Annotated in this window: 54 protein-coding genes and 1 tRNA gene (2 of these 55 cut by a window edge); 26 read left to right on the plus strand and 29 right to left on the minus strand. The window is 73.2% G+C overall.

The genetic code is table 11. The features are described from left to right. Positions 1 to 1,546 carry the 5' portion of an NHL domain-containing thioredoxin family protein gene (locus AC07FY_RS11305; RefSeq protein WP_479003865.1) on the minus strand. Its footprint begins 299 nt before the window's first position, so 1,546 of the gene's 1,845 nt are visible here — the first part of the coding sequence; it begins with the start codon at positions 1,544 to 1,546; its stop codon lies off the left edge, out of view. Between the two features lie 74 nt (positions 1,547 to 1,620). On the opposite strand from AC07FY_RS11305, the gene AC07FY_RS11310 reads away from it, so the two are divergent. Then, positions 1,621 to 2,337, plus strand: a complete 717-nt coding sequence (locus AC07FY_RS11310) for a hypothetical protein (protein ID WP_479003867.1) — start codon at positions 1,621 to 1,623, stop codon at positions 2,335 to 2,337. A gap of 546 nt (positions 2,338 to 2,883) precedes the next feature. Here AC07FY_RS11310 and AC07FY_RS11315 read toward each other — a convergent pair. From AC07FY_RS11315 to AC07FY_RS11340, 6 genes are all read right to left on the minus strand, one after another. Beyond that, positions 2,884 to 3,966, minus strand: coding sequence for a recombinase family protein (locus tag AC07FY_RS11315; protein ID WP_479004533.1), 1,083 nt, complete (start codon positions 3,964 to 3,966; stop codon positions 2,884 to 2,886). 27 nt (positions 3,967 to 3,993) lie between these two features. Further along, positions 3,994 to 4,431 carry a recombinase family protein gene (locus AC07FY_RS11320; protein WP_479003870.1) on the minus strand — a complete coding sequence of 146 codons (438 nt, stop codon included), beginning with the start codon at positions 4,429 to 4,431 and terminating at the stop codon, positions 3,994 to 3,996. Positions 4,432 to 4,473: 42 nt separating this feature from the next. After that, complete coding sequence (locus AC07FY_RS11325; protein WP_479004582.1) at positions 4,474 to 4,614, minus strand: hypothetical protein; 141 nt, start codon at positions 4,612 to 4,614, stop codon at positions 4,474 to 4,476. Positions 4,615 to 4,696: 82 nt separating this feature from the next. Beyond that, positions 4,697 to 5,497: an ATP-grasp domain-containing protein gene (locus AC07FY_RS11330; RefSeq protein WP_479003873.1), complete on the minus strand. Its 801-nt coding sequence runs from the start codon at positions 5,495 to 5,497 to the stop codon at positions 4,697 to 4,699. Positions 5,498 to 5,506: 9 nt separating this feature from the next. Then, on the minus strand, positions 5,507 to 6,151 hold the full coding sequence (locus AC07FY_RS11335) for a GNAT family N-acetyltransferase (RefSeq protein ID WP_479003874.1): 645 nt from the start codon (positions 6,149 to 6,151) through the stop codon (positions 5,507 to 5,509). Further along, positions 6,148 to 6,945, minus strand: a complete 798-nt coding sequence (locus AC07FY_RS11340) for a carbon-nitrogen family hydrolase (RefSeq protein ID WP_479003877.1) — start codon at positions 6,943 to 6,945, stop codon at positions 6,148 to 6,150. Before AC07FY_RS11340 ends, AC07FY_RS11335 begins: the two co-directional genes overlap by 4 nt. Before the next feature lie 156 nt (positions 6,946 to 7,101). Here AC07FY_RS11340 and AC07FY_RS11345 point away from each other — a divergent pair, with 156 nt between their 5' ends. Further along, positions 7,102 to 7,926 carry a maleylpyruvate isomerase family mycothiol-dependent enzyme gene (locus AC07FY_RS11345; RefSeq protein WP_479003880.1) on the plus strand — a complete coding sequence of 275 codons (825 nt, stop codon included), beginning with the start codon at positions 7,102 to 7,104 and terminating at the stop codon, positions 7,924 to 7,926. Between the two features lie 15 nt (positions 7,927 to 7,941). Here the strand turns inward: AC07FY_RS11345 and AC07FY_RS11350 are convergent, their stop codons facing one another. After that, positions 7,942 to 9,282 carry an MFS transporter gene (locus tag AC07FY_RS11350; protein WP_479003881.1) on the minus strand — a complete coding sequence of 447 codons (1,341 nt, stop codon included), beginning with the start codon at positions 9,280 to 9,282 and terminating at the stop codon, positions 7,942 to 7,944. Next, positions 9,279 to 9,932, minus strand: coding sequence for a GntR family transcriptional regulator (locus tag AC07FY_RS11355; protein WP_479003883.1), 654 nt, complete (start codon positions 9,930 to 9,932; stop codon positions 9,279 to 9,281). Before AC07FY_RS11355 ends, AC07FY_RS11350 begins: the two co-directional genes overlap by 4 nt. A 193-nt stretch (positions 9,933 to 10,125) precedes the next feature. On the opposite strand from AC07FY_RS11355, the gene AC07FY_RS11360 reads away from it, so the two are divergent. After that, positions 10,126 to 11,319 carry a DUF418 domain-containing protein gene (locus AC07FY_RS11360; protein ID WP_479003886.1) on the plus strand — a complete coding sequence of 398 codons (1,194 nt, stop codon included), beginning with the start codon at positions 10,126 to 10,128 and terminating at the stop codon, positions 11,317 to 11,319. Positions 11,320 to 11,349: 30 nt separating this feature from the next. On the opposite strand, the gene AC07FY_RS11365 is transcribed toward AC07FY_RS11360, so the two are convergent. The 5 genes from AC07FY_RS11365 to pdhA (AC07FY_RS11385) all read right to left on the minus strand — a co-directional run bounded on the left by AC07FY_RS11365 (position 11,350) and on the right by pdhA (AC07FY_RS11385) (position 16,861). Continuing rightward, on the minus strand, positions 11,350 to 12,114 hold the full coding sequence (locus tag AC07FY_RS11365) for a hypothetical protein (RefSeq protein WP_479003889.1): 765 nt from the start codon (positions 12,112 to 12,114) through the stop codon (positions 11,350 to 11,352). A gap of 26 nt (positions 12,115 to 12,140) precedes the next feature. Continuing rightward, the gene (locus AC07FY_RS11370; protein WP_479003892.1) at positions 12,141 to 13,106 is read right to left on the minus strand and encodes a GNAT family N-acetyltransferase; all 966 of its coding nucleotides are present in this window, start codon (positions 13,104 to 13,106) and stop codon (positions 12,141 to 12,143) included. 108 nt (positions 13,107 to 13,214) lie between these two features. Next, a complete protein-coding gene (locus AC07FY_RS11375; RefSeq protein ID WP_479003895.1) occupies positions 13,215 to 14,663 on the minus strand; it encodes a dihydrolipoamide acetyltransferase family protein in 1,449 nt (482 codons plus the stop codon). 12 nt (positions 14,664 to 14,675) lie between these two features. Then, the gene (locus tag AC07FY_RS11380; protein ID WP_479003898.1) at positions 14,676 to 15,656 is read right to left on the minus strand and encodes an alpha-ketoacid dehydrogenase subunit beta; all 981 of its coding nucleotides are present in this window, start codon (positions 15,654 to 15,656) and stop codon (positions 14,676 to 14,678) included. A gap of 5 nt (positions 15,657 to 15,661) precedes the next feature. Next, complete coding sequence (pdhA, locus tag AC07FY_RS11385) at positions 15,662 to 16,861, minus strand: pyruvate dehydrogenase (acetyl-transferring) E1 component subunit alpha (RefSeq protein ID WP_479003901.1); 1,200 nt, start codon at positions 16,859 to 16,861, stop codon at positions 15,662 to 15,664. 326 nt (positions 16,862 to 17,187) lie between these two features. On the opposite strand from pdhA (AC07FY_RS11385), the gene AC07FY_RS11390 reads away from it, so the two are divergent. Both AC07FY_RS11390 and AC07FY_RS11395 read left to right on the plus strand, forming a co-directional pair. After that, a complete protein-coding gene (locus AC07FY_RS11390) occupies positions 17,188 to 17,850 on the plus strand; it encodes a response regulator (RefSeq protein ID WP_479003904.1) in 663 nt (220 codons plus the stop codon). Positions 17,851 to 17,906: 56 nt separating this feature from the next. Then, the gene (locus AC07FY_RS11395) at positions 17,907 to 18,134 is read left to right on the plus strand and encodes a hypothetical protein (protein WP_479003907.1); all 228 of its coding nucleotides are present in this window, start codon (positions 17,907 to 17,909) and stop codon (positions 18,132 to 18,134) included. A gap of 22 nt (positions 18,135 to 18,156) precedes the next feature. Here the strand turns inward: AC07FY_RS11395 and AC07FY_RS11400 are convergent, their stop codons facing one another. Continuing rightward, on the minus strand, positions 18,157 to 19,740 hold the full coding sequence (locus AC07FY_RS11400; RefSeq protein ID WP_479003909.1) for a protein kinase domain-containing protein: 1,584 nt from the start codon (positions 19,738 to 19,740) through the stop codon (positions 18,157 to 18,159). A 228-nt stretch (positions 19,741 to 19,968) separates the two neighbouring features. On the opposite strand from AC07FY_RS11400, the gene AC07FY_RS11405 reads away from it, so the two are divergent. From AC07FY_RS11405 to AC07FY_RS11450, 10 genes are all read left to right on the plus strand, one after another. Next, positions 19,969 to 21,624, plus strand: coding sequence for a Stk1 family PASTA domain-containing Ser/Thr kinase (locus AC07FY_RS11405; RefSeq protein WP_479003912.1), 1,656 nt, complete (start codon positions 19,969 to 19,971; stop codon positions 21,622 to 21,624). Between the two features lie 134 nt (positions 21,625 to 21,758). Continuing rightward, positions 21,759 to 22,352, plus strand: coding sequence for a hypothetical protein (locus AC07FY_RS11410; RefSeq protein WP_479003915.1), 594 nt, complete (start codon positions 21,759 to 21,761; stop codon positions 22,350 to 22,352). Positions 22,353 to 22,451: 99 nt separating this feature from the next. Beyond that, entirely contained in the window at positions 22,452 to 23,108 is a 657-nt protein-coding gene (locus AC07FY_RS11415) for a PadR family transcriptional regulator (RefSeq protein ID WP_479003918.1), read from the plus strand. 21 nt (positions 23,109 to 23,129) lie between these two features. Continuing rightward, on the plus strand, positions 23,130 to 23,873 hold the full coding sequence (locus AC07FY_RS11420; protein ID WP_479003921.1) for an ABC transporter ATP-binding protein: 744 nt from the start codon (positions 23,130 to 23,132) through the stop codon (positions 23,871 to 23,873). Then, on the plus strand, positions 23,870 to 26,713 hold the full coding sequence (locus tag AC07FY_RS11425; RefSeq protein ID WP_479003924.1) for an FtsX-like permease family protein: 2,844 nt from the start codon (positions 23,870 to 23,872) through the stop codon (positions 26,711 to 26,713). The genes AC07FY_RS11420 and AC07FY_RS11425 overlap by 4 nt, the downstream gene beginning before the upstream one ends. A gap of 141 nt (positions 26,714 to 26,854) precedes the next feature. Further along, positions 26,855 to 27,397 (plus strand): bacterial proteasome activator family protein, encoded by a 543-nt coding sequence (locus tag AC07FY_RS11430; RefSeq protein WP_479003927.1) that lies wholly within the window; start codon positions 26,855 to 26,857, stop codon positions 27,395 to 27,397. 163 nt (positions 27,398 to 27,560) lie between these two features. After that, the gene (locus tag AC07FY_RS11435; protein WP_479003930.1) at positions 27,561 to 28,454 is read left to right on the plus strand and encodes an NTP transferase domain-containing protein; all 894 of its coding nucleotides are present in this window, start codon (positions 27,561 to 27,563) and stop codon (positions 28,452 to 28,454) included. Beyond that, entirely contained in the window at positions 28,451 to 29,782 is a 1,332-nt protein-coding gene (locus tag AC07FY_RS11440; protein WP_479003933.1) for a molybdopterin molybdotransferase MoeA, read from the plus strand. Before AC07FY_RS11435 ends, AC07FY_RS11440 begins: the two co-directional genes overlap by 4 nt. Next, the gene (locus AC07FY_RS11445; protein WP_479003935.1) at positions 29,770 to 30,870 is read left to right on the plus strand and encodes a potassium channel family protein; all 1,101 of its coding nucleotides are present in this window, start codon (positions 29,770 to 29,772) and stop codon (positions 30,868 to 30,870) included. Before AC07FY_RS11440 ends, AC07FY_RS11445 begins: the two co-directional genes overlap by 13 nt. A 19-nt stretch (positions 30,871 to 30,889) precedes the next feature. Next, positions 30,890 to 31,867, plus strand: coding sequence for an NAD(P)H-quinone oxidoreductase (locus AC07FY_RS11450; protein WP_479003938.1), 978 nt, complete (start codon positions 30,890 to 30,892; stop codon positions 31,865 to 31,867). A 146-nt stretch (positions 31,868 to 32,013) separates the two neighbouring features. Here AC07FY_RS11450 and AC07FY_RS11455 read toward each other — a convergent pair whose 3' ends face one another. From AC07FY_RS11455 to pdhA (AC07FY_RS11465), 3 genes are read right to left on the minus strand one after another with little or no spacing between them, the layout of a single operon-like run. Beyond that, on the minus strand, positions 32,014 to 33,318 hold the full coding sequence (locus tag AC07FY_RS11455) for a dihydrolipoamide acetyltransferase family protein (protein ID WP_479003941.1): 1,305 nt from the start codon (positions 33,316 to 33,318) through the stop codon (positions 32,014 to 32,016). Further along, complete coding sequence (locus AC07FY_RS11460; protein ID WP_479003944.1) at positions 33,318 to 34,328, minus strand: alpha-ketoacid dehydrogenase subunit beta; 1,011 nt, start codon at positions 34,326 to 34,328, stop codon at positions 33,318 to 33,320. Before AC07FY_RS11460 ends, AC07FY_RS11455 begins: the two co-directional genes overlap by 1 nt. Beyond that, on the minus strand, positions 34,325 to 35,461 hold the full coding sequence (gene pdhA, locus AC07FY_RS11465; RefSeq protein ID WP_479003947.1) for a pyruvate dehydrogenase (acetyl-transferring) E1 component subunit alpha: 1,137 nt from the start codon (positions 35,459 to 35,461) through the stop codon (positions 34,325 to 34,327). Before pdhA (AC07FY_RS11465) ends, AC07FY_RS11460 begins: the two co-directional genes overlap by 4 nt. Positions 35,462 to 35,659: 198 nt before the next feature. On the opposite strand from pdhA (AC07FY_RS11465), the gene AC07FY_RS11470 reads away from it, so the two are divergent. Next, positions 35,660 to 36,241 carry an Lrp/AsnC family transcriptional regulator gene (locus AC07FY_RS11470; RefSeq protein WP_479003950.1) on the plus strand — a complete coding sequence of 194 codons (582 nt, stop codon included), beginning with the start codon at positions 35,660 to 35,662 and terminating at the stop codon, positions 36,239 to 36,241. A gap of 72 nt (positions 36,242 to 36,313) precedes the next feature. Here the strand turns inward: AC07FY_RS11470 and AC07FY_RS11475 are convergent, their stop codons facing one another. Continuing rightward, the gene (locus tag AC07FY_RS11475; protein WP_362295340.1) at positions 36,314 to 36,901 is read right to left on the minus strand and encodes a TetR/AcrR family transcriptional regulator; all 588 of its coding nucleotides are present in this window, start codon (positions 36,899 to 36,901) and stop codon (positions 36,314 to 36,316) included. After that, positions 36,898 to 38,418, minus strand: a complete 1,521-nt coding sequence (locus AC07FY_RS11480; protein ID WP_479003954.1) for a 3-hydroxyacyl-CoA dehydrogenase — start codon at positions 38,416 to 38,418, stop codon at positions 36,898 to 36,900. The genes AC07FY_RS11475 and AC07FY_RS11480 overlap by 4 nt, the downstream gene beginning before the upstream one ends. A gap of 124 nt (positions 38,419 to 38,542) precedes the next feature. Here AC07FY_RS11480 and paaN point away from each other — a divergent pair, with 124 nt between their 5' ends. Then, positions 38,543 to 40,225, plus strand: a complete 1,683-nt coding sequence (paaN, locus tag AC07FY_RS11485) for a phenylacetic acid degradation protein PaaN (RefSeq protein WP_479003957.1) — start codon at positions 38,543 to 38,545, stop codon at positions 40,223 to 40,225. Positions 40,226 to 40,241: 16 nt separating this feature from the next. Here paaN and AC07FY_RS11490 read toward each other — a convergent pair whose 3' ends face one another. From AC07FY_RS11490 to AC07FY_RS11500, 3 genes are all read right to left on the minus strand, one after another. Next, positions 40,242 to 40,994 carry a TrmH family RNA methyltransferase gene (locus tag AC07FY_RS11490; RefSeq protein WP_479003960.1) on the minus strand — a complete coding sequence of 251 codons (753 nt, stop codon included), beginning with the start codon at positions 40,992 to 40,994 and terminating at the stop codon, positions 40,242 to 40,244. A gap of 93 nt (positions 40,995 to 41,087) precedes the next feature. After that, on the minus strand, positions 41,088 to 42,299 hold the full coding sequence (locus AC07FY_RS11495; RefSeq protein ID WP_479003963.1) for an HTTM domain-containing protein: 1,212 nt from the start codon (positions 42,297 to 42,299) through the stop codon (positions 41,088 to 41,090). Further along, complete coding sequence (locus tag AC07FY_RS11500; protein WP_479003966.1) at positions 42,296 to 42,958, minus strand: DUF5819 family protein; 663 nt, start codon at positions 42,956 to 42,958, stop codon at positions 42,296 to 42,298. The genes AC07FY_RS11495 and AC07FY_RS11500 overlap by 4 nt, the downstream gene beginning before the upstream one ends. 147 nt (positions 42,959 to 43,105) lie before the next feature. Between AC07FY_RS11500 and paaA the strand changes: the two genes are divergently transcribed. The 6 genes from paaA (at position 43,106) to AC07FY_RS11530 (ending at position 48,025) form a co-directional block, all read left to right on the plus strand. Next, complete coding sequence (gene paaA / locus AC07FY_RS11505; protein ID WP_479003968.1) at positions 43,106 to 44,143, plus strand: 1,2-phenylacetyl-CoA epoxidase subunit PaaA; 1,038 nt, start codon at positions 43,106 to 43,108, stop codon at positions 44,141 to 44,143. Next, positions 44,140 to 44,424 (plus strand): 1,2-phenylacetyl-CoA epoxidase subunit PaaB, encoded by a 285-nt coding sequence (gene paaB / locus AC07FY_RS11510; RefSeq protein ID WP_479003970.1) that lies wholly within the window; start codon positions 44,140 to 44,142, stop codon positions 44,422 to 44,424. The genes paaA and paaB overlap by 4 nt, the downstream gene beginning before the upstream one ends. After that, positions 44,421 to 45,146, plus strand: a complete 726-nt coding sequence (gene paaC / locus AC07FY_RS11515; RefSeq protein WP_479003973.1) for a 1,2-phenylacetyl-CoA epoxidase subunit PaaC — start codon at positions 44,421 to 44,423, stop codon at positions 45,144 to 45,146. The genes paaB and paaC overlap by 4 nt, the downstream gene beginning before the upstream one ends. After that, positions 45,143 to 45,646 (plus strand): 1,2-phenylacetyl-CoA epoxidase subunit PaaD, encoded by a 504-nt coding sequence (gene paaD, locus AC07FY_RS11520; protein ID WP_479004536.1) that lies wholly within the window; start codon positions 45,143 to 45,145, stop codon positions 45,644 to 45,646. Before paaC ends, paaD begins: the two co-directional genes overlap by 4 nt. Continuing rightward, a complete protein-coding gene (locus tag AC07FY_RS11525; protein ID WP_479003976.1) occupies positions 45,647 to 46,753 on the plus strand; it encodes a 2Fe-2S iron-sulfur cluster-binding protein in 1,107 nt (368 codons plus the stop codon). Between the two features lie 129 nt (positions 46,754 to 46,882). Beyond that, positions 46,883 to 48,025 (plus strand): acyl-CoA dehydrogenase family protein, encoded by a 1,143-nt coding sequence (locus AC07FY_RS11530; RefSeq protein WP_479003979.1) that lies wholly within the window; start codon positions 46,883 to 46,885, stop codon positions 48,023 to 48,025. A gap of 103 nt (positions 48,026 to 48,128) precedes the next feature. Here the strand turns inward: AC07FY_RS11530 and AC07FY_RS11535 are convergent, their stop codons facing one another. The 6 genes from AC07FY_RS11535 to AC07FY_RS11560 form a co-directional block, all read right to left on the minus strand. Then, complete coding sequence (locus AC07FY_RS11535) at positions 48,129 to 48,473, minus strand: rhodanese-like domain-containing protein (RefSeq protein WP_479003982.1); 345 nt, start codon at positions 48,471 to 48,473, stop codon at positions 48,129 to 48,131. Positions 48,474 to 48,543: 70 nt separating this feature from the next. Beyond that, positions 48,544 to 49,359, minus strand: a complete 816-nt coding sequence (locus tag AC07FY_RS11540; protein WP_479003985.1) for a J domain-containing protein — start codon at positions 49,357 to 49,359, stop codon at positions 48,544 to 48,546. 148 nt (positions 49,360 to 49,507) lie between these two features. Continuing rightward, positions 49,508 to 50,908, minus strand: coding sequence for a DUF2252 domain-containing protein (locus tag AC07FY_RS11545; RefSeq protein WP_479003988.1), 1,401 nt, complete (start codon positions 50,906 to 50,908; stop codon positions 49,508 to 49,510). A gap of 52 nt (positions 50,909 to 50,960) precedes the next feature. Further along, entirely contained in the window at positions 50,961 to 51,620 is a 660-nt protein-coding gene (locus tag AC07FY_RS11550; RefSeq protein WP_479003990.1) for a response regulator transcription factor, read from the minus strand. Positions 51,621 to 51,628: 8 nt separating this feature from the next. After that, positions 51,629 to 53,305 carry a sensor histidine kinase gene (locus tag AC07FY_RS11555; RefSeq protein ID WP_479004539.1) on the minus strand — a complete coding sequence of 559 codons (1,677 nt, stop codon included), beginning with the start codon at positions 53,303 to 53,305 and terminating at the stop codon, positions 51,629 to 51,631. Between the two features lie 255 nt (positions 53,306 to 53,560). After that, positions 53,561 to 53,643 (minus strand) — tRNA-Leu (locus AC07FY_RS11560). A gap of 292 nt (positions 53,644 to 53,935) precedes the next feature. Here AC07FY_RS11560 and AC07FY_RS11565 point away from each other — a divergent pair. The 3 genes from AC07FY_RS11565 to AC07FY_RS11575 form a co-directional block, all read left to right on the plus strand. Continuing rightward, the gene (locus AC07FY_RS11565) at positions 53,936 to 54,772 is read left to right on the plus strand and encodes an FhaA domain-containing protein (RefSeq protein WP_479003993.1); all 837 of its coding nucleotides are present in this window, start codon (positions 53,936 to 53,938) and stop codon (positions 54,770 to 54,772) included. Between the two features lie 10 nt (positions 54,773 to 54,782). Then, on the plus strand, positions 54,783 to 55,286 hold the full coding sequence (locus AC07FY_RS11570; RefSeq protein ID WP_479003996.1) for an FHA domain-containing protein FhaB/FipA: 504 nt from the start codon (positions 54,783 to 54,785) through the stop codon (positions 55,284 to 55,286). 138 nt (positions 55,287 to 55,424) lie between these two features. Then, positions 55,425 to 55,511, plus strand: the 5' portion of a protein-coding gene (locus AC07FY_RS11575; protein ID WP_479003998.1) for a PP2C family protein-serine/threonine phosphatase. It continues 1,374 nt past the right edge of the window; only the first 87 of its 1,461 coding nucleotides appear in the window; its start codon is at positions 55,425 to 55,427; the stop codon falls past the right edge of the window.

Consider the following 55,511-nt stretch of genomic DNA (forward strand, 5'->3'; position numbering starts at 1 on the left):
TCTGCCCGGCAGGCGCCTGGAACACCACGTCGAGGCGGAGCGTGCCGGGCGCCACCTCGGTGGCGGCGCGCTGCGTCCGGTGGGCGACCGCCTCCACCCGGACCGCGTCCTCGGGCAGCCGCAGCCGGGTCAGCCGGTGCCGGGCGGACTCGACGACCACGATGTCCTCGCCGACCAGGACGGCGTCGCTGGGCTCGCGCAGATCGGTGGCGAGCGTCGAGACCTCGCCGGAGGCCGGGTCGTAGCGGCGCAGCGCGTGGTTGTACGTGTCGCACACCGCGACCGAGCCGTCGGGCAGGGCGGTGACGCCCAGCGGGTGCTGGAGCAGGGCCTGGCCGGCGTCGCCGTCCCGGTGCCCGAAGTCGAACAGGCCGGTGCCGACGGCGGTGGTGACGGCGTAGCCCTCCTCGGCGGCGTGGACGTACCGGAGCGCGCTGGTCTCGGAGTCGGCGACCCACAGCCGGTCCCCGGCGGCCGCGAGCCCGGAGGGCTGGGCGAACCAGGCGTCGGCGGCCGGCCCGTCGTGCAGTCCCTCATTGGTGGTCCCGGCGGCGACCTCGACGGTCCCGGTGGCCGGGTCCCAGGTCCACAGCTGGTGCACACCCGCCATGGCGATCCAGACCCTGTCCTGCCACCAGGCCACGTCCCACGGCGAGGACAGGTCCACCTCCAGCGCGGGCCCCGAGGTCGGCGAGCCCTGCCACCACTGCCGGCCGGTCCCGGCGACGGTGTCGACCGCCCCGGTGTCCAAGTCCACCGTGCGCAGGGCGTGGTTGACGGTGTCGGCGACGACGACCCGCCCGTCGGGCAGCAGCGCCAGCCCCTGCGGCTCGCTGAAGCTCCCGGCGGTGAACCCGCGCTCCCCGCTGCCGATGCGCCGGACGACGCTCTCCGCGTCGGGCGCCAGCTCCACCAGCTGGTGCCGGGTCGAGTCCGACACCAGGAGGTTCCCGCCGGGCAGCACGAGCGCCTTCCCGGGGAACCGCAGGTCCCCGGCGACCGGCTCGGGCGCCACGTACGGCCCGTCCCCGCGCCGCAGCGTCCCCTTGGCCCCGTGCACGGCCTCCAGCTCCGCGACGAGCCGCTCGATGGCGTGCGCGTGCCCCTCACCGGCGTGCTGCGCGACGACGTACCCCTCGGGGTCGATCACCACGAGCGTGGGCCAGGCCCGGACGGCGTACTGCTTCCAGGTGGCGAGCTCGGGATCGTCCAGCACGGGGTGGTGCACCCCGTACCGCTCGACGGCGTCGACGACGGCGCCGTGGTCGGCCTCGTGCACGAACTTCGGCGAGTGGACCCCGATGATCACGACGGTGTCCCGGTGCTTCTCCTCCAGCTCCCGCAGCTCGTCGAGGACGTGCAGGCAGTTCACGCAGCAGAAGGTCCAGAAATCCACAACAACGCACTTACCTCGCAGGCTGGCGAGGGTGAGCTCTTTGCCGCCCGTGTTCAGCCAGCCGCCCTTGCCGATCAGCTCGGGGGCACGGACACGGGCACGCTTGCGGGGTGCGGGCGCAGGGGTGGGCGCCGAAGCAGCATCGTTCATTCTTCAAGCTTGCCATCCTGCTATGAACGTCGGATTACACGCGTGCGGCAGGACCCACGACAGGGGAGCGAAGGTTGGCCACGGACGAGGACGAGACGACTGCCGGCGAGACGGCGCGGACGGTGCAGGGGTTCATGACGCTGCCGGGGCCCGTGGAGGACCGCAGAGAGGTGTTCGCCGGATGCGTGGCGGAGGTCGTCCGGGTCCTCGGGCTCGATGTCGCTCACGAGCCGCAACTCGGCGATCCACGAACCTGGGTGAACCATGCTCGGACGGCGCTGTACAAGGCCTGCCGCCGGGACCTGATCCTTTCCGAGGAGTCCTTCCAGACGCTGGTCAAGGCAGCCGTCTACGACCCCGACCCGAGCTTCAACCGCCATTTCCTCGAGCCGGCGCTGAACGCGTTCGGGCGCGGGCGGGTCCAGGCCTCGCTGCTCGGATACCTGCGGGCGGGCACGGTCCTCGAGCGGGCGGGCGCGGCGAATGCCTGGTACTGGTCCGCTCTACCCCTGCGTATGCCCACCGTACGGGCGGAGCACCCCGCAGCCACCGGTCCGGCGGAGCCCGACGACGCCCCAAGCGTGGGGGCCGAGTGGTACGAAACCGCGCTACGCGAGTTCGTGAGCAACGAGCACCTGGACGTCCGGCGCTGCATCCTGCCAGGCCTGCCGCTCCGGAAGTCGGCCTATCCTCCGGAGCTGCACGACCTGGTGGACGCGGCCGTGGCGATAGCCCGGTCCCATCCGGACGAGTACATCCGCCACCGCGTGGAACACCAGGTCGGTGACTGACACCCTCACTGGGCACGCTCGACCACGGCGACTTCCGAGAACTCCCGCACGAAGGTCATGTGACCGGTACGGCCCGTGTGCTCGATACACATATCCGTGCACACGTCCGCGTTCCCGGTCGGCGCGGCAGTCCAGCGGCAGTCCGGGTTCAGGCACCGCGCCGTGGCCGTCGTCTCCGCCGAGGGGTGACAGCCACCCCAGTACGGGCAGCCACCGGGGGCTCAGCACCGCTTCGCACGGCCTACCGGCCCCTTAGCGGGGTCGTTTTCAAGGGCTCAAGGACGCCCTTACTCAGTGGCTGCAAGGGTCGGCAGCCCAAAAACGGGGCGGCACCCAGGGCACGTTTTCCGAGCTGGGGCCGGGGTCGCTGTGCGGGGTTCGCCAGAGCTTTGGGCATCCCGAGTGACGAAGTGACGGAATGACGATTACTTCTGTTCCATTCATGGAGACAACAACACTTCCATAAGAGGTAACCGGGCGGGAGCGTCATTTCGTCACTTCGTCACGCGTGTCCGCTGCCGACAGCTGGAAGGGTCACCCCGGTGCTCAGGCGGCGCTGTCGGTTCCCAGCTTCGCCCAATGAATCAGGATGCGTTGCTCAGGGATGATCCGCTGCCCGCGCACTCCCTTGGTCACTTCAACCCTGTCTATGGCGAGTGACAACCGGCCGCGCCGATCTTCGTTCGTCGCCTCAGCCCACGCCTCACGCAGGATGAGGCCGTCAAGCATCGGTGACACGTCCACGGACGGCATGGGGAGCTTGCGGAGATCGGTGCCAAGCCCTTCGATGCGCCCCCTCAGGCGCTCTGCAAGCCGGTTGTAGCGCTCCACGGCTGCGGGGCCGCTGAACTCACCGCGCACGTATCGCGCGTCCTCCAGATCGGCGAGGCGGGCTTCCTCATCCTGGATCTCAGCAGTAAGCGCATCACGTTTCGCGAAGGTCTCCGGGTCCACGCGGTGCACCCAGCGGTCTGCGATCGCGACAAGCAACGGGTCGTCCGGTTCGAGCGCTGGGAGCTTCGTGAGGAACTGTTCCGTCACGTACTGGTCCACCGCTTCAGCCAGCGCCGACGCTCCGATGCACTGGTTGCCCGCGCGGCGAGCCATGCACTGGTAGCTGCCTCCCACGCGGTGCATTCGGCGACCGCAGCCGGGTACCGCGCAGAAGACGAGTCCCGTGAGCAGCGCCGTCCCCTCGGGCTTCGGCCGCCGCTTTCCTGCGTGCACGAACGTCCTGGATTCCAGGGTGCGGATGATCTGTTCACGCTCTCCGACCGTGATGATCCCCTCGCCGATCTCGACGGTGTCCAGAGTCTCGGGATCGCGGTACGGAAAGACCCTGCCCGTGTACTTCCGCTCACCGTCGTCCGTCTCGACGGTCTCGGTCTCCGGCATCAGGCCGGCGAACGCTGGCGAGCGCAGGAGCTGCATGATGCTCGCCGCGTTCCACTGCCCGCCTCTGGGCGAAAGAATCTCGTACTCGTTGAGAAGTCGGGCGATCTTGACCAGCGACGTTCCGGCGAGCGCTTCATCCGCGATGAGACGGGCGTGGACGGCGTGCTCCGGGTCATGGACGAGCTTCTTGGTCTGCGGGTCGATGAGCAGCCCGTACGGAGGCTGTCCACCGATCCACTGACCCTTGCTGCGTAGGTAGCGCTAGGCATGGCCGACGCGTGTGCCGAGATTCTTCGACTCGGATCGGGCGAGTTCGGCGAGCATCGCCACGACCATGCGCGCCGAGTCGTTCGAGGTGTCGAGACCGTCCACCACCGAGACGAGACGGCCGCCGGCCTTCTCGATGTCGTCCAGCACCTTGCCGACCTGGCCGATGCCTTTGCGGGACAGGCGGTCCAGCTTCCAGACGATCAGCGTGCCCACGACGCCCGCCGTTACGGCCGCCAGCGCGGCGTCGAAGCCCTTGCGCTCAACGGTCTTGTAGCCGGAGCGCCCTCTGTCTATGTGGACCTTGCGGACGGCCAGTCCGTTGCGTTCGGCCCAGGCACGGCAGTCGGCTTCCTGCCGTTCGATTGCGGTCTTGCCGTCCCGGTCAAGAGACAGGCGGAGGTACAGGTCACAGATCGCGTCTTGGTGCACACACTCAGCGTGACGAAGAGTTCGTTGGTTCGTTGTCGATTTTCAGAAATCGAGGATGGCGATCCGACCGCGCAGGTCGGCGAGGGTGAGGTCCTTGCCCCCGGTGTTGAGCCAGCCGCCCTTGCCGATCAGCTCGGGGGCACGGACACGGGCACGTCGGGGTGCGGACGCGGCAGAGTTCATGGCTCAAGGGTGCCACCCCGGCATGTGCGGGAGGACGCCGCCGGCCGGGCCGCGGGCGGCTGCCCGGCGGCCGGTCGCGGCGTCAGCCGAGGAAGGAGTGGAGCGACCGCGTGAGGGAGGTGAGGAACGCCTCCTGGAGGGCCGGCGGGAGCAGGTCCAGGGACAGGTAGGGGTTCAGGTCCTCCAGTTCGACCAGGAGGAGTTCGCCGGAGGGCGCCCGGCAGGCGTCGACGCGCTGGATGCCGTGGGCGAGGGTGTTCCACGCGATGAACGAGCGGGCGAACTCCAGGTCGGCGCCGGTGGGTTCGTACGGCCGCAGTTCCCAGCGGCGGTCGGGGTCGGGGGCGTGGAGGGCGTACTGGAAGGCGTCGTCCACGAAGTAGAAGGACACCTCGTACGCGAAGTCGATGCGCGGCTGGATGAGGATGTCACCCGCCGGGCCGGACGGCTCCGCGGTGAAGGACAGCCCTATGGAGTCGGCGCCCTGCTTGGGCTTGACCGCGTAGACGGGCACCCGGGGCAGCTCCGCCAGCCGGGCGGGGTCGTCGATCGTCGGGATGACCGGGTACCCGGCGGCCGTGAGGTCGAGCAGGTACTGCTTGCCCGCCATGTCGCCGCGGCCCGTGAGCGGGTTGTAGACCTTGGTCCCGGCGGCGAGGGCGGCCGCGCGGAAGGAGTCGTACGCCTCCTGGTGGTGCAGCACCGGTCCGCTGTTGCGGACGATCACGGCGTCGAAGCCCGGCATCAGGCGCTCCGCGTCGAGCGGGTGGCACAGGGCCAGCGGGAAGTGCTCGCGCAGCCGGGCGGTGAGGAAGACGTCCTCGTCGCCGTAGCGGCGGCCGCGCGCCGGGTAGGCCAGGTCGGTCACGTACAGCAGGGGCATGGGGGCAACCTATCCGGGGCCGGGCCGCCGCCCGGGAGGCGGGGGCGGGGCCGCGGTGGCCGCCGCGGGTGCGGGTCGGGGTGGTGGCGGGGCCGCGTAGCAGTGCACGCTCACCGTTCGGTTCGGGCCCCACCGCTGCTCGACGGTGGCCAGGCGGCTCCAGCCGAGCCGCTCGTACAGGGCGGCGGCGGCCGTGTCGGAGGCCAGGACGTCCAGGACGGGGTGCAGCGCGCGCTCGTGCGCGCCGCGCACGGCCCGCGCCAGCAGCAGGGCGCCGGTCCCGCGGCCGCGGTCCGCGGGGGAGACGAAGAGGCGCCCGACGACCGCGGTGCGCGCGACGGGCACGCCCGAGCGGTGGCTCCACAGGGCGGGCGCCGCGTCACCCGCTCCGCTGCGCGAGAGCGCGACGTGGCCGCTCACGCGGCCGTCGCGGTGGGCCACCCAGGCGTCGAGCTGGTCGGGCGGGGCCAGCCAGCGGGCGGGCCGCTCGGGCCAGTGCAGCGGGTAACCGTCGTGGGCGTGAACGGCGGCGAGCACTGCGGCGCACGCGTCGAGGTCGGCGGGCTCGCGCCGCCGCAGCACCCCGGCGCACGCGTCCGGATCGGCGGGTCCGCGCCTTTGCAGGGCCGCAGGTTCCCGTTCGGGCCCGGTCACGGGGCCGTGGGCGGGCGGAGGCCCAGCACGCGGTCCTTGAGGGCCGGGAACCGGTCGCGGGTCTCGGGGACCTTCGCCGGGTCGAGGTCGACGGTGAGGACGTCCTCGCCGGGGCCCGCCTCGGCCAGCACCTCGCCCCAGGGGTCCACCACCAGGCTGTGCCCCGCCTGTTCGACGCCCGCGTGGGTGCCGGCCAGCCCGCAGGCGAGGACGTAGCACTGGTCCTCCACCGCCCGCGCGCGGTTCAGCAGCGTCCAGTGCGAGCGGCGCCGCGCGGGCCATCCGGCCGCGACGACCATCGTGGTGGCGCCGGCGTCGACCAGGCCGCGGAACATCTCGGGGAAGCGCAGGTCGTAGCAGGTGGCGATGCCGAGGGTCTGTTCCGGCAGTTCGACGGTGGTCAGACAGTCGCCGGCGGCCATCAGCACGGCCTCGCCCTGGTCGAAGCCGAAGCGGTGGATCTTCCGGTAGGTGGCGGCCAGCTCGCCCGCGGGGGAGAACACGAGGGCGGTGTTGTACAGCGAGCCGTCGCCCGCGCGCTCCACGACCGACCCGGCGTGCAGCCAGACGCCGGCGTCGCGGGCGGCCTCGGACATCGCCGCGCGGGTCGGGCCGTCCAGGGGTTCCGCCTCGGTCTCGAACCGCTCGTAGGCGAAGGCGCCGACCGTCCACAGCTCGGGCAGGACGACGAGGTCGGAGGCGGCCTGTTCCCGCACGAGTTCGGCCGCGCGGGCACGTCGGGAATCCACCGACTCGCCCTCGTTCACCGCGATTTGAATCAGCGAGGCGCGCACATTACCACCGTCCTGGCCTTCCGGCCGTCAACTCGGGCCTACGATCGTCACACGAAAGCACTGCCGGGGTGCTCACCGGCAGCGTAGTTTTGGAAACCGAGCCTGATGTCCAGAGCTTCGAGAACGCGCCACTGAACAGCACCGCGAGGGGTCCCGTTGACCGTCCATCCCAGCCTTCAGCCCTATGCCGACGCGTGGACGCACTCCATCGAGGCGATATCCGAGCTGGTCCTTCCGCTGACGGAGGGCGAGTGGAACCGGGCGACGCCGTGCCCGGGCTGGTCGGTCCGTGACGTCGTGTCACACATCATCGGCATCGAGTGCGAGCAGCTCGGCGACCCGCGGCCGATCCACACGGTCGCCCGGGACCTGCGCCACGTGGTGGACGAGTTCAGCCGGTACATGGAGGTGCAGGTCGACGTACGGCGCCACCACACGGCGCCGGAGATGACCTCGGAACTGGAGTACACCGTCATCCGGCGGTCGCGGCAGCTGCGCAACGAGAAGCGGGATCCGGACACGCTGGTGCGGGGTCCGCTGGGCGACCAGGTGACGCTGGAGCAGGCGCTGCGGCTTCGGGCGTTCGACGTGTGGATCCACGAGCAGGACCTGCGGGCGGCGCTGGGCGTGCCGGGGAACTGGGACGCGCCGGGTGCGTATGTGGCACGGGACGTCCTGCTCGAGGGGCTGCCGAAGGTGGTGGCGAAGCGGGCGGGGGCGCCTGCCCATTCGGCGGTGGTGGTCGACGTGCACGGGCCGCTGGAGTTCATGCGGACGGTCCGGGTGGACGGGGACGGGCGCGGCACGGTGGACAAGACCCCGTCGCTGGGACCGGCCGTGACGCTCACGCTGGACTGGGAGACGTACGTGCGCCTCGCCGCGGGCCGGGTCCGCCCGCGCGCCGTCGCCGACCGGGTGAAGGTGGAGGGCGACACGGAGCTGGCCGAGGCCATCCTGGCCGGGTTCGCCGTCACTCCGTGACCCCCCGCCCCGGGCCTACGGCGACCTGCGCCCCGACGCCTCCGGGAGGGGGCGCGCGGGGGCGTGGCGGTCCGGTCCCGGGGCCTTCGGTGCGGGGATCGCGGCCCGGGCGCCGGCGGCTTCGCGGGACAGGGCCCGGCCGCGCAGCCGGAGGATCTGGCTGACGCCGAGCGCCTGCACGGCGAACACCGTCGAGAACGCGATGCGGTAGTCGTCGCCGGTGGCGTCCAGCAGGACGCCCACGGCCAGCAGGGTGGTCATCGAGGCGATGAAACCGCCCATGTTGGTGATCCCGGAGGCGGTGCCCTGACGCTCCGGGGGGTTGGCCGGGCGGACGAAGTCGAAGCCGATCATCGAGGCGGGCCCGCAGGCGCCCAGCACCAGGCACAGGGTGACCAGCAGCCACATCGGGGCCCGTTCGCCCGGGTGGGCGAGAACCGCGCCCCACAGCAGGGCCGTCAGGCCCACCGTGCCCAGGGCGAGCGGGATCCGCGCGGAGGGGCGGCGGCCGACGATCTGCCCGTAGACCAGGCCGAGCGCCATGTTGGAGGCGACCACCAGCGTCAGCAGCCCGCCCGCGGTGGTGCGCGACAGCTCCTGTGCCTCGACCAGGAACGGCATCCCCCACAGCAGCAGGAACACCATCGCCGGGAACTGCGTGGTGAAGTGCACCCACAGGCCGAGCCGGGTGCCCGGTTCGCTCCAGGAGGCGCGGATCTGGCGGCGGACGAAGCCCCCGCCGGTGCCCCGCGCGACCGGCGGCGGCGCGTGCCCCTCCGGGTGGTCGCGCAGGAACAGCACCAGCGGGACCAGCACCACGAGCCCCGCCGCCGCGCTCCCGGCGAAGGCCGGCACCCAGCCGACCCCGTGCAGGACGGGCGCCAGGACGAGCGTGGAGACGAGGTTGCCCGCCATGCCGACCAGCCCGGCCAGCTGCGCCATCAGCGGCCCGCGCCGGGCCGGGAACCACCGGGTGCCGAGCCGCAGGACCGAGATGAAGGTCATGGCGTCTCCGCAGCCCAGCAGGGCGCGGGCCGCGAGGGCCGTCTCGTACGAGGGGGACAGCGCGAAGCCGAGCTGTCCGGCGGTGAACAGGACGGCTCCGAGCGTCAGTACCCGCTTGGTGCCGAGCCGGTCCACCATCAGACCCACCGGTATCTGCATCCCCGCGTACACCAGGAGCTGGAGCAGCGAGAAGGTCGCCAGCGCCGAGGCGTTGACGTGGAAGCGGTCGGCGGCGTCGAGTCCGGCCACGCCCAGGCTGGTCCGGAAGATCACCGCCACGAAGTAGACGGCGACGCCGATCGACCAGACGGCGAGGGCCTTCCGCCCGCCGGGCGGGTCGAGAGCGCTCACCGGGTGTCCCCGCGCATCAGGGTGGCGACCCGGCCCAGGTGCGCCCGGACGCAGGCCGCCGCACGGTCGGCGTGGCCCGCCCGCAGCGCCGCCAGGATCTCGCGGTGTTCGGCGAGGTTCTGTGCGACCCGGTCCGGGTGGGCGTGCATCACCGCGACGCCCATCCGCAGCTGGCGGTCGCGCAGTTGGTCGTAGAGGCGGGAGAGGATCTGGTTCCCGGCGTGCCGGACGATCTCGGCGTGGAAGCAGCGGTCCTCGACGGCGAAGGCGGCCAGGTCACCGCTGTCCGCGTGCCGTTGCTGCGCCCGCAGCAGTTCCTCCAGCCGGTCGAGCAGCGCGTCCGGGGCCGGGACGGCCCGCCGTACCGTGAACTCCTCGACCAGCAGCCGGGTTTCCACCACGTCGGCGATCTCCTGCGCGGACACGGGCAGGACCAGGGCGCCCTTCTTGGGGTAGAGCCGGATCAGCCCCTCGGTCTCCAGGCGCAGCAGCGCCTCGCGCACCGGGGTGCGGGAGACGCCGACGGCCTCGGCGACCTCGCCTTCGGTGAGGAGCGTGCCGCCCTCGTACCGGCGGTCGAGCACACCCTGCTTGATGTGGCGGTAGACGCGGTCGGCGGCGGGTGCGGGTGCGGGTGCGGGCGAAACCATGCGCACAGCATAGATACATGATGTGTACAGCCGTATCGCGTCTCGGCATCCGAGATCCCGAGATCCCCGGGCTCCGCGACTCGCGACTCCCCGGCTCCCCGACTCCCCAAGTCCGCGACTGCATCGAAGGGTGCAGCCCGGGTTCGTCCGCCGGCAGGACGTGGCCGTCCCGGTCCGCCGGGACGCTGGAGTCATGGCCGACACCCTGACCACCGTCCCGGTGAGCCGCACCTCCGCCCGGCTCCCCCTCCTCGACGTCCTGCGCGGCGCCGCCATCCTCGGCACGCTCATGACCAACGTGTGGATCTTCGCCTCGCCCGGCGCGGAGTGGGGCGTGCTCCAGGGCGGTCCGCACAGCCCCGATCCCCTCGCGGACCCCCACGTGGCGAACATCGCCGAGAGCGTCTTCCGCTTCCTCGCGGACGGCAAGTTCCTGGCGCTGCTGACCGTCCTGTTCGGGGTGGGCCTGGCCATCCAGTACGACTCCGCCGCCCGTCGCGGGGAGCCGTGGCCCGGCCGCTACCCGCGGCGCGCCGCGTTCCTCTTCGTCGAGGGCACCGTGCACTTCGTGTTCGTCTTCGCCTGGGACGTGCTGATGGGGTACGCCGTCACCGCCCTCCTCGTCGCCTGGCTGCTCGCCCGCTCCGAGAAGGTCCGCCGGCGCGCCATGGGGGCGGCCGCCTGCCTGCACCTGGCCCTGCTCGCCGTGCTGACGCTCGCCGCCCTGTGGAGCCGGAGCGATGCGGACGGTGCGGACGGTGGGCCGCAGGGACCGGACCCAGCCGCCGTCGAGCTGTACGCCCACGGCGGATACGGCGAGCAGATCGCCTTCCGGCTGGAGAACCTGCCCATCCTGCGCATCGAGCCCGTCTTCTCCTTCGCCCTGCTGGTCTTCCTCTTCCTGCTCGGCGTCCGGCTGCACCGCGCGGGCGCCTTCACCGCCACCGCCGAGGGCCGCCGGCTCCGGGCCCGGATGGCCGCCTGGGGCATCGGCCTCGGACTGCCCCTGAACGCCGCGGCCACCCTCGGCGGCGACGCCTTCTTCTTCCTCGGCCGCTACGGTGCCGCGCCGCTCCTCGCCGTCGGCTACATCGGCCTGATCGGCGTCGCGCTCGACCGGCGGTGGATCCCGCGGCCCGTCACCACCGCCCTTTCCTCGATCGGCCGCACCGCCCTGACCTGTTACGTCACCCAGAACCTGGTGTGCATGCTGGTCGCGTACGGCTTCGGGCTGGGACTGGCCTCCCGGCTCGCCGGGACCGGGCCGTGGTGGGTGATGGGACTGTGGGCGGCCGTCGGGCTGACCCTGGCCGCCGGGTCCTGGCTGTGGCTGCTCCGCTTCGAGCGGGGCCCGCTGGAATCCGTCCAGCGGTTCGCGCTGAGGTGACCCGGGCGCCCGTTCCCGACGCGGCACCCCCTACGGCAGTCGCGGCCGCACCGCCTCCCACGCGTCGGCCACCTCCGCCAGGGGGTCGTCGTCGGCCAGGTACGGGCGCAGGAGGGCCAGCCGGGCGAGCAGGACCTTGATGCCGCGCAGCCGCACGATGCCCGCCCGGGGCAGGTCGCGCCAGGCGTCGGCCTGCGCGGCCGCCTGCTGCGGGGTCAGGTCGATCAGCGCGAGCAGCTCCCGGCACACGGCCGCCGGATCCCCGCCGCGGCCCGGCCCGAACTCCCGGATCAGATAGGCCCGTACGGCCGCCGGCTCGGCCGCGAGGGCCGGCGAGCCCGCCCCCTCGGCCCGCGCACAGCGATGCACCGCGGCCACCGCCACCCGGCCCCAGCGCAGCCGGATCGCGTCCGGCAACCGGTCGTCGCGCATCGACCCCGCCGCCAGCGCGTACAGGGCCCGGGGGGCGGGCTCGTCGTCCAGCGGCGGGCCGGTGGCCAGCCACGCCTCCAGGTCGGCGAGCGCGTGCCCGCCCGGCGGCACCGAGGTCAGCACCTGGCCGCGGCTGAGCAGCGCGACCACGACGCCCGTGAGGTGAACCTTCGCCACGTGCCCCGCGCCGAGGGAGGCCGTGGTGCGCCCGTACCGCTCGATGCGGCGCAGTCCGATCCGCAGCTGGCCCACCGCGTAGACCTGGCCGGCCCGCGCCACGCCGCCGACGCAGCGGAGCAGGCACACCCCGCCCGTGGCGTCGGCCTCCTCGACGGAGTACACCTGCAGCTCGGCTATCGGCACGCCGGGAGGCTACCCGGTCCGTCCGGTCAGCGCGGCGGGCCCTCCAGGACCAGGCGGATCTCCGTCACCTCGTAGCCGGCCCGGTCGAAGGCGGCCGCCATCGGGAGGTTGACGGTGTCGGTGGTCGCGGTGACGCGCTCGGCGCCGGCCGCCGCGTGGAAGCGGGTGATCTCGGCCAGGATCTCGTCGATCAGCCCCCGGCCGCGCTGCTCCGGTACGACGCCCAGATAGCCCACGTTGCGGTGGTAGGGGGTCGCCGAGGGGATGGCGAGCCCGGCGAGGGTGCCGTCCGGGAGCTCGGCGAGGCGCCACCACGAGCGCTCCCCGGGGCAGTCGAGGTAGAACGCGACGTCCTCGCGGGCGAGCTGCGCGGCGTCCATCGATTGGAGTTCGGTCTGCGTGTGCAGGTCGAGGCTGCCGGCGGACACGCGGGCGAAGGCGTCCAGGAACTCCTCGTCGGTGCCGTCGCGGAAGACGAGCCGGCCGGTGGGAGCGGTGGTGCCGGCGGCGGGGGGCGCCTCCGTCCCCTGCTGCCGGGGGCGGGTCCATGCGTAGCGCAGCCGCTCGATCTCACGGGTGAGTCCGGCCCGGGAGGCGGCCGCCCGGCGCCAGGCGACCGCCGCCACCAGCTCCGGGTCGGCCCGCCAGTCACGGGGCAGCGACACGTTGTAGACGGGGAGGTTGCCGAAGGCGTCGTGCCCGGCCGCGAGGAGCCCGGCGGCCAGGGCGGCCGGGTCGGCCACCGAGGGCGCCACCTGGAGGCAGTCGAGCGCGACGGGCCGCTCGCTGTCGGCGCGGCCCCACCACAGGGCGCGGGCGAGGACCCGGCCGTGGTCGTCCTCGGCGAACCAGGTCCACGCGGGCCGGAACCGGTTCTCGGAGAGCTCCGCACGGATCCGGTCCGGGCTCAGGGCGGGGACGGGGCCGTCGGCCGGGCGGGCGAGGATCCGGTCCAGGTCGGAGGGGGCCGCGGTGGCCGGGCGGAAGCGCATCTGGCGATGATCACACGAACGGGCGGCGCGGACCAGGCAGTTGTCTCGAGGCCGAAGGCCGGCCCCCGCGTTCTCGGGGCCGGCCTTCGGGACGTGCGTCGTCTCCCGTCACGCCCAGGTGATCAGGCGGCGGGGGTGTTCCAGGACCGCCGCGATGTCGGCGAGGAACTTGGAGCCGAGCTCGCCGTCGATCAGGCGGTGGTCGAACGACAGCGCCAGCGTGGTCACCTGACGGGGCTTCACCTTGCCCTTGTGGACCCACGGCTGGAGCTTGATCGCACCGACCGCCAGGATCGCGGACTCGCCCGGGTTCAGGATCGGCGTACCGGTGTCGACGCCGAAGACGCCGACGTTGGTGATGGTGAGGGTGCCGTTCTGCATGTCCGCCGGGGAGGTCTTGCCCTCGCGGGCCGTGGCGACCAGCTCGGACAGGGCCGTCGACAGCTCGCCCAGCGACTTGGCGTGCGCGTCCTTGATGTTCGGGACGATCAGCCCGCGCGGGGTGGCCGCCGCGATGCCCAGGTTGACGTAGTGCTTGAGCACGATCTCCTGCGCCGCCTCGTCCCAGGACGCGTTGACGTCCGGATTGCGGCGGACGGCGATCAGCACGGCCTTGGCGATGAGGAGCAGCGGGTTGATCCGCAGGCCCGCGAGGTCCGGGTCCTCCTTGAGCTCCTGGACCAGCTTCATCGTGCGGGTCACGTCGAGCGTGATGAACTCCGTGACGTGCGGCGCGGTGAAGGCGGAGCCGACCATGGCCTGGGCGGTGACCTTGCGGACGCCCTTGACCGGGATCCGGGTCTCCCGGGCCGGGCCGGCGGCGGCCGGGGCCTCGGCCGGCGCGGCCGGAGCCCGCTCCGCCACCGGGGCCGGTGCGGCCTGCTGCGGGGCGATCGCCGCGGCGGCCGCCGCGTGGACGTCCTCCCGGGTCACGACCCCGCCGTCACCGGTGGGGACGACGGCGGCCAGGTCGATGCCGAGGTCCTTGGCGAGCTTGCGTACCGGCGGCTTGGCCAGCGGGCGCTCCCCGACCGCGTGGCCGGTGCCGTTGCCGTTCACGGCCGGGGCGGCCGGAGCCACCGGAACCGCCGGAGCCGGGGCGGCCGCAGCCACCGGGGCCGCAGCCGCGGCTGCCGCCGGAGCGGTGCCGTTCTGCGCGGGCGCGCCCGCCGGGGCCTTGCGCGGGCGGCGCTTGGTCGAGGCGGTGGAGACCCCGTAGCCCACCAGCACGGGCTGGCGCGCCGCGGGGGCCGCCTCCTCCGGCTCGGCGGCGGCCGGGGCCGCCTCCTGCACCGGGGCCTCGGCGGCCCCGCCGGAGCCGGTCTGCACCGAGATGATCACCTGGCCGACGTCGACCGTGGTGCCCTCCTCGAAGAGGAGCGCGTGCACGGTGCCGTCGAAGGGGATCGGCAGCTCGACGGCGGCCTTGGCCGTCTCGACCTCGCAGACGACCTGGCCGTCGGTGACGGTGTCACCCGGCTGGACGTACCACTTGAGGATCTCGGCCTCGGTGAGGCCCTCGCCCACGTCGGGCATCTTGAATTCGCGGATGGTCATGAACGTGGCTCCTCAGAACGCCAGCGAGCGGTCGACGGCGTCGAGCACCCTGTCCAGGCCCGGCAGGTACTCGTCCTCCAGGCGGGCCGGCGGATAGGGGGCGTGGAAGCCTCCCACGCGCAGGACCGGCGCCTCCAGGTGGTAGAAGCACCGCTCGGTGATGCGGGCGGCGATCTCCGAGCCCATGCCCAGGAACACCGGCGCCTCGTGGACGACGACCAGCCGGCGGGTCTTCTCCACCGACGCCTGGATCCCGTCGAAGTCGACCGGGGACATCGACCGCAGGTCGACGACCTCCACCGACTTGCCCTCCTCGGCGGCCGCGGCCGCCGCCTCCAGGCAGACCTTCACCATCGGGCCGTAGGCCGCCAGGGTGAGGTCGGAGCCCTCGCGGGCCACGCGCGCCTTGTGCAGCTCGCCGGGGATGGCCTCGGTGTCGACCTCGCCCTTGTCCCAGTAGCGGCGCTTCGGCTCGAAGAAGATCACCGGGTCGTCGCTGAGGATCGCCTGCTGGAGCATCCAGTAGGCATCGCTCGCGTTCGACGGGGAGACCACCTTCAGGCCCGGCACGTGCGCGAAGAGCGCCTCGGGGGACTCGCTGTGGTGCTCCACCGCGCCGATGCCGCCCGCGTACGGGATGCGCACGACCACCGGCATCTTGATCTTGCCCAGGGCGCGCGCGTGCATCTTCGCGAGCTGCGTGACGATCTGGTCGTACGCGGGGAAGACGAACCCGTCGAACTGGATCTCCACGACCGGGCGGTAGCCGCGCAGCGCGAGGCCGATCGCCGTGCCGACGATGCCCGACTCGGCGAGCGGGGTGTCGATGACCCGCTCCTCGCCGAAGTCCTTCTGCAGGCCGTCGGTGATCCGGAAGACACCGCCCAGCTTGCCGACGTCCTCGCCCATGATCAGGACCTTCGGGTCCGTGTCCAGGGCCTTGCGCAGCGACTCGTTGAGCGCCTTCGCGATCGACATCTTCTCGGTAGGCATGGTGGTCACTCCCCACCCTCGAAGGACGCGAGGTAGGCGGCGAACTGCGCGCGCTCCTCGTCGACGAGCGCGTGCCCGTCCGCGTAGACGTTCTCGAAGATCGCCATGGTGTCGGGGTCGGGCATTGCGCGCACGACCTCGCGCACGCGCTTGCCCAGCGCCTCGCTCTCCGCCTCGAGGCCCTCGAAGAAGGCCTCGTCGGCGCCGCCGGAGGCCAGCAGGTGGGCCTTCAGGCGCAGGATCGGGTCCTTGGCCTCCCAGGCCGCGGTCTCCTCGTCCCGGCGGTACTTCGTCGGGTCGTCGGAGGTGGTGTGCGCGCCCATCCGGTAGGTGAACGCCTCGACCAGGGTCGGGCCCTCTCCCCGGCGGGCCCGGTCCAGCGCCCAGCGGGTGACCGCGAGGCAGGCGAGGACGTCGTTGCCGTCGACGCGGACGCCGGGGAAGCCGAAGCCCTGGGCCCGCTGGTAGAGCGGCACGCGCATCTGGCGCTCGGTGGGCTCGGAGATCGCCCACTGGTTGTTCTGGCAGAAGAACACCACGGGCGAGTTGTAGACGGCGGAGAAGTTGAACGCCTCCATCACGTCGCCCTGGCTGGACGCGCCGTCGCCGAAGTAGGCGATGACCGCGGAGTCCGCGCCGTCCTTGGCCACACCCATCGCGTAACCGGTCGCGTGGAGCGTCTGCGAGCCGATGACGATCGTGTAGAGGTGGAAGTTGTTGGTGTTGGGGTCCCAGCCGCCGTGGTTCACACCGCGGAACATGCCGAGCAGGTTGGTCGGGTCGACCCCGCGGCACCAGGCCACTCCGTGCTCGCGGTAGGTCGGGAAGACGTAGTCCTCGTCGTTCAGGGCACGGCCGGAGCCGATCTGGGCGGCCTCCTGGCCGAGGAGCGAGGCCCACAGGCCCAGCTCGCCCTGGCGCTGCAGGGCGGTCGCCTCCCCGTCGAAGCGGCGCGTCATGACCATGTCGCGGTAGAGCCCGCGCAGGTCCTCGGCGGTGATGTCGGCGACGAAGGGGGCGAACTCGGCGTTCTCCGCGTTGTCGACCCGGTCCCCTTCGGGGGTCAGCAGCTGTACGAGCTGAGGTACGGCGTTCTGCGTCTGCGCGGTGGCAGCGGCGGGCTTGGCGGCACCGGCCGCACCTGCCGCCCGCTTGCTGCCGCTGCTGCGTCGCGGCTTGCGCGCGGCAGTGCTCTCCACGGTCACGTGTGCTCCTCCGTCGGTCCGGCACCCGGGTTCTCCGGGGTCCAGTGCGGCTCACCTGAACCTGTACCCGCGCACGGGGTGGGTGCGCGCTGTGTACGGGAATCCAGGCGTGACAGGTGCCCCGGCGAGTGCCCTGCGCAATGCACGTTACCCAGTGCGCCGCATATCTGCGAAACCCCGTTTGACCTGGGATTTTGCTTGGATTTCCAAGTAAATCCGGCGACGCGGGAACAATCACTGGTCACAGCCTTGCAGGGGCCGGGAACAACGGCACGTTATCCCGGGTAACTCCGGCAGGGAAGAGGTGAGTGTGTGAAACTGACTTCGTGCGCGAAGACGGAAAAATCAAGGTATTCCTCCTGGACGACCACGAAGTGGTACGCCGGGGTGTCCATGAGCTCTTGTCGGTCGAAGAGGACATCGAGATCGTCGGTGAAGCCGGCACCGCCGCCGACGCCCTCGTCCGCATCCCTGCCACCCGCCCCGACGTCGCCGTCCTCGACGTCCGCCTCCCGGACGGCAGCGGGGTGGAGGTGTGCCGCGAGGTGCGCTCGGGCAACGAGGACATCAAATGCCTCATGCTGACCTCGTTCGCCGACGACGAGGCGCTGTTCGACGCGATCATGGCCGGGGCCTCGGGTTACGTCCTGAAGGCGATCCGCGGCAATGAGCTGCTGAGCGCCGTACGGGACGTGGCGGCGGGCAAGTCGCTGCTGGACCCGGTGGCCACCGCACGGGTGCTGGAGCGGCTGCGCGACGGCAAGAACGGCAAGGGGGACGACCGCCTGTCGAACCTCACCGAGCAGGAGCGCAAGATCCTCGACCTGATCGGCGAGGGCCTGACCAACCGCGTCATCGGCGAGCGGCTGCACCTGGCCGAGAAGACGATCAAGAACTACGTGTCGAGCCTGCTCTCCAAACTGGGCATGGAGCGCCGCTCGCAGGCCGCCGCCTACGTGGCCCGCCTGCAGGCCGAGAAGCGCGGCTGACCTACGGCGGACGGGTCCCGTTCGGGACCAACGTCCCCGGCCGTCGGGCCACGAGCATGCGCGCCAACTTCCCTTCGGGTGAGCCGCGGCTGTGGTCCGTCCAGTTCACCGGAACCGCGCGGACCGTCGAGCCGACCACCCGCGAAGCGGAGCTTTTCGGGCCCGGGCCGCATGTCGCGGACGGAGCGGCCTTCGACCCGGTCTACCTGCGGATCGAACCGCAGTTCGTCACCGTGCACGCCCTGGCCGGGAATCCGGCCGGGGAATACCGGCACGCGCTCTGACGCGCGCGGCCGGCGGCCGGGCTCACTCCTCGGAGACCGGGCCGCCGCCGCCCGTCTCCACCGGCTTGGACGGCGTGGGCGACGAGGACTTCGACGGCGAGGCGGAGGAGCTCTTGGACGCCGAGGGGCTCGCCGACGCGGACGCCGAGGGGCTCGCCGACGCCGAGGGCGGCTGGCTGTAGGTCTGCGTCGGACGGCGGGTCTGGGTGTACGTGGGCTCGGTGGTGTACGAGGGGGTGTTCTCCGCGGTCTGCTGCGGCGGCGTGTTCTGCGGCGTGTTCTGCGGGCTCGGCTGGCCGGAGGAGCTCGTGACGGGCGCCGTCGGCGTCTTGTCGCGGCCGTTGTCGCCCACGCTCTTGACGGCGTACGCCACACCGCCGGCCACCGCGATGATCGCGAGCACCGCGAACAGCCACATCTTCCATCGGCTGCCGCCGCGGTCCTCGTAGCCGTCGTACCCGCCGCCGCGGCCGCCCTGCCCGTTGCCGCCGCCGCCCGGGAAGGCCGAGCCGTCGTCGGGGTTCAGCGGCGGCACCATCGCCTGCTGGAACTGGGAGGTCGAGGAGTGCGCGGAGTAGCCCTGCTGCCCGCCGTTGCCGCCCACGGGCATGGCCGTGGTGGCCGCCGCCCCGCCCGGCCCGTGCGGCAGCGCCATGGTGACCGGTCCGGTGTTCCAGGTGCCGGTGTTCGGCCCCTGGTCGTGCAGCATCTGCAGCGCGTACTGGACCAGCCCGCGCATCTCCTCCGCGCTCTGGAAGCGGTCGTCCGGGTCCTTGGCCAGCGACCGCATGACCAGGCCGTCGAGCTCCTGCGGAAGGTGGCGCCCCTCCGGCAGCTGCGAGGGCGGCACGGGCGCGTCCTGCACGTGCTGGTAGACCACCGACAGCGGGGTCTCCCCGGTGAACGGGGGCCGCAGCGCCAGAAGTTCGTAGAGCAGACAGCCGGTCGCGTACAGGTCGGAGCGGTGGTCCACGGCCTTGCCGAGGGCCTGCTCGGGCGACAGGTACTGCGGGGTGCCCATGACCATGCCGGTCTGGGTCATCGTCGACTGGACGCCGTGCAGCGCGCGGGCGATGCCGAAGTCCATCACCTTCACCGCACCGGTGTCCGTGATGATGACGTTCGCCGGTTTGATGTCGCGGTGCACGATTCCGTGCTGGTGCGAGTACGCGAGCGCCTCGAGCACGCCCGAGGTGATGATGAGCGCCTGCTCGGGGCCCGGCGCCTCGGCGCTGAGCAGCAGCTCGCGGATGGTGCGGCCCTCGACGAGCTCCATCACGATGTACGGGACGGTGGTCGGGCCGACCCGGTCCTCGCCCGAGTCGTACACGGCCACGACCGCGTGGTGGTTCAGCCCGGCGACGGACTGCGCCTCGCGCGTGAAGCGGGCCTTGGAGACCGGGTCTTCGGCGAGGTCGGCACGGAGCAGCTTGACCGCCACCGTGCGTCCCAGCCGCACGTCCTCGGCCGCGAACACCTCGGCCATGCCGCCGCGTCCGAGCCGGTGGGTCAGCCGGTAACGGCCGTCTCCCACCAGGCCGCCTGCGCCCCAGTGCTCAGGACCGTCGGCCATCCCGGCGCCGTTTCCCTCGGGTTCGGGTGCCATCAGTCCTCGCCGTCGTCTCTCTCGGCCGCCGCTCAGCGGTGTCCTTAGCCCTGGTGCTCCGATGAACGCTACAGCCTCGCAACCGGTCACCGTTCGGACAAGGTCGGGTGCGACCGTGTGGTCACGGAACGGGCACCTGGCTTGACGTGTGCTTGCCCTCCGGCAGACTGGGCGCGACATGCGCATAGCCAGTGGCGTGGGGACACATCCCGAGGGGAAGCAACAGTCATGAGCCAGGACGGCACTCAGGGCCAGTACGCGGGCGGCTCTCTGGCCGGTGGCCGTTACCAGCTAAGGGACTTGCTGGGTGCGGGCGGCATGGCCTCCGTGTACCTGGCGTACGACTCGGCGCTCGACCGGCAGGTCGCCATCAAGACGCTGCACAGCGACCTCGGCCGCGAGCAGTCCTTCCGCGAGCGATTCCGCCGTGAAGCCCAGGCTGTTGCCAAACTGTCGCACACGAACATCGTCTCGGTCTTCGATACGGGCGAGGGCGAGGTGACGTTCCCCGGCGGGGGCGACGGAACCGTCATGCCGTACATCGTGATGGAGTACGTCGAGGGCCGGCCGCTCGGCTCGGTGCTCGAGGCGGACATCCGCCAGTACGGTGCGATGCCGGCCGACAAGGCGCTGAAGGTGACGGCCGACGTGCTGGCCGCGCTGGAGACCAGCCACGAGATGGGGCTGGTGCACCGCGACATCAAGCCCGGCAACGTGATGATGACCAAGCGCGGCCTGGTCAAGGTGATGGACTTCGGCATCGCCCGGGCCATGCAGTCGGGGGTCACCTCGATGACGCAGACCGGCATGGTCGTCGGCACCCCGCAGTACCTGTCGCCCGAGCAGGCGCTGGGGCGCGGCGTCGACGCCCGCTCCGACCTGTACTCCGTCGGCATCATGCTGTTCCAGCTGCTGACCGGGCGGATCCCGTTCGACGCGGACTCGCCGCTGGCCATCGCCTACGCCCACGTGCAGGAGGAGCCGGTCGCCCCGTCCTCCATCAACCGGTCGGTGACCCCGGCCATGGACGCGCTGGTGGCGCGGGCCCTGAAGAAGAACCCGAACGAGCGCTTCCCCACGGCCGCGGCCATGGCCGACGAGGTGGCGCGCGTCCTGGGCTCCGGGCAGACCGGCGCCCCGGCCATCGTCCAGGGCGTCACGACGGGCGGCAGCGGCGCGGGCGTGGCCTCGGCCGTGTTCCCGCCGGTGGACTCCGGCTTCCAGGCACCGCCGCAGTCCGTGCAGCACCCGTACCAGGCGCCCCAGACGCCCGCACCGTCCCCGTACGCCCCGGTGCCCGGCCCGCAGTCGCACGCGCAGGGCGGCTACGCCTACCCGCACACGCCCCCGCCGCAGGGCCAGTACGCGGCGCCCACCCCGCCCCCCTACACGATCTCCCCGACGGGCGCGCCGAGCCCGGCCGGGGGTGGCGGCAAGCGGAACATGCCGGTGGTCGTGGGCGCGGTCGCCGTGGCCCTGCTGGCCGTCGGCGGGCTGATCACGGCGATCGCGATGAACGGCAACGACAAGGACAAGGGCGGCGACCAGGCGGGCCCGGGGGCCTCGACGGCGGCGACCGGCAGCGCCAAGGCCGGGTTCAAGGGCCCCGACCCCTCGCGCACGATCGACCCGAAGAAGTGCAAGGAGCCGACGAAGCACTACAGCGAGCCGGGCAAGTTCCAGGCGCCGGACCTGCGCTACAAGAACCTGCTCTCCGTGAAGGAGTGCATCCAGGCCTCGGGCGGCAAGTACAAGATCATCGAGAAGGACGAGGCCGTGTACGGCAAGGACATGGTGCTGGAGCAGAGCCCGCAGCCCGACGACAAGATCGACAAGGAGGGCACGGAGTACACGTTGACCGTGTCCACCGGCAACCCGGGCTGATCCCCGCCGCGGCCGGGCGGCCGCCACGACACACCGGCATTCCGGGGCCCCCGACAAGGGGTTCGGGATGCCGGTTTTGCCCCACTATGTAAGCCTGAGCGAGACATCCTGGCTCGGGACGGGAGGGGCACCCGGTGATCCAAGGCTTCCGTCCGCCGCAGTGGCTGGCCTGCGCCGCGCTGGCCGCCGCCGCGCTCGCCACGATCGCCCCCGCGCCCGCCCTGGCCCTGACTCCGGCCCCCGCACCGGCTCCCGGCGCCGCCGCTTCAGCGCCGCAATTCCGGGGCCCGCACCCGGCCGCGCCCGACGCCGCACCGCAGAGCCCGCGCGACGGACTGGCCGGCAGCGCCGCCGGTGCGGGGCGGCCGCGGCCCGGCAGGCCCGTCACCGCGCCCGTCAACCCGGAGATGCTCGTGGCCTCCCGGCCGCTGCCCGTACGACCGCGCCTGGAGCGCCCCGTGCGCCCCGTGCGCCCCGTGCGCCCCGTGCGTCCCGAGCACCCCCACCCCGAGCACCCCGGCCACCGCGAGCACCCCCGGCGCCCCCTGCTCCCCGAGCCGCCGCCGCGGGCCGAGCCGTCACCGTCCTCGATGGTCGGCGCCCTCGACACCGGGACCAACGACCGCGCGGCCGACCTGGCCGCCCACATACTGCCGCTCGGGACCGGGTTCGCCCTGATGGGCGTGGGCCTGGGCTACCTGGGCATGCGGCTGCGCAAGGGTCTGTAGGGACACCCGGCCCGCCCTCTCCACCCCGCCCCGTCCCCCTTGCGGCGTACGCCGGAAGACGGTTGCCGGGCCTGAACATACTCGGTATACATACTCGGTATGTCGATCCGTCACGGGCTTCTCGCCCTGCTGGAACGGGGTCCTCGGTACGGCTCGCAGCTGCGCACCGAGTTCGAATCCCGGACCGGCTCCACCTGGCCCCTCAACGTCGGGCAGGTGTACACCACCCTCGCCCGCCTGGAGCGCGACGGCCTGGTCGCCCCCGGCGGCGAGGACTCCGCCGGGCACACCCTCTACGCCATCACCGACGACGGCCGCGCCGAACTGCGCCAGTGGTACGAACGCCCCGTCGACCGGACCAACCCGCCGCGCGACGAGCTCTCCATCAAGCTCGCCATGGCCGTGGGCGCCCCCGGGGTGGACATCCGCGCCGTCATCCAGTCCCAGCGGCACGCCACGATCAAGGCGATGCAGGACTACACCCGGCTCAAGGCCACCGCGCTGGCCGCGGTGGAGAGCGGACGCTCCCACGAGCGCGACGACGTGGCCTGGCTCCTGGTCCTGGAACAGCTGATCTTCCAGACCGAGGCCGAGGCCCGCTGGCTCGACCACTGCGAGGCGCGGCTCGTCCGGCTCTCCCGGACGGCCGACGGGGGAGCCGCCGAGCCGCAGCCGCCCCAGGCCGCCGCGGGAGCCGAGGCTCCCGCCCCGACCACCACCGACCGGCCCCCCACCGCCCGCACGCGGCGGGGCTGACCCACCGTCCGGAGACCTCTCATGCCTGACCAGCGTCAGAACCAGCAGCCCGTACTCCAGTTGGACCAGCTCGTACGCACCCACGGCAGCGGCGCCACGGAGGTGCACGCCCTGCGGGGGATCAACCTCTCGGTCCATCCCGGTGAACTCGTCGCCGTCATGGGCCCGTCCGGCTCCGGCAAGTCCACGCTGCTCACCCTCGCGGGCGGCCTCGACACCCCGACCAGCGGCCGCGTGGTCGTCGAGGGCACCGACATCACCACGGCGAGCCGCAAGCAGTTGGCCGCGCTGCGCCGCCGCAGCATCGGCTACGTCTTCCAGGACTACAACCTCATACCCGCCCTCACCGCCGCCGAGAACGTGGCCCTGCCGCGCGAGCTGGACGGCGTCTCCGCCCGCAAGGCCCGGGTCTCCGCCCTCGCCGCGCTGGAGGAGATGGGTCTGGGGCAGCTCGCCGACCGCTTCCCCGACGAGATGTCCGGCGGCCAGCAGCAGCGCGTGGCCATCGCCCGCGCCCTGGTCGGCGACCGCCGCCTCGTCCTCGCCGACGAACCGACCGGCGCCCTCGACTCCGAGACCGGCGAGTCCGTGCTGTCCCTGCTGCGCTCCCGCTGCGACGCGGGTGCGGCCGGGGTCCTGGTCACGCACGAACCGCGGTTCGCCGCCTGGGCCGACCGCGTCGTCTTCCTGCGGGACGGCAGCGTGGTCGACGAGACCCTGCGCAGCCACGCCGACTCCCTGCTCTCCGGGCAGGCCGCACAGTGATCTCCTGGTACCACTCCTGGATCGCGGCCATCCGCATCGCCCGCCGCGACGCCTGGCGCGCCAAGGGCCGCAGCCTGCTCGTCCTCGCGATGATCGCCCTGCCGATCGTCGGGGTGAGCGCCGCGGACCTCACCGCGCGCAGCTCCGAACTCTCCACCGCCGAGGAACTCGAACGCCGGCTGGGCGCCGCGGACGCGGAGATCGCGCCCTCGGCGATGAACGCGCCGATCTACCAGAACCCGCGGGGCGACCACTACGCGCCGGTCGGCGGATACGACGGGTACGTCCCCGGCGACAAGGCCGACCGGGCCGACCCGCTGAAGGCCCTCCCGGCCGGGGTGAAGGTCGTCAAGGACTCCACCGGCCAGGCCAAGATCCGCACCACCCACGGGCTGCTCACCACCAACCTGCGCGAGCTGGACACGGCCGATCCGCTCGTGCGGGGCCGGTTCACCCTCGACCGCGGCCGACTGCCCCGCGGGGCGGGCGAGATCATCGCCACCACCGCCTTCCTCGAGCAGTCCGGCTTCTTCGTCGGCTCCACCGTCACCCCGCGCGGCACCGACCTGTCCTACCGGATCGTGGGCGCCTACGAACTGCCCAGCTCCCTGGGGACGGTCGAGGTCATCGGGCTCCCGGAGTCCCTGCTCACGCCCGTGGACAAGGCCCTGCGCGCCGCCGACGTGCCCGGGGTGGCGGCCGACACCGCGTACCTCGTCGAGGTGGGCGGCGAAGGTTTCACGTGGAACATGGTCAAGGAGGCCAACGCCAAGGGCCTGCTGGTCATCTCCCGGACCACGGCCCTGAACCCGCCCGCCGACTCCGAGGTGCCGCTGTACGCGCAGGAGGGCAAGGACCCGTACGGCATGGACGGCGGTGCGGGCCCCGCCGAAATGGCCGTCCTGGCCACCGTCGTGGGCCTCGCCATGCTGGAGATCTGCCTGCTCGCCGGCCCCGCCTTCGCGGTCGGCGCCCGGCGCTCGCGCCGCCAGCTCGGACTGGTCGGCGCCAACGGAGGCGACCGGCGGCACATCCGGGCCATCGTGCTCTCCGGCGGCCTGGTCATCGGCGCCGCGGCCGCTGTCACCGGCACGGTCATCGGCATCGCCCTCACCCTCGCCGTACGCCCGCTCCTGGAGGAGTACATGGGGCTGCGCTGGGGCGGGTTCGAGGTCCGGCCGGCCGAACTGCTGGCCATCGCCCTGCTCGCGGTGGTGACCGGGCTGCTGGCCGCCGTCGCCCCCGCGGTCACCGCGTCCCGGCAGACCGTGCTGGCCTCGCTCACCGGGCGCCGCGGCGTGCGCCGGGCCAACCGGGTGCTGCCCGTCATCGGCCTGATCGCCGTCGCGGCCGGCGCCACCATCGCCCTGTACGGGGCCGTGTCCGACATGGGCAGCCTGGTCGTCGCCGGCGGCAGCGCCCTCGCCGAGCTCGGCGTCGTCGCCCTCACCCCGGTCCTGGTCGGCCTGTTCGGCCGGCTGGGCCGCTGGCTGCCGCTGTCGCCGCGGCTCGCGCTGCGCGACTCCGTGCGCAACCGGGGCCGTACGGCGCCCGCCGTCGCGGCCGTCCTGGCCGCCGTGGCCGGGACGGTGGCGGTGGCCACCTACCAGAACAGCCGGGACCTGCAGAGCCGGCACGAGTACGTCGCCGAGCTGCCGGGCCACCACGGTCTGATCACCCTCTCCGACAACAGCGCCCACCGGGAAGTGCCTGCCGTGCGCGAGGCCCTGTCCAAGGAGTTCTCGCTGTCCGTCCGGGCGGACGTGGAGCGCGTCGTCGTCGGCCGGACCGGCTGCGATGCGCACTCCTCCGAAACGGGTTGCGGGCGCGCCGAGCTGGTCCAGCCCAAGGAGCAGCGCTGCCCGCTCTACGACCCCGCGAACCGGGCGACGGAGTTCACCGACGCGCAGCGCAAGGAGCTGCGCAAGGACTGGCGCTGCCAGTTCTCCGCACACGACGCGGTGAACTCGGTGGTCGTCGCCGACGAGAAGCTCCTGACCGCGCTGGCGGTGACCGATCCGGGGGCCGTCGCCGCGCTGAAGGCGGGCAAACCCGTCTCCTTCTCGAAGCAGAACGTGAAGGACGGCAAGGCCACCCTGCGGATCATCACCGACAACACGGCGGCCGACGCCGCCAGCGCCAAGGGCGAGGAGGAGCCGGGCGAGGACAAGGTGCTCGCCGTCTACCAGGCCCCCGACGACGTCAAGGGCTGGGGCGTCGAGCTCCTGCTGCCGCCGGCGGCGGCCAAGGCCGCGGGGCTGACCACCGCCCCCTTCGGCTCGTACTTCGCGCTGGACGGCCTGCCGACCAGCCAGCAGCGCCAGGCGCTGGACGGGCTCTTCGACACGATGGGCGTGGACACCGAACTGAAGATCGAGCAGGGCTACCAGGGCGACAACTCGGTGATGATGCTCGCCCTGGCCGTCTTCGCGGGCCTGGTCACCATCGGGGCCGCCGGCATCGCCACCGGGCTGGCCCAGGCCGACGCCGAGGCCGACCTCAAGACGCTGGCCGCGGTCGGCGCCGCCCCGCGCGTACGGCGCACCCTCAGCGGCTTTCAGTGCGGGGTGGTCGCCCTGATGGGCGTCGTCCTGGGCTCGGCGGCGGGCATCCTGCCCGCGGTCGGGCTCCGGCTCACCGAGGCCCACGAGATGCGCAAGCGCCTGGAGGACGGGTACACGGCCGCGCTGGGGTCCGCGAGCAAGGAGGTCTACGTACCGATCGCCGTGCCGTGGCAGACCCTCGGCCTGCTGCTGATCGCGGTCCCGCTGGGCGCCGCGCTGCTGGCGGCCCTGGTCACCCGCTCGAGCGGGGCGCTGGCGCGGCGCGCCGCCGGATAACCGGTCGCACACCGCCGGACGCCGGTCACACCACCGGACAGCCCGTCGCGCGCACGGCAACACCGTGCCTCCGTACAGGGTGGATCACGCCTGTACGGGGGCACACCGTGGGAGTACGGAGGTGTGCGAGACAATGACGGCATGGAGATGCCGAGGAGTGAACGGTCGCAGGACAGTCCCCCGAACGTCCTCATCGTGGGACAGGACGGGATGGCGGTCGGCGGCGCCGATGACGAGTCGCGCGAGGTCCCGGTGACGGAGATGGTCGAACAGCCCGCCAAGGTCATGCGCATCGGCAGCATGATCAAGCAACTCCTGGAAGAGGTACGCGCCGCGCCTCTCGACGAGGCGAGCCGGGTCCGGCTCAAGGACATCCATGCCGCCTCGGTGAAGGAGCTGGAGGACGGCCTGGCCCCGGAGCTCGTGGAGGAACTGGAGCGCCTGTCCTTGCCGTTCACCGAGGAGGCCATCCCCTCCGAGGCGGAACTGCGCATCGCGCAGGCGCAGTTGGTGGGCTGGCTGGAAGGGCTCTTCCACGGCATCCAGACGGCCCTGTTCGCCCAGCAGATGGCGGCCCGGGCCCAGCTCGAGCAGATGCGCCGCGCCCTCCCGCCGGGCGCCTCCCCCGCCGACGACGACGATGACGGCCACCACGGACCGGTCCGCTCCGGCCCCTACCTCTAGTACCAGCGCCCCGCGGGGCCGGTCCGCCTTCCCGGGGACCGGCCCCGCGGGGCGTTTGCGGCACTTGAACCGCACCGCAACCGCACCGCAACCGCCGGTCGTGGGCGAACCGCAGGTGGAGGGGGCTCCCCGGCAGGGGCCGGGCCGACGCATACTCAGGGGCATGAGCTACGACGCCATCGTCCTGGCCGGCGGCGGCGCGCAGCGCCTCGGCGGGGCGGACAAGCCCGCCCTGAGCGTCGGCGGGCGCCCCCTGCTCGACCGCGTCCTCGACGCGTGTGCGGACGCCGCCACCACCATCGTGGTCGGCGGCCGCCGGCCCACGGCCCGGCCGGTGCGCTGGACCAGGGAGGATCCTCCCGGCGGGGGGCCGGTGGCCGCGCTGGACGCCGGACTGCGGCAGACCACCGCCGAGCTGGTCCTGGTGCTCTCCGCCGACCTGCCCTTCCTGGACCGCGGGACGGTCCGTGCCCTGCTGGCCGCGCCCGGCGGGTGCGAGGGCGCCCTGCTGCGCGACCCGGACGGCCGTGACCAGCCGCTCATCGCCGCCTACCGCGGCGAGCCGCTGCGCCGCGAGCTGGCCCTGCTCGCCTGCGAACACGGCACGCTGGGCGGGCTCCCGCTGCGCGCGCTCACCGCCGAACTGGACCTCACCCGTGTCGCGGCGCCACCGTTCGCCTCCTTCGACTGCGACACCTGGGACGATCTCGCCGCCGCGCGCGCCAGGATCAGGGAGCATGGAACCGTGCTGGACCAATGGATCACCGCCGTCAAGACCGAGCTCGGCATCGACCTCCCCGTCGACGTCAAGGCCCTGCTCGACCTCGCCCGTGACGCCGCCCACGGCGTCGACCGGCCCGCCGCCCCGCTGACCACCTTCCTGGTCGGCTACGCGGCGGCGCGGGCCGAGGCCGCCGGGGCCGACCCCGCCCGGGCCGTCGCCGACGCCTCCCGCAAGGCGGCCGCCCTGGCGCTGCGCTGGGCCGCCGAGGCGGAAGCCACCGGGGCGACGCCCGTCGACTCCCCCGACGCCACCCGAGAGAACGGCTCCGGATGACCCCCGCGACCCCCGCCGAACAGGCCCTCGACGAGGCCCTGGCCCTGGTCAGCCGCCCCCCGCAGGGCGGCGGCGAAGCCGACCGCGCAGCCGGCGGCCCAGCCGGCGCCGGCCATCGCGCCTGCGCCTGGTCGCGGGCCCGGGAGGCGGCCGCCCGCGCGGGCGGCGCCAGGGGCACCCGCACCCGGACCCACCGGGTTAAGCTCGCGCACGCCCTCGGCGAGGTCCTGACCGCACCCCTGGACGCCCTGACCGACCTGCCGTCCTTCGACACCTCCGCCATGGACGGCTGGGCCGTCGCAGGCCCCGGTCCCTGGAACGTCCGCCCCGGCGCGGGGGTGCTCGCCGGCTCGGAGCTGCCCGCGCCGCTCGCGGACGGCGAGGCCGTACGGATCGCCACCGGCGCCCGGATCCCCGCCGACACCACCGCCGTCGTGCGCAGCGAGCACTGCCGCGAGAGCGGCAGCCAGCTCTTCGCCGACCGGCCCGTCCTCACCGGCCAGGACATCCGTCCGCGCGGCCAGGAGTGCCGCTCCGGTGACCTGCTGCTGCCCGCCGGATCCCTGGTCACCCCCGCCGTGCTGGGCCTGGCCGCGGCCGCCGGGTACGACGAGCTGACCACCCGGCCCCGGCCCCGCGTCGAGATCCTGGTGCTCGGCGACGAGCTCCTCACCGAGGGCCTCCCGCAGGACGGGCTGATCCGCGACGCGCTGAGCCCGATGCTCGGCCCCTGGCTCACCCGCCTGGGCGCCGAGGTGATCGGAACCCGGCGGCTCGGCGACGACCCCGCCGGGGCCGAAGCCCTGTTCGAGGCCGTCACCACCTCGGCGGCCGATGTCGTCGTCACCACCGGCGGCACCGCCTCCGGGCCGGTCGACCACGTCCACCCCGTCCTGCGGCGGGCGGAAGCCGCCCTCCTGGTCGACGGCGTGGCGGTACGCCCCGGCCACCCGATGCTGCTGGCGAGGATCGGCGACCCGGGCGAGGGGCGGCACCTGGTCGGGCTGCCCGGGAACCCGCTCGCCGCCGTCTCCGGGCTGCTGACGCTGGCCGAACCGCTGCTGCGCGCCCTCGCCGGCCGCCGGCCGCGCCCCCGCTACACGGCCACGGTGCAGGGCGACGTACCCGGCCACCCGCACGACACCCGGCTGGTTCCGGTCCTGCTGAGCGGCGAGCACGCGCGGCCGCTGCGCTACAACGGACCCGCGATGCTGCGCGGCGTGGCCGCCGCCGATGCGCTGGCCGTCGTACCGCCGAACGGGGCGCGGGCCGGCCAGGAACTGGAAATCCTCGATCTGCCTTGGGCGTCGGGAGGATGTTTCACGTGAAACTCCACGCCCGCGACGCCATGGCCCGGGGCGCCGACGAGAAGCTCGTCTCCCGGCGCATCAAGCTCCCCCGGCGGATCGTCGAGAAGCCGCTGCAGCAGGTCGCCAAACGCCTGCTGATGGCCCTGTTCGTGCTGTTCCTGACGGTCCTGATCGTCTACCTCGACCGCTCGGGCTACCACGACAACGCCAACGAATCGGTCGATTTCCTCGACTGCGTCTACTACGCGACGGTCACGCTGTCGACGACCGGCTACGGCGACATCGTCCCCCACAGCGACAGCGCACGGCTGATCAACGTCCTGCTGATCACCCCGCTGCGGGTCCTGTTCCTGATCATCCTGGTCGGCACCACCCTGGAGGTGCTCACCGAGCGCACCAGGGAAGAGTGGCGGCTGAGTCGCTGGAGGAAGAACTTGCGCGAGCACACGGTCGTCGTCGGCTTCGGCACCAAGGGCCGTTCGGCGCTGCAAACCCTGCTGGCCACCGGACTGTCCCCGGACCAGGTCGTCATCGTCGACCCGAGCGCCAAGGTGATCGACACGGCCAACGCGGAGGGCTTCACCGGGGTCGTCGGCGACGCCACCCGCTCCGACGTCCTGCTGCGGGCCGAGGTGCAGAAGGCCCGGCGCATCATCATCGCGACGCAGCGCGACGACACGGCGGTCCTGGTCACCCTGACGGCACGGCAGCTCAACCGGGGCGCGAAGATCGTCGCGGCGGTGCGCGAGGAGGAGAACGCCCCGTTGCTGCGCCAGTCGGGTGCGGACGCCGTCATCACGAGCGCGAGCGCGGCGGGCCGGCTGCTCGGCCTGTCGGTCCTCAGCCCCAGCGCGGGTACCGTGATGGAGGACCTGATCCAGCAGGGCAGCGGCCTCGACATGATCGAACGGCCCGCCAACCGGTCCGAGGTCGGCAAATCGGTGCGCGAGACGGACGACCTGGTGGTGAGCGTGCTGCGGGGGCACCGGCTGCTGCCCTACCACGATCCGCACGCCAGCCCGATCCAGCTGACGGACCGCCTCATCACCATCGTCCGCGCGGCGCCGCCGAGCGCGCCGCCGGTGACGCTGCCGTCCGCCGAGTAGATCGCGTAGCCTCCGGGCCATGCATGCGATCACGATCGAGCAGCCGGGGGGTCCCGAGGCCCTCGTGTGGACCGACGTACCCGATCCGGTGATGGGCGAGGGCGAGGTCCTCGTCGAGGTCGCGGCGAGCGCCGTGAACCGGGCCGACGTCCTGCAGCGCCAGGGGTTCTACGATCCGCCGCCCGGCGCCTCGCGCCATCCCGGCCTGGAGTGCTCCGGACGGATCTCCGCGGTGGGCCCGGGGGTGTCGGGCTGGTCGGTGGGCGACGAGGTGTGCGCGCTGCTCGCCGGCGGCGGGTACGCGCAGCGGGTGGCCGTGCCGGCGGGGCAGCTGCTGCCCGTCCCCACGGGTGTGGACCTGGTGACGGCGGCCGCGCTGCCGGAGGTCGTCGCGACGGTGTGGTCCAACGTGTTCATGGTGGCGGGCCTGCGGCCCGGCGAGACCCTGCTGGTGCACGGCGGGGCCAGCGGCATCGGGACGATGGCCGTCCAGCTGGCGAAGGCGGTCGGCGCGAGGGTCGCGGTGACGGCCGGGGGGCCGCAGAAGCTGGCCCGCTGCGAGGAGCTGGGCGCCGACATCCTGATCGACTACCGCGAGCAGGACTTCGTGTCCGAGGTGCGGGCGGCGACGGGCGGGGCCGGGGCGGATGTGATCCTCGACATCATGGGCGCCAAGTACCTGTCGCGGAACGTGGACGCCCTCGCCGTGAACGGCCGGCTGGCGGTCATCGGACTGCAGGGCGGGGTGAAGGCCGAACTGAACCTGGGCGCACTGCTGTCCAAGCGGGCGGCGATCACCGCCACGTCGCTGCGGGCGCGCCCGCTGGAGGAGAAGGCCGCGATCATCGCGGCGGTCCGGGAGCACGTCTGGCCGCTGGTGGCGGCCGGCCGCGTACGCCCGGTCGTCCATGCCACCTTCCCGATGGCGCAAGCCGCCGAGGCCCACCGGGTGCTGGAATCAGGCAGCCACGTGGGCAAACTCCTCCTCACCGCCTGACACCCCGCCCCTGGACCCCCTCCACCACCACACCGCGGGGCCCGGGGCGGGTCTTGCGGGCGGAGGGGGGAGGAGGACGGGGAGCGGCTTCGCGCAGTGGGGCGCCGCCGGGGCCCGGCTTCCCGCACCGGGCCCCGGCCGCACCGCTACAGGCTGCGCAGCAGGACCGCCGGGGATTCCACGCAGTCGGCGACGTAGCGCAGGAAGCCGCCCGCCGTGCCGCCGTCGCAGACCCGGTGGTCGAACGTCAGCGACAACTGGACGACCTGGCGGACCGCCAGCTCGCCCCGGTGAACCCACGGCTTCGGCATGATCCGGCCCACCCCGAGCATCGCCGCCTCCGGGTGGTTGATGATCGGCGTGGAGCCGTCGACCCCGAACACCCCGTAGTTGTTCAGGGTGAAGGTCCCGCCCGTCAGGTCCGCCGGGGCCAGCTTCCCGGCCCGCGCCAGCTCCGTGAGCCGGGCGAACTCCGCCGACAGCGACTCCGGGTTGCGGCTCTGCGCGTCCCGGACCACCGGGACCATCAGGCCCCGCTCGGTCTGCGCGGCGAAGCCCAGGTGCACGGCCGGGAGCCGGACGATCTCGCCCGCCGCCAGGTCCACCGTGGAGTTGAGCTCCGGGTAGCGGGCCAGCGCGGCCGTGCAGATCCGTGCCAGCAGCGCGAGCACCGAGATCTTGGGCCCGCCCACCGCGTTCATCGCCGCCCGGGCCGCCATCAGCTCGGTGGCGTCCGCGTCGACCCAGCAGGTCGCGTCCGGGATCTCCCGCCGGCTGCGCGACAGCTTCTCCGCGACCGCGCCCCGAACCCCCTTGAGGGGGATCCGCTCGCCCTGCGGAGCGGGACCGCTCGGCGCCGCCGCAGCCGCCCGAGCCGGCTCCGGCGCCTGCGGCGCGGCCAGCGCCGCCTCGACGTCCGCCCGCAGGATCAGCCCCTCCGGGCCCGACCCGCGCAGCGCCCGCAGGTCCACGCCGTTGTCCTTGGCCAGCTTCCGCACCAGCGGCGAGATCACCGCGACGGGCCCGGCGGCCGCGGCGGGGACGACCGGCGCCGCGACCTCGGCGGTGACGGGTCGCACCCGTCGCCGACGCGCCGGGCGCGAGTGGTCCGTGCCGTAGCCGATCAGCGGCCGGGGCACGGCGCCGGACCCGTCGGCCTCCGCCGCGGGAGCCTGCGCCTGAGCCTGCGCGGGCGGCAGCGACTGCGCACCCACCGCCACGGTGATCAGCGGCGCCCCGACGGGCAGCTCCTGCCCCTCCTCGCCGAAGCGGGCGGTGACCACACCCCCGTACGGGCAGGGCACCTCCACCATCGCCTTGGCCGTCTCGACCTCGACGACCGGCTGGTCGACGGTGACGACATCGCCCACCGCGACCAGCCACCGCACGATCTCGGCCTCGGTCAGACCCTCGCCGAGGTCGGGCAGCTTGAACTCCATGACCTGCGGCATCAGTTCTCCCACTGCAGGCGTGCGACGGCGTCGAGGATCCGGTCCACGCCGGGCAGGTGGTGCTTCTCCAGCATCGGCGGCGGGTAGGGGATGTCGAAGCCCGTCACGCGCAGCACCGGCGCCTCCAGGTGGTGGAAGCAGCGCTCCGTCACCCGGGCGGCGATCTCCGCGCCCGGTCCGCCGAAGCCGGCGGCCTCGTGGACGACCACCGCGCGCCCCGTCCGGCGCACGGACGCCACCACCGTGTCCTCGTCGAAGGGCACCAGCGAGCGCAGGTCGACGACCTCCAGCTCCCAGCCCTCCTCGCGGGCCGCCTCGGCCGCCTCCAGGCAGACCGGCAGCGAGGGCCCGTACGTGATCAGCGTCGCGCTCGTGCCCGCCCGGCGCACCAGGGCCTTGCCGATCCCCGGCACCGCCGCCGGAGCCTGCGGCGACCAGTCGGCCTTCGACCAGTAGAGCCGCTTGGGCTCCAGGAAGACCACCGGGTCGTCGCTGGCGATGGAGGCACGCAGCAGCCCGTAGGCGTCCTCGACCGTGGCCGGGGTCACCACGTGCAGGCCGGGCGTGGCCACGTAGTACGCCTCGGAGGAGTCGCAGTGGTGCTCGACCCCGCCGATCCCGCCGCCGTACGGCACCCGGATGGTGATCGGCAGCGGCATCGCGCCCCGCGTGCGGTTGCGCATCTTGGCCACGTGCGAGAGCAGCTGCTCGAAGGCCGGGTAGGCGAAGGCGTCGAACTGCATCTCCACGACGGGCCTTAGCCCGTACATGGCCATGCCGACCGCCGCGCCCAGGATCCCGGCCTCCGCGAGCGGCGTGTCCGTGCAGCGGTCCTCGCCGAACTCCTTCGCGAGCCCGTCGGTGATCCGGAAGACCCCGCCGAGCGTTCCGACGTCCTCGCCCATGACGTGGACCGTCGGGTCCTCGGCCATCGCGTCGCGCATGGCGCGCGTCAGGGCCTGCGCCATCGTCGCGGGCTTGGCCCCCCGCTTCGCCGCCACCGTGGTCATGCGTCTCCCTCCGCGTCCAGCTCGGCACGCAGCAGGGCCGCCTGTTCGCGCAGCAGGCCGGTCTGCTCCGCGTAGACGTGGGCGAAGAGGTCCATCGGGTCCAGCACCGGGTCGGCGTTCATCCCCTCGCGCAGCGCGGCGGCCATCGCCTCGGCCGCGTCGCGGGCCTCCTGGATGCCGCTCTCGTCGAGGATGCCGCGCGAGGTCAGCTCGCGCTCCAGCAGCTCGACCGGATCGTGCGCCTTCCATGCCTCGACCTCGGCGTCGCCCCGGTAGCGGGTGGCGTCGTCGGCGTTCGTGTGGGCCTCCATCCGGTAGGTGACGGCCTCGATCAGGGTCGGGCCGCCCCCGGCGCGGGCCCGCCGGACGGCCTCGGTGAGGACCTCGTGCATGGCGGCCACGTCATTGCCGTCGACCAGCCGGCCCGGCATCCCGTAGCCCACGGCCTTGTGGGCCAGCGTCGGGGCGGCGGTCTGCTTGGCGAGCGGGACGGAGATCGCGAAGCCGTTGTTCTGCACCAGGAAGACCACCGGCGCCTGCCAGACGGCGGCGAAATTCAGGGCTTCGTGGAAGTCGCCCTCGCTGGTGCCGCCGTCGCCGACCATGGCCAGGGCCACGACGTCGTCACCGCGCAGCCGGGCCGCGTGGGCCAGGCCCACCGCGTGCGGCAGCTGGGTGGCGAGGGGGGTGCTCAGGGGAGCTATCCGGTGCTCGCGGGGGTCGTAGCCGGTGTGCCAGTCACCGCGCAGCAGGGTCAGTGCCTGGACCGGGTCCAGCCCGCGGGCCACGGCCGCGAGGGTGTCGCGGTAGCTGGGGAAGAGCCAGTCCTGCTCCTCGAGGACGAGCGCGGCCGCGATCTCGCTCGCCTCCTGCCCGACGGTCGACGGGTAGACCGCGAGCCGCCCCTGCTTGGTCAGCGCGGTGGCCTGCGCGTTGTAGCGGCGGCCGCGCACCAGCTCCGCGTAGCAGCGCCGCATCAGCGCGGGGTCGAGCCGGTCCGCCGCCGGGGTGCCGAGCACCCGGTAGGGCTCGGCGTCCGGCAGCAGCGGAGCGGCGTCCGTACGGGGCCTCCAGGCGGGCGGCGGGGTGGGTCGGTGGGACGCACCGGCACCGGGCAGCTCTTGGACCGTCATGGCGGCGTACACCTCCTCGTGGGAAGTCGATGGAACGCTCTGGGCACCCCGGCGGTGGCCGGGGAGTGTGAGGGGCCTCACCTACCGATTGTTCGGTTGCCCGCGCAATTTGGCTACAGGCGGGTCCAGGCTGTGGACAAACTGGCGCCGGGGCCCTGGGATGGATGCAGGACGTCCAGGAGAGGGAGGCATCGGGCAATGCCGGATGAACAAATGGCCGCGGCGGGCTCCGCCCCGGTCCCGCCGGGGGGCGCCACCGGGCAGGTCGGTCCGGCGGCACCGGCACCTGCCGTCCCGCCCCGGCCCCTGGACCCGATCGACCGGTCGATCGTGCGGCTGCTCCAGGCGGACGGCCGCGCGTCCATACGGTCGGTCGCCGAGCAGGTCCACGTCTCCCGCGCCAACGCCTACGCCCGCATCAACCGGCTGATCGACGACGGGGTGATCCGGGGGTTCACGGCCCGCGTCAACCACGAGCGGGCCGGCCAGGGCGCCTCCGCCTACATCACGCTGAAGATCGTCCAGAACTCCTGGCGGACGGTCCGCGAGAAGCTCCGCGAGCTGCCCGGGGCCGCACACATCGCCCTGGTCAGCGGGGATTTCGACGTCCTGCTGCTGGTGCACACCCCGGACAACCGCACCTTGCGCGAGCTGGTCCTCACCCGCCTGCAGTCCATCCCGGAGGTGCTCTCCACCCGGACCCTGCTGGTGTTCGAGGAAACGGATCTGCTGGACCGGCAAGCGGCCCCCTCCGCCCTTCCCGCGCTCACCGAGGACTAGCCCGGACGGATGAACCCGCGCCGACCGGACGGGTCGCTCGGGAGCGGGAGCCCCGGTCTGCGGGTCAGCGGGTCAGCGGACCGTCCGCAGCCCGTCCAAGGCCATGTGGACCACCGCGTCGGCGAGCTGGTCCGGCCCGGTGCCGGGATGCGGCCGGTACCACTCGACCAGGGAGTTCACCATGCCGAACAGCAGGCGGGTGGCGAGCCGGATGTCCACGTCCGCCCGCAGGTCCCCGTCGGCGGCGGCCGCCTTGAGGAGGTCCGCCACCTGGTGGTCGAACTCGCGGCGGCGCTCCAGGGCCCAGCGCTCGGTCCTGGTGTTGCCCCGCACGCGCAGCAGCAGGGTCACGTAGGGCAGTTCGCCGACGAGCACCTCCACCGTGCGGCGCGTGACGTACTCGACGCGTTCGACCGCCCGCCCCCGGACCGCGCCGGGCTCCTCCAGGACGGCGAAGAGCCCGTCGAGGGCGCGGCTCACGGCCCGGCGCAGCAGCTCCTCCTTGCCCGTCACGTGGTGGTAGATCGAGGACTTCGAGATGCCCGCGGCCTTGGAGAGGTGCTCCATCGAGGTGCCGTCGTAGCCGCGCTCGTTGAAGACCTGGACGGCGACGGAGAGCAGTGTCTCGGGGGTGTAGGTGTCCCGCTTCGCCGTCGTCACGCGCTCTCCCCCGTCCCGTCGTCGTCCCCCGCCGCGTAGCCCAGCCGGAACAGCGCCAGCGACGGCGCGTACCGGCCGCCCGGACAGCGCTCGTCGAGGTGGTGCAGCAGGTCATAGGCCCAGTCGCGGCCCAGCCGCTCGTGCCACTGCGTCGGTCCGAGCGGGTAGTTGACGCCGAGCCGCATCGCGGTGTCGATGTCCTCGGCGGTGGCCACCCCGCGGGCGACGGCGTCGGCCGTGAGGTCGATCAGCATGGCGACCGTCCGGGCGACGATCATGCCGGGGACGTCGCCGATGACGGAGACCTTCTTGCCCAGCTTCTGGAACAGGCCGACGGCCTCGGCGAGGGTCCGCTCGCTCGTGTCCTCGCTGGCGGAGAGCGCGATCCGGGTCGCTCCGCGGTAGTCGAGCGCGAGGTCGAAGTAGACGACGTCGGCGAACTCGACGGAGGTCTTGCCGTCCGCGAGCACCAGCTGGCCCTCGCCCGGCAGCTGGATGTACGGCCCCCCGTGCTCGGTGGCGGTGACCGCGATCCCGGCCTCCTCCAGCAGCCCGGCCAGCTCGGCCGCGGGCCCGAGGTCGCCGACCACGGTGACCTCGGCCGGGGCCTCCTCGGGGGCGGCGGTGTGCGGCTCCGGCAGGGTGGCGTCCGGCCCGTACGGGAACCAGCCGTGCCCCGATTTGCGGCCGAGGCGGCCCGACTGGACCAGCCGGCGCTGCGCGAGGGAGGGGGTGAACTTGGGACTGCGGAAGAAGGACTCCCACACCGAGCGGGTGACTGCCTCGTTGACGTCCTGGCCGATCAGGTCGGTCAGCTGGAACGGGCCCATCTTGAACCCGCCGCTCTCGCGCAGCACGGCGTCGACGGTGGCGGGGTCGGCGCCCTGCTCCTCGTACACCGCGAAGGCCTCGGCGTAGAAGGGACGGGCGATCCGGTTGACGATGAAGCCGGGGGTGTCGGCGCAGCGGACCGGCGTCTTCCCCCAGCCGAGGACGGTGCGGTACGCCCGCTCGGCGGCGGCCGGGTCGGTCGCGGAACCGCTGACGACCTCGACGAGCGGGAGCAGCGGGGCCGGGTTGAAGAAGTGCAGGCCGAGGAAGCGGCCGGGGTGCGCGAGGCCGGCGGCGAGCTCGGTGACGGAGAGGGAGGAGGTGTTGGTGGCCAGCAGTGCCTCCGGCGGGACCACCTCTTCGAGTGCGGCGAAGAGGGACTGCTTGACGGTGACGTTCTCGACCACGGCCTCGATGACCAGGGCGGTCCCGGCGAGGTCCGCGAGGGCGCCCGCCGCGGTGATCCGGCCGATCGCGTCCTCGGCCTCCGCGCGGTCCAGGCGGCCCTTCGCGGCCATCCGCTCGACGCGGTCCTGCACGATGCCGACGCCGTCGGCGGCGAGGGCGGCGTCGATGTCGTAGATCATCACGCGGTGACCTGCGAGAAGGGCGACCTGGGCGATCCCCTGGCCCATGGTGCCCGCGCCGACGACCGCCACGGTGCGGGACCGTTCGATTGCTGTCATGTCCTGATCCTCCCGCACGGACTTGTCCACAGGCCCGCCGGGCCCTCTTGTCCCGACCGATCGTTCGGTTACTCTAACTCCAGTCTGCTCTCCTTCGCCCGGCTCAACGAGGAGTTGGTCCCTGATGGCCGCCGAGCTCACCGTCCCCCAGCTGTCCGCCAAGCACCGGCCCACCCTGGACCAGGCCCTGTCGGCTATCCGCAGCCGCGCCTACTGGTCCCCGCATCCCGAGCACCCCAAGGCGTACGGCGAGACCGCCCCGGCCGACGGGCTCGCCGCCTTCGAAGCCGTCCGCGGCACCCGGTTCGACCTGGGCCAGCCCGGCACCGACGGCTGGACCGGCGGCGAGGTGTCCCCGTACGGCCCGGAGCTCGGCGTGGAGTACCCGCACGTGGACCCGGACGTACTGCTGCCCGCCATGAAGGCGGGCATGGCCGCCTGGCGCGACGCGGGCCCCGAGGCGCGCGCGCTGGTCTGCATCGAGATCCTGGCCCGCATCGGCGCCCGGACGCACGAGTTCGCCCACGCGGTCATGCACACCAGCGGCCAGGCGTTCATGATGGCGTTCCAGGCCGGCGGCCCGCACGCGCAGGACCGCGGCCTGGAGGCGGTGGCCTACGCGTACGAGGAGCAGACCCGCGTCCCCGGGCGGGCCGACTGGTCGAAGCCGCAGGGCAAGCGCGACCCGCTGGACCTCGGCAAGACCTTCACGGCCGTCCCGCGCGGCGTCTCCCTGATGATCGGCTGCAACACCTTCCCCACCTGGAACGGCTATCCGGGCCTGTTCGCCTCCCTGGCGACCGGCAACCCGGTGCTGGTCAAGCCGCACCCCCGGGCCGTCCTCCCGCTGGCGCTCACGGTCCGGGTGGCCCGCGAGGTCCTCACCGAGGCCGGTTTCGACCCGAACCTGGTCGCCCTCGCGGTGGACCGGCCGGGCGAGGGCATCGCCAAGACGCTCGCTCTGCGGCCCGAGATCAGGCTGATCGACTACACCGGCTCCACCGAGTTCGGTGACTGGCTGGAGGCCAACGCCCGCCAGGCGCAGGTCTACACCGAGAAGGCCGGCGTCAACACGGTGGTCGTGGACTCCACCGACAACTACAAGGGCATGCTGGCGAACCTCGCGTTCTCCCTCTCCCTCTACAGCGGCCAGATGTGCACGACCCCGCAGAACCTTCTGATCCCCCGCGACGGCATCGAGACGGACGCCGGGCGCAAGACGTACGACGAGGTCGTCGCCGATCTCGCGGCGTCGGTCGGCGGTCTGCTCGGCGACGACGCACGGGCCAACGCCCTGCTCGGCGCCCTGGTCAATCCGGACGTCAAGGCGCGGCTGGAGGCGGCGGCCGGCCTGGGCGAGGTCGCGCTGGCCTCCCGCGAGGTAGCCAACCCGGAGTTCCCGGACGCGGTGGTCCGCACCCCGGTCATGGTCAAGCTGGACGCGGCCAAGCCCGACGCGGACGCGGCCTACCTCTCGGAGTGCTTCGGCCCGGTCTCCTTCGCGGTGGCCGTGGACTCCACGGCGGACGCGCTGGAACTGCTGCGCCGCACGGTCCGGGAGAAGGGCGCGATGACGGTCGGGGCGTACACGACGTCCCCCGACACCGAGCGGGCCATCGAGGAGGTCTGCCTGGAGGAATCCGCGCAGCTCTCCCTGAACCTGACCGGCGGGGTGTACGTGAACCAGACCGCGGCGTTCTCGGACTTCCACGGCTCGGGCGGGAATCCGGCGGCCAACGCGGCGCTGTGCGACGGCGCCTTCGTCTCCAACCGCTTCCGCGTGGTGGAGGTCCGCCGCCAGGCGTGATCCCCTCGGACACGGCCTAAACCCTGGGCCCGCCCCAGTGGAAGAGAGCCATGGCGACGCTGGTCGCCAGGTTGTAGCTGGAGACCTGGGGGCGCATCGGCAGGGACACGAGGTGGTCGGCACGGTCCCGAAGCTCGGGGGAGATGCCGTGGCGTTCCGAGCCGAAGGCCAGCAGGGCGTCGTCGGGGAGGGTGAGGGCGCGGATGTCCTCACCCTCCGGGTCGAGCGCGTAGAGCGGGCCGGGCGGCAGCGTTTCGAGCGTGGTCCGCTCGACGGTGGTGGCGTAGTGCAGCCCGGCGCCGGCCCGGACCACGTTCGGGTGCCAGGGGTCGAGGTCGCCGCGGGTGACCACGCCGGTGGCGCCGAAGCCGGCGGCGAGGCGGACGACGGCCCCGACGTTGCCGAGGTTGCGCGGATTATCGAGCACGACCACGGGCGCGGGGCGCGGCAGGCGCTCCAGGGCCGCGAGGCCCGCCACCCGGTCGGGGCGCACGGCCAGGGCCGCGACCCCCGTGGGGTGCACGCGGGGCATCAGCCCGGCCAGCCGGGCCGGCCGCGCCAGCCGGGCCACGTCGGCCTCGATGTCCGGGGCGAGCTCCGCGGCCAGGGCCCGTACGGCGGCGGGGTCCTCGGCGAGCACCATCCGCACCTCGGCCCCGAACCGCAGCGCGTGCTTCAGCGCGTGGAACCCGTCCAGCAGGACCAGCCCCTGCCCGGCGCCTTCCCGCCACTGCCGCACGACCTCATCGGCACTCTGCCCTTCGCTCATGCCCCGACCCTACGGTCCGCCCCACGAGCGGACGCTGCGCGGGTGCGCCGGCGAGGCGGCGGGCGCCCCTGCGCGGCGCCCGGAAGCGCGGGCTCAGCCCACATCCAGCCCCGCCGGCGTCGAAGGCGCGGGGTCCGGGTCCGGGGCGGAGCCCCGATCTTCGAGCCCCGCCGGCGTCCGAGGCGCGGGGTCGGGGGCTGAGCCCCGAGAGGCGGGCCGCAGCGCGGCGACCCGGGAGCCCAGCCAGACCAGGAACACCGTCGGCAGGAACACCGCGTCGGCGGCGATCATCGCCAGCGAGAAGAACGGCAGCCCCAGCAGGACGGCGATCCCCGCGTGCTCCAGCATCATCACGGCCAGCAGCACGTTCTTGATCCGCCGGTTGAACACCGTGAACGGAAAGGCCACCTGCACGGCCACCGTGCCGTACGACAGCAGCATCACCAGCGTGCCGCTGCCGGCCAGCAGCGCGGACAGCCCGGGCCAGGGGGTGAAGTAGTCCAGCCCGAGCGGGTAGTACAGCGCCGTCCCGTCCTGCCACCGCGACCCCTGGATCTTGTACCAGCCCGCCGTCGCGTAGATCAGGCACACCTCCGCCATGATCACCAGCATCCCGGCGTTGTGCAGCAGGTTGGCCAGCACGTCCAGCGCCGCCCGCCCCTCCCCCCGGGGATCGCGCCGGTCGGCCAGCCACCACAGTCCGCAGACCACCCACACCGCGGCGAAGGCGGCCAACCAGCCGGGCCCGAACCGCCCGGTCACCGCCCCGTAGGCGAGGACCGCGCCCAGGACGACCCACAGCACCGGCCCGGCGGCCCCCGCGGCGGCCGAGCCCCGCAGGCGGGCGCGGCGCGCGTCCAGCGACCACACCTGCGCGCACCGGGTGAGCACCAGGTACAGGGCCATCAGGTGGATGACGTTGTCCCCGCCGTCCCCCATGAACACGCTGCGGTTCTGCAGCGAGAGCACCCCGACCGCGAACAGCACGGACACGGCCCTGGTCCGCCAGCCCAGCAGCAGCCCCGCGCTCGCCAGCACGGCGAGCGCGTAGACGGTCTCGAACCACACGGCGGAGTCCGACCACATCAGGATGGAGAACGCCCCGTTCGAGGCGATCAGCCGCTCCGCCAGCGCCCAGCTCCACGGCCCGTCCGGCCCGTAGAGCTCGTGGCGGTGGGGGAACTCGCGCAGCAGGAAGAAGAGCCAGGTCCCGGCGAACCCGATGCGGACCACGGCGCTCTGGTAGGGGCCCAGGGCCTGGCCGGTGACCTTCGCCAGCGCGGCCGCCGCCGAACCTCTCCTCACACCGTCCACCACGGCAGCTCCCGGTAGTACGTCTCGGTGTCGGTCGTCTCGCCGCTCCACTCCGGCGCGGCCACGGCCGTCGTCGCCGAGCGCAGCTGGACCCGAAGGAGCCGTCCGCCCGGGTGGTCCGGGGCGAGCCGGTCCACCGCTATCCGCCGCAGGTACTGCTCGGACAGCTCGCCGCGCTCGCCGTTCGGCCTGTTCTCGTCGTCGTGGGAGCCGGTGAAGAAGTCCCAGGCCCGGCGGAGCTCGTTCTGCTCGGTGTGGCTCGGCAGCAGGCTGTGGCGGATGGCCTCGCCGTCCTCGGCGCTCAGGTTCCGCCAGTCCGTGGTGACCAGCTCGCCGGCGGCCGTCCGTACCTGCGCGCGCGCGTGTACGGCGATGTTCTGCTGGAGGGGGTTGGGCGCGAAGAGCTTCCAGTTCTGTTCGAACTCAGGATAGATCCAGGCGTCGACCGTCCGCGCGTGCTGCCTGCTGAGCGTGTTGGACGGGGCGACGTGCAGGAAAACCAGCGCGAGGTGCGTGCAGGCGGCCACGCCGACGGCCCCCAGGGCGAGGGCGGCGAGCACCCGGTACGGGGTGGACAGGCCGGCGATTCCGGGGGCCCGCGGGGGCGCCGGAGCGGCCGCCGAAGCGGGTTCCCGCCCGTTCGCATCCATCCCGCCCCGATCGTCCGGCATCCACAGGGTTGACCTCAGAGGTTGACACCCTACGGGCCGCCGACCCACCATTGAAGAGGATGAACCGAACGATCGGTCGGTCGGGTGGAAGAACGGCTGGCCGGCCAACGCTGACAGGGGACCGGGATGGTGGCAGTGAGCCCGGAGACGGGGCCGGAGACGGCCCTCGGGACGGACGGGACGGACGGCGCGGGCATGGCCGGCGACCTCGAGGCACAGCTCAAGGCGGCCTTCGACGCGGCGGTCGCGGCGGAGGAGCGCGTGGAACCGCGCGACTGGATGCCGGAGGAGTACCGCGCCTCCCTCGTGCGCCAGATGGCGCAGCACGCGCACTCCGAGATCATCGGCATGCAGCCCGAGGCGAACTGGATCACCCGCGCCCCCTCGCTGCGCCGCAAGGCCATCCTGATGGCCAAGGTGCAGGACGAGGCGGGCCACGGGCTGTACCTCTACAGCGCCGCCGAGACCCTGGGCACCAGCCGCGACGAGCTGCTCGACAAGCTTCACGCGGGGAAGCAGAAATACTCCTCGATCTTCAACTACCCCACCCTGACCTGGGCGGACGTCGGCGCGATCGGCTGGCTCGTGGACGGCGCGGCCATCACCAACCAGGTGCCGATCTGCCGCTGCTCCTACGGCCCCTACGCCCGCGCCATGGTCCGGATCTGCAAGGAGGAGTCCTTCCACCAGCGCCAGGGCTTCGAGCTCCTCATGGCCCTGTCGAAGGGCACCGAAGCGCAGCACGCCATGGCCCAGGACGCGGTCGACCGGTGGTGGTGGCCCTCGCTGATGATGTTCGGCCCGCCGGACGACGAGTCGGCGCACTCGGCGCAGTCGATGGCCTGGCGGATCAAGCGGCACTCCAACGACGAACTGCGCCAGCGCTTCGTCGACATCGCCGTCCCGCAGGCCGAGGCCCTCGGCCTGACGCTGCCCGACCCGGACCTCAAGTGGAACGAGGAGCGCGGCCACCACGACTTCGGCGCCATCGACTGGACGGAGTTCTGGAACGTGCTGAAGGGCAACGGCCCCTGCAACGAACAGCGCCTGACCCAGCGGCGCAGGGCCCACGAGGAAGGCGCCTGGGTGCGCGACGCGGCCGCCGCGTATGCGGAGAAGCAGGCGGCACAGACCGCCGCACAGAACGAGGAGGCACGGGTATGACGCGCGATTGGCCCCTGTGGGAGGTGTTCGTGCGCTCGCGGCGCGGCCTGTCGCACACGCACGCGGGAAGCCTGCACGCCCCCGACGCGGAGATGGCGCTGCGCAACGCCCGCGACCTCTACACGCGGCGCAGCGAGGGCGTCTCGATCTGGGTGGTGCCCTCCACCGAGATCACCGCCTCCTCGCCGGACGAGCGCGACCCCTTCTTCGCGCCCTCCGCCGACAAGCCCTACCGGCACCCGACCTTCTACGACATCCCGGAGGGAGTGAGTCACCTGTGATCGGCACGGATACCACCGCGGCTGCGGCCCTCGCCCTCGGGGACGACGCGCTGATCCTCTCCCATCGCCTCGGCGAATGGGCGGGCCACGCCCCCGTCCTGGAGGAGGAGGTCGCGCTCGCCAACATCGCGCTCGACCTGCTCGGCCAGGCCCGCCTCCTGCTGACCATGGCGGGTGACGAGGACGAGCTGGCCTTCCTGCGCGAGGAGCGCTCCTTCCGCAACATCCAGCTGGTCGAGCAGCCCAACGGCGACTTCGCCCACACCATCGCCCGCCAGCTGTTCTTCTCCTTCTACCAGCACGAGCTGTACGGCGAACTGGCCGTCGGCGAGGGCCCCTTCGCGCCGCTGGCGGCCAAGGCCGTCAAGGAGACCGCGTACCACCGCGACCACGCCGAGCAGTGGACCCTGCGGCTCGGCGACGGCACCGCGGAGAGCCGCGAGCGCATGCGCGCCGGCCTGGACGCCCTGTGGAAGTACACCGGCGAGATGTTCCAGCCGGTGGACGGCCTCGACGGCCTGGACTGGGCTGCGCTGGAAGGGCGTTGGCTCACCGCCGTGGGCGGCGTGCTGGAGCGGGCCGGGCTCGCGCTCCCCGAGGGGCCGCGCACCGGCGCCTGGGCGGCCGGAGCCGGGCGCCAGGGACTGCACACCGAGCCCTTCGGCCGGCTGCTCGCCGAGATGCAGCACCTGCACCGCAGCCATCCGGGGGCGTCGTGGTGACCGCCCGCGGCGCGACGACCCGTCTGGAAGCCGAACTGGCTGAGCTGGCCGGCTCCGTCCCCGATCCCGAACTGCCCGTGCTCAGCCTGGGGGAGCTCGGCGTGGTGCGCGGGGTCCGGGTCGACGAGGAGGGCCGCGCCGAGGTCACCCTCACCCCGACCTACACCGGCTGCCCGGCGATCGAGGCCATGTCCGCCGACATCGAGCGGGTCCTGACCGGCCACGGCATACCCGAGGTCCGGGTCACCACCGTGCTGGCCCCGGCCTGGTCCACCGACGACATCAGCGCCGAAGGCCGCCGCAAACTGGCCGAGTTCGGCATCGCCCCGCCCCGCCCGCACGCCGCCGGCGGACCCGTCCCGCTGACGCTGTCGGTCCGCTGCCCGCACTGCGGATCGACCGACACCGAGCTGCTCAGCCGGTTCTCCTCCACCGCATGCAAGGCGCTGCGCCGCTGCACCGCCTGCCGCGAACCGTTCGACCACTTCAAGGAGCTGTAGATGGCCGCACCCCGCCACGGCGCGTTCCACCCGCTGACGGTGGCTGCGGTCGACCGGCTCACCGACGACTCGGTGGCGCTGACCCTGCGGATCCCCGAGGAACTGCGCGAGGAGTACCGGCACGCCCCCGGCCAGCACCTCACCCTGCGCCGCGTCGCAGCCCCCGAGGGCCCGGAGATCCGGCGCACCTACTCGATCTGCTCCCCCGCCCCGGCCACCGGCGGCCCGGGCCCCGCGCAGCTGCGGGTCGGCGTGCGGCTCGTGGAGGGCGGGGAGTTCTCCACCTTCGCGCACAAGGAGATCGCCGCCGGTGACGTGCTGGACGTGATGGTCCCGGCCGGGCGGTTCGTCCTGGACCCGGCCGCGGCCCCGGCCGCCGGGCACTACGCGGCGATCGTCGGCGGCAGCGGGATCACCCCGGTGCTCTCGATCGCCGCGAGCCTGCTGGCCGCCCGCCCGGACGCCCGGTTCTGCCTCGTGCGCAGCGACCGCACGGCGGCTTCGACGATGTTCCTGGAGGAGGTCGCCGACCTCAAGGACCGGTATCCGGCGCGGTTCCAGCTGGTCACCGTCCTGTCCCGGGAGGAGCAGGAGGCCGGACTGCCGTCCGGACGCCTGGATCGGGAGCGGCTTGCCGCCCTGCTGCCCGCACTGCTGCCGGTGACCGAGGTGACGGGCTGGTTCCTGTGCGGGCCCTACGGCCTGGTGCAGGGTGCGGAACAGACCCTGGGCGCTCTCGGGGTGGACCGGAGCCGGGTGCACCAGGAGGTCTTCCACGTCGAGGACGTCACGGTCCCGGCCCGCGCCGCCGCCACCGCCCCGGCCGCCTCCGACGGGCGGGTCACCGCACGCCTCGACGGCCGGTCCGGCACCTGGGCCGTGCGTGACGGGGAATCCCTGCTGGACGCGGTGCTCCGCAACCGCGCGGACGCCCCCTACGCCTGCAAGGGCGGAGTCTGCGGCACCTGCCGGGCGTTCGTGGTGTCGGGTGAGGTCAGGATGGACCGGAACTTCGCCCTGGAAGCCGAGGAGACGGAGGCCGGTTTCGTGCTGGCCTGCCAGTCCCACCCGGTGACGGAGGAAGTGGAGATCGACTTCGACCGGTAGCCGCGGCCCCGGCCCGCGCCGGGGCCCGGCCCCCACCGCTCCGCCGCCCCGCCGCCCCGCCGCCCCTGTCCATTTTCCAGAACCTGTTCTATCTTGACGCACCGTCAGATCAGAACGGGAGGACCGGCAGTGGACTTCACCTTCACCGAGGAGCAGCAGGCGGCCGTCGAGGCGGCCAGAGCCGTCTTCGCGGACGTCGCGCCCGACGGGGTGCCCAGCCCCGCGCTCACCCCCGGGGCCGTCGCCGACGACTTCGACCGGCCCCTGTGGGCCAGGCTCGCCGGATCCGACCTGCTGAGCCTGGTCATCGCCGAGGAGCACGGGGGCGCCGGACTCGACACCATCGCCCTGTGCCTGGTCCTGCGCGAGGCGGCGAAAGTGCTGGCCCGGGTTCCGCTGCTGGAGCACTGCGCCACCGCCATGGCCGTCCAGGCCCACGGCAGCCCCGAACTGGCCTCCGCCCTGCTGCCCGGCGCCGGCCGCGGCAGCGTCGTACTGACCGCCGCCGCGCACGGCCGCTCCGGCCACGACCCGGCCGAACTCGCCGTCACCGCCCGCCGCGACGCGGACGGCTGGCTGCTGGACGGGACGCAGACGGCCGTCCCCTGGGCGCAGAGCGCCGACTGGATCGCCGTACCGGCCCACACCGGCGAGGGCGCGGCCGTCCTCGCGTTCGTCGCCCGCACCGCCGAGGGCCTCGCCCTCGCCGAGCAGGTCTCCACCACCGGGGAACGGTTCGCCGAACTCGCCCTGGACGGCGTACGCGTGGCACCGACGCACCTCATCGACACCCCGGACGCCTGGGAGCGGCTGCGCCTGCTCCTGACCACCGGGACCTGCGCCCTCGCCCTCGGCCTCGGCGAGCAGGTCCTCACGATGACCAGCCAGTACACGGGCAAGCGCGAGCAGTTCGGCTTCCCGGTGGCCACGTTCCAGGCCGTCGCCGTCCAGGCCGCCGACCGCTACATCGACCTGCGCGCCATGGAGGTCACCCTCTGGCAGGCCGCCTGGCGCCTGGACGCCGCGACCGGCGGCGCGGGCGGCCCGCTGCCGCTCGCCGGGGACGTCGCGGTCGCCAAGATCTGGGCCTCCGAGGGAGTCCGCCGGGTCGTGCAGACCGCCCAGCACCTGCACGGCGGCTTCGGCGCCGACACCGACTACCCGCTGCACCGGTACCACGCCTGGGCCAAGCAGCTGGAGCTCCAGCTCGGTCCCGCCGCCGTGCACGAGGAGGCCCTGGGCGACCTGCTGGCCGCCCACCCGCCGGCCTGACGGGATAACGGCCGGCGGCCGACATGCCGTCGGCTGACGGCTGACGGCTGACGGCTGACGGCTGACGGCTGACGGCTGACGGCTGACGGCTGACGGCTGACGGCTACAGCACGATGGCCGGGGTCCCGTCGTCCGTCACCATCGGGCGCCCGGCCCCGTCCCAGGCCTGCATGCCGCCGTCGATGTTCACGGCGTCGATGCCCTGGCGGACCAGGTACTGGGTCACCTGGGCGGAGCGCCCGCCGACCCGGCACATCACGTGCACCCGGCGGCCGTCCGCGGCGGCCTCGGTCAGCTCGCCGAAGCGGGCCACGAAATCGCTCATGGGGATGTGCAGGGCGCCCTCGACGTGGCCGGCCGCCCATTCGTCGTCCTCACGGACGTCCAGGACAAAGCCTTCGGAGGGCACCGCGGCGGCGTCCACCGAGGGAAGCGGTCCGAAGTTCATGCGTCGCCTTCTCTCATCACAGGTCCGACTCCCAACCTAGCGGACAGCGCCGGAAGCCGGCCGGTACGCCTCATCCCGCGGCCAGCGCCTCGGCCAGTTCCGCCTCGCGCTCGGAGACCTGCGCCAGCAACTGCTCGGCGATCTCCTCCAGCAGCCGGTCCGGGTCGTCGGGCGCCATCCTCAGCATCGACCCGATCGCACTGTCCTCCAGCTCCTTGGCGACCAGCGCCAGCAGCTCCTTGCGGCGCGCCAGCCACTCCAGCCGGGCGTAGAGCTCGCCGCTCTCCTCCGGCTCCGGACGCTCCGGCTCCGGACCGGCCGCCCACTCCTCGGCCAGCTCGCGCAAGCGCTGCTCCTCGCCCCGCCCGTAGGCCGCGTTCACCTGCGCGATGAAGGCGTCGCGGCGCGTCCTCTCGGCCTCGTCCTGCGCGAGGTCCGGGTGCGCCTGGCGGACCAGCTCCCGGTAGAGGCGGCGGACCTCCTCCGAGGGCCGCACCCGCTCCGGCGGCCGCACGGGCCGGTCCGTGAGCATCGCGCCCGCGTCGTCGGAGACCCCGTCCGCATCCATCCAGTCGTGGAACAGCTCGTCCACCCCGGGCATCGGCATGACCAGCCCGCGCGCCTCCCGCGCCCGGCGCAGGTCCTCGGGATCCCCGGTGCGGGCCGCCTTGGCCTCGGCGATCAGCGCCTCCAGCTCATCGAGCCGCGTGTACATCGGGCCGAGCTTCTGGTGGTGCAGGCGGGAGAAGTTCTCCACCTCGACCCGGAAGGTCTCCACCGCGATCTCGAACTCGATCAGCGCCTGCTCGGCGGCCCGCACGGCCCGCTCCAGGCGCGCCTCGGGGCGCTCGTCGTCGGGAACTGTGTCTCCGGTCTGCTCGCTCACCCGGCCAGCCTACGGCCCGCGGCGCCGGGCACCCCCGCACGGGCCGGACCGCTCACCCCCGGCGGACCCGCACGGGCCGGACCGCTCACCCCCGCCGCCCCCGCACCGGCCGGACCGCTCACCCCCGGGCCCCGGGGGCCCCGACCCCTCACACCCCGGTCTCCGCCGCGATCCGCCCGCCCCGTACCGCGGCCACCAGATCGGCGTGGTCCGCCTCGGTCCGGTCCGCGTAGGCGACGGCGAAGGCGGCCATCGCCTCGTCCAGTTCCTCGTTCTTGCCGCAGTAGCCGGCCAGCAGCCGCGGATCGACGCTGTGCGCGTGCGCCCGGGCCAGCAGGGCCCCGGTCATCCGCCCGTAGTCGTCGAGCTGCTCGGCGGTCAGCGCCGCCGGATCCACGCTGCCCTTGCGGTTGCGGAACTGCCGCACCTGGAAAGGCCGCCCCTCCACCGTGGTCCAGCCCAGCAGGATGTCCGACACCACCTGCATCCGCTTCTGCCCGGCCACCACCCGGCGCCCCTCGTGCTCCTCGGGCGGCGACACGAAGCCCAGCGCGGGCAGGTGCGGCAGCAGCACGGAGGGCCGCGCCTCCTTGACCTGGAGCACCAGCGGCTCGCCCTGGTGGTCCAGCAGCAGCACCACGTACGAACGGGTGCCGACGCTCCCCGTCCCCACCACGCGGAAGGCCACGTCGTGGATCGCGTACCGGGCCATCAGCGGCAGCCGGTCGGCCTGGAGCGTGCGCAGGTAGGGGCCCAGCGAGGCCGCGACCGCCGCGGCCTCCGCGTCCCCGACCCGGCGCAGCACGGGCAGCGCGTCCACGAAGCGGCAGCCGCCGTCGGGTCCCGGCTCGGTCGACTTCGCGGCGAACCGCGCGGAGGTGTTGTTGCGGGCCTTCTCCGAGACCTTCTCCAGGATGCCCAGCAGGTCGCGGGCGTCGGTGTGCGAGACCAGCTCCTCGTCCGCGATGGCGTTCCACGCCTCCAGGGCGGGCAGCCGCGCCAGCAGCCGCAGGGTCCGCCGGTAGGCGCCCACCGCGTCCAGCGCGGCCGCCCGGGAGGCGTCCTCGCCCGCGCCCGAGACCCGCCCGGCCAGCACCAGCGAGGTCGCCAGCCGCTTGAGGTCCCATTCCCACGGGCCGAAGACGGTCTCGTCGAAGTCGTTCAGGTCGATGACCAGCCGGCCCCGCGCGTCCCCGTAGAGGCCGAAGTTGGCCGCGTGCGCGTCACCGCAGATCTGCGCGCCGATCCCGGTCACCGGCCCGCCGGACAGGTCGTGGGCCATCAGCCCGGCCGCCCCCCGCAGGAACACGAAGGGGTTCGCGGCCATCCGGCCGACGCGTATCGGCGCCAGGTCGGCGACCCGGCCGGCGTTGGACTCCTCCACCGCCCGCACCGCGTCCGGCCGGTCCGACGGCGCCGCGAAGCCGGCGTGCGCCGCCCGCGGCACCCGCCGCCGCAGCGCCCGGCCCTCCTGCTTGGGCGAGCCGTCCGCCACCCGCGGGGCGAACCCCGCCACCTCCGGGATCCGCTGTCCCGCCACCGCAGCCATGCGCGCCGCCCCCGCCCCGTACGTCGATCACCCGCGAACGGGCTGACCGTACCTACAGCCCGGCGTCTCTGGCCAGCAGGGCGGCCTGCACGCGGTTCTCACAGCCCAGCTTCGCCAGGATCCGGCTCACGTACGTCTTCACGGTCGCCTCGCTCATGTGCAGCCGCCGGCCCGCGTCCGCGTTGGACAGCCCCTCGCCCAGCAGCGCGAGCACTCCGCGCTCGCGTTCGCTCAGCTCCGCCACCCGCCGCCGGGCCCGTTCGCCGCGCGCCGCGGCCCTGCCCGACGCCAGCTGGTCGACCACGTGCCGGGTCGCCGCCGGAGAGAGGTAGGCGTCGCCCGCCGCGGCCGCCCGTACGGCGCCGATCAGCTCGCCCGGCGCCGAGTCCTTCAGCAGGAAGCCCGCGCCGCCCTCGCCCAGCGCCCGCAGCACGTTCTCCTTCTCCCCGAAGGTGGTCAGGACCAGCGCCCGCGCCTCCGGGACCGCCCGCCCCAGCTCGCCGAGCGCGGTCAGCCCGTCCATCACCGGCATCTGGATGTCCAGCAGCACCACGTCCGGTGCGTGCGCGCGGGCCAGGTCCACCGCCTCCCGGCCGTTCGCCGCCTCCGCGACGACCTCGATGTCCCGTGCCGAGGTCAGGATCATCCTGATCCCCGCCCGGATCAGCGGCTCGTCGTCCGCGATCACCACGCGGATCACTTCGGCTGTCACCCGTGCTCCTACTGCTCGACCTCGTACGCCTGCTTGTCCACGAGCGTGCCGTCCCTGAAACAGAACCGGTAGACCAGATCCGTCCCCAGTGCGTCGGGCTGGTCCTTCGCCAGCAGCGCCATGCAGGCCGAACCCTCCGGCCGGGGCGGCCCCTTGCGCTCCGCGCCGGCCGTCAGGAACGTGTCGCCGCTCGGCAGCCGGCCGCGGACGGCCTGCTCCGACTCTCCCACCCGCACCGCGTCGAAAGCGGCCCGGTCCACCATCGAGTCGCCCATCGAGCCCATCACCAGCAGCACCCCCGCGCCGACCACGATCACCAGCAGCACCACCGCCGCGAACGCGATGCCGCAGCCCAGCGCGAACCCGCCGGCCGGGCTGCGCCGCCGCACGGCCAGCTCGCGGTCCACCGCCGCCCAGTCCATCGGCGGCGCTCCCCGCAGCCCCAGCGCCTGGGCCTGGGCCTGCTGCCCGAAGTCGTCCGCCTCGGTCCCGGCCCCGGCCGGCCCCGCCCCGTAGGGCAGCACCCCGGCCACCCGGAACCCGCCGTCCGGCGTCGCCCCCGCGTGCACCATCCCGCCGACCAGCCGCGCCCGCTCGCGCAGCCCGGTCAGCCCCTGCCCGCCCGAGACCACCTCGCCGGCGCGGGGCCCGGCCGCCGGGCCGTTGGCGATCTCCACCACCAGCGCGTCGTCCTCGTAGCGCAGTTCCACCGTGATCGGCGCCCCCGGCGCGTGCTTGTACGCGTTCGTCAGCGCCTCCTGCACGATCCGGTACGCCGCGTGGTCACAGGCCGCGACCAGCGGCCGCGGCCGGCCCGACGCGGACAGCCGCACGTCGGTCCCCGCGCCCCGCGCCGCCTCCACCACCGCGGCGATCCCGGCCGCCCCGCGGGCCGCCGGCTGCGCCGCCTCCTCCACCGGGACCGGCGCCTCGACCCCGTCCCGCAGGATTCCGACGACCTCGCGCAGCTCGTGCATGGCCGCCACCGACGCCTGCCGCAGCACCCCGACCGCCTCGCGCTGCCGGTCGGTCAGCTCGGGGTCCACCTCCAGGGCGCCGGTGTGCACCGAGATCAGCGCCAGCTGGTGGCCGAGGCTGTCGTGCATGTCCTGGGCGATCCGCTGCCGCTCGCGCAGCCGCGCCTGCCCGGCCACCATCGCGCGCTCGCGCATCAGCTGGCCGTTGCGCTCCTGGAGCGCGCTCAGCAGCGTGCGGCGCTGCGACCAGTACCGGCTGGCCAGACCGGGCATCACACTCATCGCGAGGAACATCAGCGTGGAGAACACGATCACCAGCAGCGGGCGCATCTGCGCCGACTCGTGCAGCACGCTGAGGCCGACCGTCGCGACGAACGCCACCGTGAAGGCGGCGCCCGCCCGGCCCACCCCGATGATCCGGCGCCCCGCCGACCAGCTCAGCAGGCACGTGACCAGGAACGAACCCGGCAGGAACACGCCCACCGCCGAACCCGCGACCAGGGTCGAGGCGGGCAGCCTGCGCCGCAGCAGGGTGAGCAGCACCACGACCGCCGCGCTCGCGACCATCCGCCGTCCGGAACCGTTGTCGAGCTCCTCGACGCCCAGACCGAGCAGCGCCAGCACCCCCGCCATCGCGAGGTCGCCCACGAGCATCCGCCGGGTCCAGGGCTCCGGCCCCCTCAGCCAGTCCCGCCCCGCACGCGCCATCGCCTTCGCATCCACCCGGCCGACCCTAGACACCCCGGCCCGCCGCCGACGTCCCCCTTTCGTCGCGGTCCGCACGACGAAAGTCGGACGGCGCCGCGAAGAACGTGTCCTGGATCACTCCTTGGCCCCGGAGCACCGCACCGCCCGTACCGGGCAGGTCAGTTGATCACCGGCCGCCGAGCTCCCGAGGGACCGGGAGGCGCACAACACGAAACGGCCGCCACCGCTTTCGCGATGACGACCGTTTCGTCGATGTGGGCGAGGGGGGATTTGAACCCCCACGTCCCGAAGGACACTGGCACCTGAAGCCAGCGCGTCTGCCGTTCCGCCACTCGCCCGAGCAGCTCCCCAGTGGTTCTTCCCTTTCGGGCCGTTCCCCTGGCGACGTCGAAACATTAGCACGTCGGACGGGGTGGAATCACATCGCTTTCCGCGCACCCCGGGCCCCGGCCGCGGACGGCCCCTCCCGCACTCCGCTCCCGGTGCGGGACACTGTCCTCGAGGCCCCCCTACGATCCCTGTGAGGACCAACACTCGTCCTCACAGGTCCGATGGGGAACCACCCGAATCCGCCACGCGTGGATACGATCAGTAAGCAGTACAGGGCGACAACGACGGAGGAGGTGCCCCATGGGAGTTCTGAAGCGGTTCGAGCAGCGACTCGAAGGTCTGGTGAACGGCACCTTCGCCAAGGTGTTCAAGTCCGAGGTCCAGCCGGTGGAGATCGCCGGAGCCCTCCAGCGGGAGTGCGACAACAACGCCACCATCTGGAACCGCGAGCGGACGGTCGTGCCCAACGACTTCATCGTCGAGCTCAGCACCGGCGACTACGAACGCCTCAGCCCCTACTCCGGGCAGCTCGGCGACGAGCTCGCGGGCCTCGTCCGCGACTACGCCAAGCAGCAGCGCTACAGCTTCATGGGCCCCATCAAGGTCCAGCTGGAGAAGGCCGACGACCTCGACACCGGGCTCTACCGGGTCCGCAGCCGCACCCTCGCCGCCAGCACCTCCCAGCCGCAGCCGCCCTCGGGCCGGCCGCAGGGCGGTCCGGCGGGCCAGGGCGGCTACGGCTACCCCCCGGTCGGCGCCCCGCCCATGCCCAGCGCTCCGCCGCCCGGCGGACCGGGCGCGCGGCGGCCCGCCGGCGGAGCCGGCCCCGCCGCACCCGTACCGGCCTCCGGCGGCGCCCGGCGCCACTGGATCGAGATCAACGGCACCCGTCACCAGATCTCGCGCCCCACGCTCGTACTCGGCCGAAGCACCGAAGCCGACGTGCGGATCGACGACCCCGGCGTATCGCGCCGGCACTGTGAGATCCGGACCGGAACGCCCTCGACCATCCAGGATCTCGGGTCCACCAACGGCATCGTGGTGGACGGGCAGCACACCACCCGCGCTACGCTCCGCGACGGCTCGCGGATCGTCGTGGGCAGCACGACCATCATTTACCGGCAAGCCGAAGGGTGAAGCGGGGGCAATGTCAGAGCTGACCCTGACGGTCATGCGGCTGGGTTTCCTAGCCGTTCTGTGGCTGTTCGTCATCGTGGCCGTCCAGGTCATCCGCAGCGACCTCTTCGGAACGAGAGTCACGCAGCGCGGCTCCCGCCGCGGCGGCGCCGGCGCGGGCACCGCGCCGCAGCAGGCCGGCCGGCAGGCCGCGCCACCGCAGCAGCGCCAGCGCCGCGGTGCGCCCACCAAGCTCGTCGTGTCCGAGGGCACCCTCACGGGGACCACGGTGGCCCTCGCCGGCCAGACGATCACCCTGGGCCGCGCGCACGACTCCACCATCGTGCTGGACGATGACTACGCGTCCAGCCGCCATGCCAGGATCTACCCCGACCGTGACGGGCAGTGGATCGTCGAGGATCTCGGGTCCACCAACGGCACGTATCTCGACCGGACCCGCCTGACCACCCCGACGCCCATTCCGCCGGGCGCCCCGATCCGCATCGGCAAGACCGTCATCGAGCTGCGGAAGTAGTACGAGAATGAGCGAGCGGAGCGAGCGCGCGGCGGTGATCCGTCCCATCGAGGAGACGGACACGCGCGCGCTCCCGACCGGAGGGTGGGCAGTGTGGCTCGAGACCGGTTGTACCCGGAGCCGACCGGCGAGGTGCGCATGAGTCTGTCCCTGCGGTTCGCCGCCGGATCGCACAAGGGCATGATCCGCGAGGGCAACGAGGACTCCGGCTACGCCGGGCCCCGC

The sequence above is a fragment of the Streptomyces sp. NPDC045967 genome (assembly GCF_056430495.1).

What these genes read in the sequence shown, in the direction of transcription:
- paaN (WP_479003957.1), top strand. Translation starts at nt 38,543, where the DNA reads ATGGCCGCCGAGCTCACCGTCCCCCAGCTGTCCGCCAAGCACCGGCCC.
- AC07FY_RS11460 (WP_479003944.1), bottom strand. Translation starts at nt 34,328, where the DNA reads ATGACCACGGTGGCGGCGAAGCGGGGGGCCAAGCCCGCGACGATGGCG.
- AC07FY_RS11430 (WP_479003927.1), top strand. Translation starts at nt 26,855, where the DNA reads ATGGAGATGCCGAGGAGTGAACGGTCGCAGGACAGTCCCCCGAACGTC.
- AC07FY_RS11490 (WP_479003960.1), bottom strand. Translation starts at nt 40,994, where the DNA reads ATGAGCGAAGGGCAGAGTGCCGATGAGGTCGTGCGGCAGTGGCGGGAA.
- AC07FY_RS11455 (WP_479003941.1), bottom strand. Translation starts at nt 33,318, where the DNA reads ATGCCGCAGGTCATGGAGTTCAAGCTGCCCGACCTCGGCGAGGGTCTG.
- AC07FY_RS11570 (WP_479003996.1), top strand. Translation starts at nt 54,783, where the DNA reads ATGTCAGAGCTGACCCTGACGGTCATGCGGCTGGGTTTCCTAGCCGTT.
- AC07FY_RS11360 (WP_479003886.1), top strand. Translation starts at nt 10,126, where the DNA reads ATGGCCGACACCCTGACCACCGTCCCGGTGAGCCGCACCTCCGCCCGG.
- AC07FY_RS11375 (WP_479003895.1), bottom strand. Translation starts at nt 14,663, where the DNA reads ATGACCATCCGCGAATTCAAGATGCCCGACGTGGGCGAGGGCCTCACC.
- AC07FY_RS11565 (WP_479003993.1), top strand. Translation starts at nt 53,936, where the DNA reads ATGGGAGTTCTGAAGCGGTTCGAGCAGCGACTCGAAGGTCTGGTGAAC.
- AC07FY_RS11405 (WP_479003912.1), top strand. Translation starts at nt 19,969, where the DNA reads ATGAGCCAGGACGGCACTCAGGGCCAGTACGCGGGCGGCTCTCTGGCC.
- AC07FY_RS11440 (WP_479003933.1), top strand. Translation starts at nt 28,451, where the DNA reads ATGACCCCCGCGACCCCCGCCGAACAGGCCCTCGACGAGGCCCTGGCC.
- AC07FY_RS11415 (WP_479003918.1), top strand. Translation starts at nt 22,452, where the DNA reads ATGTCGATCCGTCACGGGCTTCTCGCCCTGCTGGAACGGGGTCCTCGG.
- AC07FY_RS11535 (WP_479003982.1), bottom strand. Translation starts at nt 48,473, where the DNA reads ATGAACTTCGGACCGCTTCCCTCGGTGGACGCCGCCGCGGTGCCCTCC.
- AC07FY_RS11435 (WP_479003930.1), top strand. Translation starts at nt 27,561, where the DNA reads ATGAGCTACGACGCCATCGTCCTGGCCGGCGGCGGCGCGCAGCGCCTC.
- AC07FY_RS11480 (WP_479003954.1), bottom strand. Translation starts at nt 38,418, where the DNA reads ATGACAGCAATCGAACGGTCCCGCACCGTGGCGGTCGTCGGCGCGGGC.
- AC07FY_RS11555 (WP_479004539.1), bottom strand. Translation starts at nt 53,305, where the DNA reads ATGGCGCGTGCGGGGCGGGACTGGCTGAGGGGGCCGGAGCCCTGGACC.
- AC07FY_RS11525 (WP_479003976.1), top strand. Translation starts at nt 45,647, where the DNA reads ATGGCCGCACCCCGCCACGGCGCGTTCCACCCGCTGACGGTGGCTGCG.
- AC07FY_RS11545 (WP_479003988.1), bottom strand. Translation starts at nt 50,908, where the DNA reads ATGGCTGCGGTGGCGGGACAGCGGATCCCGGAGGTGGCGGGGTTCGCC.
- paaA (WP_479003968.1), top strand. Translation starts at nt 43,106, where the DNA reads ATGGTGGCAGTGAGCCCGGAGACGGGGCCGGAGACGGCCCTCGGGACG.
- paaB (WP_479003970.1), top strand. Translation starts at nt 44,140, where the DNA reads ATGACGCGCGATTGGCCCCTGTGGGAGGTGTTCGTGCGCTCGCGGCGC.
- AC07FY_RS11445 (WP_479003935.1), top strand. Translation starts at nt 29,770, where the DNA reads ATGTTTCACGTGAAACTCCACGCCCGCGACGCCATGGCCCGGGGCGCC.
- AC07FY_RS11355 (WP_479003883.1), bottom strand. Translation starts at nt 9,932, where the DNA reads ATGGTTTCGCCCGCACCCGCACCCGCACCCGCCGCCGACCGCGTCTAC.
- AC07FY_RS11400 (WP_479003909.1), bottom strand. Translation starts at nt 19,740, where the DNA reads ATGGCACCCGAACCCGAGGGAAACGGCGCCGGGATGGCCGACGGTCCT.
- AC07FY_RS11500 (WP_479003966.1), bottom strand. Translation starts at nt 42,958, where the DNA reads ATGGATGCGAACGGGCGGGAACCCGCTTCGGCGGCCGCTCCGGCGCCC.
- AC07FY_RS11470 (WP_479003950.1), top strand. Translation starts at nt 35,660, where the DNA reads ATGCCGGATGAACAAATGGCCGCGGCGGGCTCCGCCCCGGTCCCGCCG.
- AC07FY_RS11420 (WP_479003921.1), top strand. Translation starts at nt 23,130, where the DNA reads ATGCCTGACCAGCGTCAGAACCAGCAGCCCGTACTCCAGTTGGACCAG.
- AC07FY_RS11330 (WP_479003873.1), bottom strand. Translation starts at nt 5,497, where the DNA reads ATGCCCCTGCTGTACGTGACCGACCTGGCCTACCCGGCGCGCGGCCGC.
- pdhA (WP_479003947.1), bottom strand. Translation starts at nt 35,461, where the DNA reads ATGACGGTCCAAGAGCTGCCCGGTGCCGGTGCGTCCCACCGACCCACC.
- AC07FY_RS11325 (WP_479004582.1), bottom strand. Translation starts at nt 4,614, where the DNA reads ATGAACTCTGCCGCGTCCGCACCCCGACGTGCCCGTGTCCGTGCCCCC.
- AC07FY_RS11395 (WP_479003907.1), top strand. Translation starts at nt 17,907, where the DNA reads ATGCGCGCCAACTTCCCTTCGGGTGAGCCGCGGCTGTGGTCCGTCCAG.
- AC07FY_RS11450 (WP_479003938.1), top strand. Translation starts at nt 30,890, where the DNA reads ATGCATGCGATCACGATCGAGCAGCCGGGGGGTCCCGAGGCCCTCGTG.
- AC07FY_RS11380 (WP_479003898.1), bottom strand. Translation starts at nt 15,656, where the DNA reads ATGCCTACCGAGAAGATGTCGATCGCGAAGGCGCTCAACGAGTCGCTG.
- AC07FY_RS11370 (WP_479003892.1), bottom strand. Translation starts at nt 13,106, where the DNA reads ATGCGCTTCCGCCCGGCCACCGCGGCCCCCTCCGACCTGGACCGGATC.